Annotated in this window: 48 protein-coding genes (1 of these 48 running past the window's edge); 16 read left to right on the top strand and 32 right to left on the bottom strand. The window is 33.7% G+C overall.

The features are described from left to right. Window positions 1-490, bottom strand: partial view of an FkbM family methyltransferase gene (locus PK35_RS14055; RefSeq protein WP_044627204.1) — the 5' portion only. The gene continues 419 nt to the left of window position 1, outside the view; the window shows 490 of its 909 coding nt (coding positions 1-490); the start codon lies at window positions 488-490; its stop codon lies beyond the left edge, outside the window. A 272-nt stretch (window positions 491-762) separates the two neighbouring features. On the opposite strand from PK35_RS14055, the gene PK35_RS14045 reads away from it, so the two are divergent. The 3 genes from PK35_RS14045 (at window position 763) to PK35_RS17625 (ending at window position 2,007) form a co-directional block, all read left to right on the top strand. Beyond that, a complete protein-coding gene (locus PK35_RS14045; RefSeq protein WP_044627202.1) occupies window positions 763-1,125 on the top strand; it encodes an integrin alpha in 363 nt (120 codons plus the stop codon). Beyond that, complete coding sequence (locus tag PK35_RS14040) at window positions 1,097-1,615, top strand: integrin alpha (RefSeq protein WP_044627201.1); 519 nt, start codon at window positions 1,097-1,099, stop codon at window positions 1,613-1,615. Before PK35_RS14045 ends, PK35_RS14040 begins: the two co-directional genes overlap by 29 nt. 137 nt (window positions 1,616-1,752) lie before the next feature. After that, window positions 1,753-2,007 carry a T9SS type B sorting domain-containing protein gene (locus PK35_RS17625; protein ID WP_044627200.1) on the top strand — a complete coding sequence of 85 codons (255 nt, stop codon included), beginning with the start codon at window positions 1,753-1,755 and terminating at the stop codon, window positions 2,005-2,007. 72 nt (window positions 2,008-2,079) lie between these two features. Here PK35_RS17625 and PK35_RS14030 read toward each other — a convergent pair whose 3' ends face one another. Continuing rightward, window positions 2,080-3,138: a 3-oxoacyl-ACP synthase III family protein gene (locus tag PK35_RS14030; RefSeq protein ID WP_044627296.1), complete on the bottom strand. Its 1,059-nt coding sequence runs from the start codon at window positions 3,136-3,138 to the stop codon at window positions 2,080-2,082. Window positions 3,139-3,239: 101 nt separating this feature from the next. Further along, window positions 3,240-6,089: an aminomethyl-transferring glycine dehydrogenase gene (gene gcvP / locus PK35_RS14025; protein ID WP_044627199.1), complete on the bottom strand. Its 2,850-nt coding sequence runs from the start codon at window positions 6,087-6,089 to the stop codon at window positions 3,240-3,242. Between the two features lie 125 nt (window positions 6,090-6,214). Between gcvP and PK35_RS14020 the strand changes: the two genes are divergently transcribed. Next, window positions 6,215-7,042, top strand: a complete 828-nt coding sequence (locus PK35_RS14020) for a hypothetical protein (RefSeq protein WP_316930184.1) — start codon at window positions 6,215-6,217, stop codon at window positions 7,040-7,042. On the opposite strand, the gene PK35_RS14015 is transcribed toward PK35_RS14020, so the two are convergent. From PK35_RS14015 to PK35_RS13985, 6 genes are all read right to left on the bottom strand, one after another. Next, on the bottom strand, window positions 7,039-7,299 hold the full coding sequence (locus tag PK35_RS14015; protein ID WP_044627197.1) for a hypothetical protein: 261 nt from the start codon (window positions 7,297-7,299) through the stop codon (window positions 7,039-7,041). The genes PK35_RS14020 and PK35_RS14015 overlap by 4 nt on opposite strands. 2 nt (window positions 7,300-7,301) lie before the next feature. After that, window positions 7,302-7,856, bottom strand: coding sequence for a sigma-70 family RNA polymerase sigma factor (locus PK35_RS14010; RefSeq protein WP_044627196.1), 555 nt, complete (start codon window positions 7,854-7,856; stop codon window positions 7,302-7,304). A gap of 445 nt (window positions 7,857-8,301) precedes the next feature. Then, a complete protein-coding gene (locus tag PK35_RS14000) occupies window positions 8,302-9,054 on the bottom strand; it encodes a class I SAM-dependent methyltransferase (RefSeq protein WP_044627294.1) in 753 nt (250 codons plus the stop codon). Beyond that, complete coding sequence (locus PK35_RS13995) at window positions 9,045-9,785, bottom strand: DUF2071 domain-containing protein (RefSeq protein WP_044627195.1); 741 nt, start codon at window positions 9,783-9,785, stop codon at window positions 9,045-9,047. The genes PK35_RS14000 and PK35_RS13995 overlap by 10 nt, the downstream gene beginning before the upstream one ends. After that, the gene (locus PK35_RS13990) at window positions 9,772-10,149 is read right to left on the bottom strand and encodes a DoxX-like family protein (protein ID WP_044627194.1); all 378 of its coding nucleotides are present in this window, start codon (window positions 10,147-10,149) and stop codon (window positions 9,772-9,774) included. The genes PK35_RS13995 and PK35_RS13990 overlap by 14 nt, the downstream gene beginning before the upstream one ends. Window positions 10,150-10,201: 52 nt before the next feature. Further along, complete coding sequence (locus PK35_RS13985) at window positions 10,202-10,705, bottom strand: GbsR/MarR family transcriptional regulator (protein WP_044627193.1); 504 nt, start codon at window positions 10,703-10,705, stop codon at window positions 10,202-10,204. A 307-nt stretch (window positions 10,706-11,012) separates the two neighbouring features. On the opposite strand from PK35_RS13985, the gene PK35_RS13980 reads away from it, so the two are divergent. After that, the gene (locus PK35_RS13980; protein WP_238320924.1) at window positions 11,013-11,495 is read left to right on the top strand and encodes a LysE family transporter; all 483 of its coding nucleotides are present in this window, start codon (window positions 11,013-11,015) and stop codon (window positions 11,493-11,495) included. A 71-nt stretch (window positions 11,496-11,566) separates the two neighbouring features. On the opposite strand, the gene PK35_RS13975 is transcribed toward PK35_RS13980, so the two are convergent. The 3 genes from PK35_RS13975 to PK35_RS13965 form a co-directional block, all read right to left on the bottom strand. Beyond that, the gene (locus PK35_RS13975; protein ID WP_044627192.1) at window positions 11,567-13,609 is read right to left on the bottom strand and encodes a M3 family metallopeptidase; all 2,043 of its coding nucleotides are present in this window, start codon (window positions 13,607-13,609) and stop codon (window positions 11,567-11,569) included. A 150-nt stretch (window positions 13,610-13,759) separates the two neighbouring features. Then, window positions 13,760-14,242 (bottom strand): 5-(carboxyamino)imidazole ribonucleotide mutase, encoded by a 483-nt coding sequence (gene purE, locus PK35_RS13970; RefSeq protein ID WP_044627191.1) that lies wholly within the window; start codon window positions 14,240-14,242, stop codon window positions 13,760-13,762. Window positions 14,243-14,329: 87 nt separating this feature from the next. Continuing rightward, on the bottom strand, window positions 14,330-15,487 hold the full coding sequence (locus PK35_RS13965) for a 5-(carboxyamino)imidazole ribonucleotide synthase (RefSeq protein WP_044627190.1): 1,158 nt from the start codon (window positions 15,485-15,487) through the stop codon (window positions 14,330-14,332). Between the two features lie 136 nt (window positions 15,488-15,623). Between PK35_RS13965 and PK35_RS17440 the strand changes: the two genes are divergently transcribed. Together PK35_RS17440 and obgE are read left to right on the top strand one after the other, a co-directional pair. Further along, on the top strand, window positions 15,624-16,733 hold the full coding sequence (locus tag PK35_RS17440; RefSeq protein ID WP_082048590.1) for an adenylate kinase: 1,110 nt from the start codon (window positions 15,624-15,626) through the stop codon (window positions 16,731-16,733). A 181-nt stretch (window positions 16,734-16,914) separates the two neighbouring features. Continuing rightward, window positions 16,915-17,913, top strand: coding sequence for a GTPase ObgE (gene obgE, locus PK35_RS13955; protein ID WP_044627189.1), 999 nt, complete (start codon window positions 16,915-16,917; stop codon window positions 17,911-17,913). Here the strand turns inward: obgE and PK35_RS13950 are convergent. Then, complete coding sequence (locus PK35_RS13950) at window positions 17,910-19,019, bottom strand: alpha/beta hydrolase family protein (protein ID WP_044627188.1); 1,110 nt, start codon at window positions 19,017-19,019, stop codon at window positions 17,910-17,912. The two genes, obgE and PK35_RS13950, sit on opposite strands and share 4 nt — an antisense overlap. A gap of 108 nt (window positions 19,020-19,127) precedes the next feature. Here PK35_RS13950 and PK35_RS13945 point away from each other — a divergent pair, with 108 nt between their 5' ends. Further along, the gene (locus PK35_RS13945; RefSeq protein ID WP_044627187.1) at window positions 19,128-19,649 is read left to right on the top strand and encodes a DUF4136 domain-containing protein; all 522 of its coding nucleotides are present in this window, start codon (window positions 19,128-19,130) and stop codon (window positions 19,647-19,649) included. Between the two features lie 88 nt (window positions 19,650-19,737). Then, window positions 19,738-20,463, top strand: a complete 726-nt coding sequence (locus tag PK35_RS13940) for an SDR family oxidoreductase (RefSeq protein WP_238320923.1) — start codon at window positions 19,738-19,740, stop codon at window positions 20,461-20,463. A 244-nt stretch (window positions 20,464-20,707) separates the two neighbouring features. Here the strand turns inward: PK35_RS13940 and PK35_RS13935 are convergent, their stop codons facing one another. From PK35_RS13935 to PK35_RS13925, 3 genes are read right to left on the bottom strand one after another with little or no spacing between them, the layout of a single operon-like run. Next, window positions 20,708-22,099: a T9SS type A sorting domain-containing protein gene (locus PK35_RS13935; protein WP_044627186.1), complete on the bottom strand. Its 1,392-nt coding sequence runs from the start codon at window positions 22,097-22,099 to the stop codon at window positions 20,708-20,710. Beyond that, entirely contained in the window at window positions 22,096-22,602 is a 507-nt protein-coding gene (locus PK35_RS13930) for a hypothetical protein (RefSeq protein ID WP_044627185.1), read from the bottom strand. Before PK35_RS13930 ends, PK35_RS13935 begins: the two co-directional genes overlap by 4 nt. A gap of 42 nt (window positions 22,603-22,644) precedes the next feature. Beyond that, complete coding sequence (locus PK35_RS13925; protein WP_044627184.1) at window positions 22,645-29,001, bottom strand: alpha-2-macroglobulin family protein; 6,357 nt, start codon at window positions 28,999-29,001, stop codon at window positions 22,645-22,647. Between the two features lie 218 nt (window positions 29,002-29,219). On the opposite strand from PK35_RS13925, the gene PK35_RS13920 reads away from it, so the two are divergent. Continuing rightward, window positions 29,220-30,170 (top strand): tetratricopeptide repeat protein, encoded by a 951-nt coding sequence (locus tag PK35_RS13920; protein ID WP_044627183.1) that lies wholly within the window; start codon window positions 29,220-29,222, stop codon window positions 30,168-30,170. A 348-nt stretch (window positions 30,171-30,518) separates the two neighbouring features. Then, window positions 30,519-31,874, top strand: coding sequence for a UDP-N-acetylmuramate--L-alanine ligase (locus PK35_RS13910; protein WP_044627181.1), 1,356 nt, complete (start codon window positions 30,519-30,521; stop codon window positions 31,872-31,874). Window positions 31,875-32,145: 271 nt separating this feature from the next. On the opposite strand, the gene PK35_RS13905 is transcribed toward PK35_RS13910, so the two are convergent. From PK35_RS13905 to PK35_RS13870, 8 genes are all read right to left on the bottom strand, one after another. After that, window positions 32,146-34,302, bottom strand: a complete 2,157-nt coding sequence (locus PK35_RS13905; protein ID WP_044627180.1) for a sulfite exporter TauE/SafE family protein — start codon at window positions 34,300-34,302, stop codon at window positions 32,146-32,148. Window positions 34,303-34,440: 138 nt separating this feature from the next. After that, a complete protein-coding gene (locus tag PK35_RS13900; protein WP_082048589.1) occupies window positions 34,441-35,868 on the bottom strand; it encodes a TolC family protein in 1,428 nt (475 codons plus the stop codon). A gap of 21 nt (window positions 35,869-35,889) precedes the next feature. Next, the gene (locus tag PK35_RS13895) at window positions 35,890-37,254 is read right to left on the bottom strand and encodes an HlyD family secretion protein (protein WP_044627179.1); all 1,365 of its coding nucleotides are present in this window, start codon (window positions 37,252-37,254) and stop codon (window positions 35,890-35,892) included. 5 nt (window positions 37,255-37,259) lie between these two features. Continuing rightward, the gene (locus PK35_RS13890) at window positions 37,260-38,924 is read right to left on the bottom strand and encodes a peptidase domain-containing ABC transporter (RefSeq protein WP_044627178.1); all 1,665 of its coding nucleotides are present in this window, start codon (window positions 38,922-38,924) and stop codon (window positions 37,260-37,262) included. After that, window positions 38,914-39,594, bottom strand: coding sequence for a TetR/AcrR family transcriptional regulator (locus PK35_RS13885; RefSeq protein WP_044627177.1), 681 nt, complete (start codon window positions 39,592-39,594; stop codon window positions 38,914-38,916). The genes PK35_RS13890 and PK35_RS13885 overlap by 11 nt, the downstream gene beginning before the upstream one ends. A gap of 101 nt (window positions 39,595-39,695) precedes the next feature. Then, entirely contained in the window at window positions 39,696-40,619 is a 924-nt protein-coding gene (locus PK35_RS13880) for a helix-turn-helix domain-containing protein (protein ID WP_044627176.1), read from the bottom strand. Between the two features lie 10 nt (window positions 40,620-40,629). After that, window positions 40,630-41,388, bottom strand: a complete 759-nt coding sequence (locus PK35_RS13875) for an SDR family oxidoreductase (protein WP_044627175.1) — start codon at window positions 41,386-41,388, stop codon at window positions 40,630-40,632. An 89-nt stretch (window positions 41,389-41,477) separates the two neighbouring features. Then, the gene (locus tag PK35_RS13870) at window positions 41,478-41,936 is read right to left on the bottom strand and encodes a DUF1569 domain-containing protein (RefSeq protein ID WP_044627174.1); all 459 of its coding nucleotides are present in this window, start codon (window positions 41,934-41,936) and stop codon (window positions 41,478-41,480) included. 46 nt (window positions 41,937-41,982) lie between these two features. On the opposite strand from PK35_RS13870, the gene radC reads away from it, so the two are divergent. From radC to PK35_RS13850, 4 genes are all read left to right on the top strand, one after another. Continuing rightward, a complete protein-coding gene (gene radC / locus PK35_RS13865) occupies window positions 41,983-42,681 on the top strand; it encodes a RadC family protein (RefSeq protein WP_044627173.1) in 699 nt (232 codons plus the stop codon). An 80-nt stretch (window positions 42,682-42,761) separates the two neighbouring features. Next, window positions 42,762-44,063 (top strand): polysaccharide deacetylase family protein, encoded by a 1,302-nt coding sequence (locus PK35_RS13860; RefSeq protein ID WP_044627172.1) that lies wholly within the window; start codon window positions 42,762-42,764, stop codon window positions 44,061-44,063. Further along, complete coding sequence (locus PK35_RS13855) at window positions 44,053-44,742, top strand: YjjG family noncanonical pyrimidine nucleotidase (protein ID WP_044627171.1); 690 nt, start codon at window positions 44,053-44,055, stop codon at window positions 44,740-44,742. Before PK35_RS13860 ends, PK35_RS13855 begins: the two co-directional genes overlap by 11 nt. 49 nt (window positions 44,743-44,791) lie before the next feature. After that, complete coding sequence (locus PK35_RS13850; RefSeq protein ID WP_044627170.1) at window positions 44,792-45,622, top strand: hypothetical protein; 831 nt, start codon at window positions 44,792-44,794, stop codon at window positions 45,620-45,622. A 6-nt stretch (window positions 45,623-45,628) separates the two neighbouring features. Here PK35_RS13850 and PK35_RS13845 read toward each other — a convergent pair whose 3' ends face one another. From PK35_RS13845 to PK35_RS17690, 3 genes are all read right to left on the bottom strand, one after another. Further along, window positions 45,629-46,387 carry a sulfotransferase family protein gene (locus PK35_RS13845; protein ID WP_044627169.1) on the bottom strand — a complete coding sequence of 253 codons (759 nt, stop codon included), beginning with the start codon at window positions 46,385-46,387 and terminating at the stop codon, window positions 45,629-45,631. 12 nt (window positions 46,388-46,399) lie between these two features. Then, window positions 46,400-47,683 carry a replication-associated recombination protein A gene (locus PK35_RS13840; RefSeq protein ID WP_044627168.1) on the bottom strand — a complete coding sequence of 428 codons (1,284 nt, stop codon included), beginning with the start codon at window positions 47,681-47,683 and terminating at the stop codon, window positions 46,400-46,402. A gap of 123 nt (window positions 47,684-47,806) precedes the next feature. Continuing rightward, complete coding sequence (locus PK35_RS17690) at window positions 47,807-47,959, bottom strand: hypothetical protein (protein WP_162182423.1); 153 nt, start codon at window positions 47,957-47,959, stop codon at window positions 47,807-47,809. On the opposite strand from PK35_RS17690, the gene PK35_RS13835 reads away from it, so the two are divergent. Next, window positions 47,889-48,620 (top strand): rhomboid family intramembrane serine protease, encoded by a 732-nt coding sequence (locus PK35_RS13835; RefSeq protein WP_044627167.1) that lies wholly within the window; start codon window positions 47,889-47,891, stop codon window positions 48,618-48,620. The genes PK35_RS17690 and PK35_RS13835 overlap by 71 nt on opposite strands. Window positions 48,621-49,563: 943 nt before the next feature. Here PK35_RS13835 and rlmB read toward each other — a convergent pair. The 5 genes from rlmB to PK35_RS13810 all read right to left on the bottom strand — a co-directional run. Continuing rightward, window positions 49,564-50,298 (bottom strand): 23S rRNA (guanosine(2251)-2'-O)-methyltransferase RlmB, encoded by a 735-nt coding sequence (gene rlmB, locus PK35_RS13830; protein ID WP_044627166.1) that lies wholly within the window; start codon window positions 50,296-50,298, stop codon window positions 49,564-49,566. 73 nt (window positions 50,299-50,371) lie between these two features. After that, window positions 50,372-51,115 (bottom strand): hypothetical protein, encoded by a 744-nt coding sequence (locus PK35_RS13825; RefSeq protein ID WP_044627165.1) that lies wholly within the window; start codon window positions 51,113-51,115, stop codon window positions 50,372-50,374. A gap of 18 nt (window positions 51,116-51,133) precedes the next feature. Beyond that, window positions 51,134-53,047, bottom strand: a complete 1,914-nt coding sequence (locus PK35_RS13820; protein WP_044627164.1) for a S8 family serine peptidase — start codon at window positions 53,045-53,047, stop codon at window positions 51,134-51,136. An 86-nt stretch (window positions 53,048-53,133) separates the two neighbouring features. Beyond that, window positions 53,134-54,573: a RagB/SusD family nutrient uptake outer membrane protein gene (locus tag PK35_RS13815; protein ID WP_044627163.1), complete on the bottom strand. Its 1,440-nt coding sequence runs from the start codon at window positions 54,571-54,573 to the stop codon at window positions 53,134-53,136. 11 nt (window positions 54,574-54,584) lie between these two features. Continuing rightward, a partial coding sequence (locus PK35_RS13810) for a SusC/RagA family TonB-linked outer membrane protein (protein WP_052826006.1) occupies window positions 54,585-57,671 on the bottom strand: 3,087 nt, incomplete at its 5' end.

Genomic DNA, 57,671 nt, shown 5'->3' with positions numbered 1-57,671 from the left:
ATTTATACTTTATACTTTTTACTTCATAAAAATCGATGGTTCCAGAACTATCACTAAGTGCTAAGTTTATAGGGGTTATACTTGAATTGAAATTATTTAAAATGATATTTTTATTTAAAAAATATTTGGGTCCTAATGCTGGTTCAAATGCGAAAATTTTTATGGTAGGGTTGGCTTTAGCTGCTAATAACGAGTAATACCCTATATTAGAACCAATATCTAGAAAGCAAGTTGCTTTTTTTGAAAGTCCTTCAAAAATATCTGAATATTCAAATTGTTTGTAGCCTTTCCAAAAAAGAATTTGAGTTAAATAACTTGTTTGATTTGTTGCAATTTTAATTAAACCAGAATCTGTTTTTAGATTTAAAGTACCAGAAGGCGGGATTTTTATTTTATCAGGAAGTAAGTTTTGTAAAAAATAATTTACGTTTCTTAAAACATAGTTTATTTGCTTTTGGTAGATTAATTGATAAATTATTTGTGGAAACATTTTATTTTTCTGTTGATTTTAAATTTGTAAATATATCCACAATTGTCTAATAAATAATGATTAAATCTCTTTTAAAAACAATAAACCTCTGTTTATACAGAAGGGGTTTATTTATATTGATATTATTATCCTTAATTGGTCACTCCCAAAGTTATACTGTTAATAGTTTTCAAAAAATAAATAGTTCTCAGGGTAATTTTTTTGGAGATTTAGATAATCAAGATAATTTAGGTGTTTCAATTGAAGGAATTGGAGATTGAGATGGTAATGGAGTGTCAGATTTGGCTGTTGGTGCATTTTCTGATGATGATGGAGGAACAAATAAAGGTACAGTATGGATTCTTTTTTTAGATGAAGATGATAACGTGATTTCGTTTACAAAAATTAGTGATACTGATGGAGGATTTTCTGGAATATTAGATAATGATGATAGGTTTGGAGGAGCTGTATCATATCTTGGAGATATGAATAACGACGGATTGATAGAACTGGCTGTTGGTGCTGATTATGATGGAGATGGAGGTTATTGGAGTGGTGCGGTTTGGATTCTTTCTTTAAATACAGATGGAACTGTAGACTCCTATTCAAAAATAAGTGATTCACAAGGTGGTTTTTACAGGAGATATTGTAGATGATGCTGTTTTTGGAACGGATATAGAAAATATTGGTGATTTAAATAGAAATGGAATTGATGATTTGGCAGTAGGTTCGCGACGAGATAATGCAGGTGGAGGTAATGAAGGTGCACTATGGATTCTTTTTATGAATCGTGACTTTACAGTGGCTAATTACCAAAAAATAAACGAAATCCAAGGTGGTTTCAACACATCTCTTGAATATGAAGATTATTTTGGAGGGTCTGTAGCTAATATAGGAGATCTAGATGGAGATGGTATTGTAGATTTAGTAGTGGGATCTTATCGCGATGATGATGGAGCTACTAATGCAGGTAGCTTTTATGTGCTGTTTCTTAATGCAGATGGTACAGTTAAAAGTAAAAGTAAAGTATCCAATACAAGTGGAGGATTAAATACTAATATTTCATCAACAGACCATCAAGCTGTAATGGTTCAGAAGGCGTTATATCGATTTCAGGTCTATCGGCATCAGAGGACTATACGGTAAGTTATACCTTAAATAATGTTGAACAAACAATTGCTTTAACTTCTAATGCGTCTGGAGAAATAGAAATTACAGGATTAAGAGAAGGCTTTTATGAAGGTATTTCAATAGAAGAGATTTCAACTACTTGTAGCATAACATTGAGAAATATAGTTTTAGATTGTGAAGCAGAAATAGAAGATTTGTTATGTTTTGAATTAAAATCGTATTTCACTCCAAATAACGATGGCGTAAACGATTATTGGATTATAGATGCGCCTGTTAATTGCTATTTTAACATATTTATTTTTGATAGATATGGGAAACTATTGAAAATGCTAACACCTAAAAATAATTCGTGGGACGGAACTTATAAAGGGGTAAATATGCCTCTAGTAATGACTATTGGTGTTTAGTTAATTTTAGTTTTGATGGAATTAATGAACATGAATTTAGATGGCATTTTACTCTAAAACGATAGCTTGTAGTTAATATTTGTAAACAATGGCGTTTATGTGCATACCAGCACCAACACTTGCAAATATAATAACATCGCCTGGGTTTAGCTCATGATTTGCTAACTGATTTTTTCTAACCAAATCGAAAAGCGTAGGAATGGTGGCCACTGAGCTGTTTCCTAGTTTATGAATGCTCATGGGCATAACATGTTCTGGAATTTCGGAATTGTATAGCTTATAAAAGCGTTCTAAAATGGCTTCGTCCATTTTTTCGTTAGCCTGATGAATGAAAATTTTCTTAACGTCCGAAATAGCAACACCACTATTATCTAAACAGGTTTTCATGGCTTGCGGTACGTTGGTGAGGGCGAATTCGTAAATTTTACGTCCGTCCATTTTCATGTAACGCGTGTTATTATCTAGAGTTTGGTTGTTCGATCGTCCAAAGTTTAAATAATAGGCTTCATCATACGAAAATGTTGCGGTTTCATGGGCCAGAATACCCGAATTATCGTTTGTAGATTCAACAATTGTGGCACCAGCACCATCAGAGAAAATCATAGCATCTCGGTCGTGTTTATCAATAACACGCGATAAAGTTTCCGTACCAATTACCAAACAGCGTTTTGCCATTCCCGATTTTATAAAGGCTTTAGCTTGAATAATGCCTTCAACCCAACCAGGGCAACCAAATAAAATGTCGTAAGCGACGCATTTTGGGTTTTTTATACGAAGACTGTGCTTTATTCTGGATGCTAGTGATGGTAACATATCACTTTGAATCGTGTTATGTTTTACATCACCAAAATTGTGAGCAACAATAATATAGTCGATGGTTTCTGGATCTATTTCTGCATTTTCAATGGCTTTTTCGGCGGCAAAAAAGCCTAAATCGGAAGAGTTTAAATGGTTTTTAGCATATCTACGTTCGCTAATACCAGTGATGGCTTTAAATTTTTTAACAATAACCTCGTTTGGATGTTTTATTGTAGAACCATCAGCGTTTAAAAATTCATGTTGATGAAAATTTTCGTTTTTCTCAACGGTGCTTGGTATATAGCTTCCTGTACCTGTAATTTTAATATTCATAAAACTAAAAATGCCTTTTTTTAAGTAGCCTTGCAATGTAAAGGGTTTTAAAAGAAAAGGCATTTTTAGTTTTAAAATTTTTACGATGTTCAAAGGCTGTTTTAAGCCTCTATGTAATCTTCGATTGGAGCGCACGAACATATTAAATTTCGGTCTCCAAAGGCATCGTCTACGCGTCTTACACTTGGCCAAAATTTATTATATTTAACATACTCTAACGGGAAAGCCGCAGTATCTCTGCTGTAAGGGAAGTCCCATTGGTTTGCTGTTAGCATGTCGAGCGTATGTGGTGCATTTTTTAGTACGTTGTTAGGCTCATCTTTTGTAACGGCATCAATTTCATTTTTAATTGAAATCATAGCATCACAAAACCTATCAATTTCTGCTTTACTCTCACTTTCAGTAGGCTCAATCATTAAAGTGCCCGCCACAGGGAAAGATACTGTTGGTGCATGAAAACCGTAATCCATAAGGCGTTTAGCAATATCGGTTACCTCTATGCCGTTCGCTTTAAATGGGCGACAATCTACAATCATTTCGTGGGCAGCACGACCGCGTTCACCAGAATAAAGCGTATTGAAACTACCTTCTAAACGTTTTTTAATATAGTTGGCATTTAGTATAGCAATTTTAGTAGATTCTGTTAAACCTTCAGCTCCTAACATTTTAATATAGCCATACGATATTAAACACACTAAAGCAGACCCAAAAGGCGCCGCCGAAATAGCTGTAATACCTTTTTCGCCACCTGTTTTTACGACTGGGTTACCAGGTAAAAACGGAACCAATTGTTTAGCAACACAAATTGGACCTACACCAGGGCCACCACCGCCATGAGGAATCGCAAAGGTTTTGTGTAAGTTTAAATGGCAAACATCGGCACCAATTTGGCCAGGGTTTGTTAAACCAACTTGCGCATTCATGTTGGCTCCATCCATGTACACTTGTCCGCCGTTATCGTGAATAATTTTAGTGATTTCTTTAATAGCCGATTCGTAAACACCATGAGTAGACGGGTAAGTAACCATTAAACACGATAGGTTGTCTTTATGTAATTCGGCTTTTTCGCGTAAATCGTCAACATCAATATTTCCTTTGTCGGTAGATTTTGTTACCACCACTTTCATACCTGCCATAACCGCACTTGCAGGATTTGTTCCATGTGCAGACGACGGAATTAAACAAATATTTCTATGATGATCGCCACGCGATTCGTGATAAGCCTTTATAACCATTAAACCAGCAAATTCACCTTGAGCACCAGAGTTTGGTTGTAACGATGTTGCAGCAAAACCAGTGATTTCGGTAAGTTGATCTTCAAGTTCTTTTAAAACGGTTAAGTAACCTTTGGCTTGTTTTGCAGGTACAAAAGGGTGAATATTTGCCCATTTGTAGATGCTTAACGGTAACATCTCTGAAGCTGCGTTAAGCTTCATGGTACACGAACCTAAAGAAATCATCGATTGGTTTAAAGCCAAATCTTTACGTTCTAAAAACTTAATGTAACGCATTAATTCTGTTTCAGAATGATAACTATTGAAAACTTCTGAAGTTAAAAAAGGTGTATTACGTTGAAGATTTTCTGCAATATGATTGGCTTCATCTAAATCTTTAATTTTTATCGTTTTTTTATTGGCAGCTTCAGCAAAAACCGAAATTAAATAATTTAAATCGCGAATAGAAGTCGCTTCATTTATAGAAATGGTGACCGTGTTTTTATTTGGATAGTATAAATTGACTTTCTTTTCGGTCGCTATTTTTTTAATAGCTTTTGCCTTTGTTTTTATTTGAAGTGTATCAAAATACGAGGTGTTTTCTTGTGTGTAGCCTAAATCGTTTAAAGCTTTTTCTAGAGCAACCGCTTTATTATGTACACTGCTAGCAATAAAATTTAAACCTTTTGGGCCATGATAAACCACATACATACTTGCCATAACAGCTAATAAAACTTGAGCGGTACAAATGTTTGAGGTGGCTTTATCCCGTTTTATATGTTGTTCGCGAGTTTGTAAGGCCATGCGTAAAGCGCGATTACCGTTAGCATCTTTTGTAACACCAATAATGCGCCCAGGGATATCGCGTTTATAAGCTTCTTTAGTCGCAAAATAGGCTGCGTGGGGGCCACCGTAACCCATTGGTATGCCAAAGCGTTGGGTGGTACCAACAACTACATCGGCACCAAATTGCCCAGGAGATTCAAGCTTTACTAGGCTTAAAATGTCGGCAGCTACGGCAACTTTTATGCGGCTGTTATTTGCTTTTTCTATAAACGATTTAATATCGGTTACTTGCCCGTGTTTTCCTGGATATTGTAGGATGGCTCCGAAGAAATCTTCAGAAAAATCGAAAGCCTCTTCTTTACCAACAACCAATTCAATACCAATTGGTAATGCTCTTGTTTGTAAAAGCGATAATGTTTGAGGTAATACATCTTCAGAAACAAAAAACTTATTAATTCCTGCTTTTTTCTGATCACGTTCTCTAACTGCAAAAAGTAAGCTCATAGCTTCGGCAGCAGCTGTACTTTCATCAAGTAATGAGGCATTGGCAATTTCCATTCCAGTTAATTCGATAACCATAGTTTGGAAATTTAAAAGCGCTTCTAAACGACCTTGAGCAATTTCGGCTTGGTAAGGTGTGTAAGCGGTGTACCAACCTGGACTTTCCATAATATTACGTTGAATAACCGCAGGTAAAATAGTAGGGTGGTAGCCTAAACCAATGTATGTTTTGTAGGCTTTATTTTTTTTAGATAACTCATGAATATGCAAAAGGTATTCGTGCTCGGTCATGGGTTCGTCTAAATCTAGTTCTTTGTTTAGTCGAATATCATCTGGAATAGTTTCGTAAATTAACTGGTCTAACGAGTCAACACCAATAGTTTCTAACATTAATTTTTGGTCGTCTTCTCTCGGACCAATATGACGAAGCGCAAAAGCATTTGTATTCATTAAAAATATGTGTTTTTATAATTTGCAAAAGTACGTAATATTTCATGTGTGCTCTAGCTAGAAATCGAAAGTTTTTAACCATTACCAAACGTTATTAACACTTTCGTTATTTTTGTAAAATGCAAATGTTAAAACGAATACTTAATTTTTACTTAAATAGTAGCATTCACGTGGGTTTGTCGGTGGTATCGCTGGCATGCATTACGTTTTTAAACTATAGTATTTCGATAGATTTAAACGTGTTGTTTTTTTTGTTTTTTTCTACCATTACGGGGTACAATTTTGTGAAGTTTTATGGCATTGCAAAATTCCATCATCGGAGTTTAGCAGCATGGTTAAAATACATTCAAATATTTTCGTTTTTCTGTTTTTTGTGTTTGTGCTTTTTTGCTTATCAATTACAAGTAAAAACTCTAGTGTATATTTTAGGTTTTGCTGTAGTTACGTTTTTGTATGCGATTCCGTTTTTGCCTAAGCACATTTTTGTAGATAGTAAACAAAATTTGCGAAGCATAAGTGGTTTAAAAATTTACCTTATTGCCTTAATTTGGAGTGGCGTGACTGTTATTTTACCTTTGGTTGAGGAAGATTTTATTTTAAGTACAGATGTTGTTTTATCTGCTATTCAACGCTTTGTTTTTATTATCGTTTTAATGTTACCGTTTGAGATTCGTGATTTGCGTTACGATAATTTAAAACTCTCTACAGTGCCGCAAAAAATAGGTGTTAAAACCACAAAAATAATGGGTGTTTTGCTGTTAGTAGTATTTTTTTTAATTGAGTTTTTTAAAGATGATACAACCAATGCTAAATTTTTGGAGTTGGCCTTGGTAAGTTTAATTATAGGTGGTTTTGTAGTAGGTTCAAAAGTTTATCAAGGGAAATATTACAGTGCGTTTTGGGTTGAAGCGGTGCCTATTTATTGGCTGTTAATTTGTTGGCTATTGGTTTAAGAATTGTGTTCTTTTAAAGCTTTATCGAAATTTTTTCTAATAGTTTCTTTGCATTGGTTGTCCATACATTTTACCTCAGAATTTTTAATAACTTTAGATAGTTTCTTATTTTGCTTTACATAAGACTGGGTAACACGACAATATATAAGTCTAATATTTAATTTTAGCTTTTCTATCCAATTCGCTTCTCCATATTGATTTTTATCACAAATATGTTGCGCTTCTTCGCAGGAAATAAACAAAACATTTTTTTTCATAATTAGAACCAATTTTCTTTTAAACAATCTGCCATAGCGGTTCGGGCTCGATGTATAATTACCCAAAGGTTAGACGCGGTTATATTTAATTCATTACAAATTACTTCGGTTTCAATCCCTTGAATAGTTTTCATTTTAAAAACCTCGGCTTGTTTTTCTGGTAATTTGCTTAAGCATTCGTAAATGGCATTGCCTAATTCTGCGTTTTGTAGGTCGTCTTCGGCCGTTTTATCAAACGGGTCTGCAACGCGTTCTTCAAGCCAATCGCCTTCGGTTTCAGAATCGTTATTGTAGGCTATTTTAACTTCCGCTTTGCCTTTTTTAGAATTTATTTTTCTGTAGTAATCTATAATTTTTCGTTTTAAAATTGATATTAGCCAAGTACGTTCGCTAGCATCTCCTTTAAAATTTTTCATAGATTTTAAACCCGCCAAAAAAGTGTCTTGAACCAAATCTTGAGCCATTTCGCGATCGTTAACACGAGCAATGGTGTAGTTGAATAAGTAATCGGAATATAAATCTATCCACTTATTCGGGTTAAGTTGGTGTTTTGGCATGTTTGTTTTTTGATTTTTTCAAAAATAGAAAAAAATACTTCAATTTGTTAATCGTTGTAAAAACTGATAAAAAAAACAGCACTTGAAAATAACCAAAACATTGAAAAAACAATATGAATAATAGTTTCAAAAAGCTTACCTCTCCATAGTTTTTTAGAGTATACAAAAAATTGAAAAAATAAGCGGGTTGACCAAAATACACCTAATCCTAGCATAATTTTTTTTCCGAATAACGTTTCTGTTAGTTCATAGGTCGCCGTTATGCATAAAACACCCATTAGAAAAACTGTAAGGGCAATAAAAAAGGTGTGGGTTTTCATCATTTGTCTATTCATCAAACTTAGAGAACTTAGTTCGTTTTGCCAGTTGAAATATTTTGGAAACCCGAGATGAATTATAGATAAGATGATAAATATGTATCCGATAATTTTTATATAAATAGCCATCATTGTTGTTTTGTAAAATTAAAAATAGACATGAATGGGGTGAACTTAGATTCATTTTCTAGGTGGAAATTAGCCTTTCTAAAAACATTAAGCCATACCGTTTTAGAGAAGAAATGCGTAAAGCCAACAGAAAATGCTAAAAAATTAAATGAATCTCTAAGATGTTCTACCATAATAACATGACCATTTGGTTTGCAAATACGATAACATTCTTTTAAAAAAGTTTCTTTTTCATGGTTGGAGCGAATTTCATGAGCGGCAGAAAGCAGAAATACAACATCCAATGAATTTGTTTTTAAAGGAATGTGTCTTGTTGAAATAGAGATAGTGTTTGGGTAAACCTGACTAATGCTTCTGGCTTGTATAATTGCTTTTTCGGTATGATTTGTTTTATTGTAAAAGTCAAATACGTGTAGTTTTGTCTTAGGAAAGTGTGATTTTATTAAATGACTAGTTTCATCAAAACCAGCATGGATATTTGCAATGTTTTTTACCTTTTTTAAGTTGATATTTTTTAACCAATCGAAATTGTAATACTTCGAAAAGTCGTAAACATAAGCCGAAACTATTAAGGGTATTATAAGGCTGTAGGCAATGAGCGATAAGATAATTACAAATAGCAAAGTTGACCAATTAAATAAAACACTAAAGGCAATAGTAATAGTTATTAATAAGAAACCAATAAAGTAAAAGTGTCTATTAAAACTTATGATATTTAAAACGCCTTGAAATTTTTTTCTTTTTATTTCCATAATTCTAGTTTTCCTTTTTTCCATGTGTATGGTATGTTTTCAACAATAAATGCATTCGCAAGTTGTGGGTGTTTAAAATCTAGTTCGTCTAGATATTTAAATTTGAAATTTTGAATTTTTATAGGAGAAGGTTTCCAATTGTTTCTGACTCCTTCAATTATTAATACTTCTTTTTTAACAGAGTTATAAGTAAAAGTGAAGGGTAATGGACCTGCAAATCGTCTCGCTTCTTTCCAGTTTTTGAAAGGTGACGTTTCTGGTAATTGGATGTTATTTTTCCTGTTTAGATAAGATAAACTGAAACGGGATTTTGCTGATGAAATAATTGTTTCTAATGAGTTTTTCGTCACTTTAATATCTGTTGATGTATAATTATAGTGTGTGAAAATATTGCCAAAAAAGGCCATTTTTCTTTTATTGGTTTCAGATTTTAAAATATACAGTCCTCTTAGGTTTTTGCCTTTTGCGTTAGTGTAACGTACAAAAACACGATACCCAATTAAAAAGAAATTATTTCCCAATAGTTTAGGGAATGCTTTAGGACGTAAATGCTCGGTTTCCACCATAGCCACTGCAATAAATGCCCATTTGTTATCAAAAGTATCTAATGTTAAACATTCTGGTATTAATGATTTAATTTGTTCTTGTGGGAATGCAAATGTTAGTACGATTGATTTTTTAAAAAGAGCATTAACACTAAATGGATGGTTTTTTAGTTTAGGTAAATTCATAGGTTGTTGTATTGTTTTTTATGTGGTTCGAATAAATTATTGCAATTAATATTGCAGCAAAAACAACATTAAATTTCCCCCACAGCAATAGGTTGGGTGTATAATAAAACTCTAGTATATTCATAATTGCAATAGTTGTTATTTGAGTATAAAGGATAAGGTTTTTATGTTTTTCAGAAATAACCCATATACTCATGCCAACTTCGAGGATACCAATTATAATTCGAAAATATTCGGGATAATTTGTGTTCAATATTTCAGCAATTATTAATTCGTGTCTTGGTACAAAATTTAAAATTTTGCAATACAGTCCATTTGCCAACCAAATAGCAGCAATAATTAAATTTATTATTTTTTTAGTCATTTTATAAGTTTTGAACTTTCAATAATTATTGAAACATTTTGCTAAAAAAAAACTATTTAAATAGTTTTAATAGTGATTTGGTCAACCAATTTTGGTTTTGGTTTACAACTTTGTTGATCATAACATCCATCGTATCTGTTAATTCGTGTAGTGCTTTGGTTTGTTTTATAAGTTCCTTTGTTTGCTTACTTCCGTCATCTTTAATAGAGGATACTTCTTTAAGCACTTTTATAACAGGTTTTATTTCCCGTCTGCTACGTTCTTTTGCAACAACTCTTGCTAGTTCTTGTACGTCTTTTTCTGTCGAGAAAAACTCTTTACGTTCTCCAGGAATGATTTCTTTTGTAACAATACCCCAATCCATCAATTGTCTCAAATTCATACTTGTGTTTCCGCGAGAAATTTTTAATTCCTCCATGATATCTTCCATAGATAGGGGTTTGGTAGAAATAAACAACAGCGCCTGAATTTGAGCCATAGCCTTATTAATACCCCAAAGCGAGCCTAAACTTCCCCAGGTGCTAATAAATTTTTCTTTGGCTTCTTGATAATTCATGTGACAAATATATAAAAAGTTTTAAACTTTCAGTAATTATTGAAAGTTTATTTTTTTCTAGTTTCAGTTCTCTATTTTTTTTATAAATAATTCTATTAATTTTAAATAAAGGTTAATCAGGAAGGCAATCGTTTATTAATTCGTTTCTTTGTGGCTAATTGACAGATTATGCAAATTTTAATCTTTGTGGTTTTAGGTTTTTGTATTGCCTCTTTAGGAAGTATAACTCCTAGTTTTTTAAATTTAACAGTAGTTAAGTACAGTTTAAGAAATGGAAAAAGGCCAACATTTTACTTAATTGCAGGATATGCAACAGTTTTGTTTTTTCAAGCTAATATTGGCTTATTTGGCAAATGTTTTAATGAAAAACTCTGAATATATTGCTATAATACAAAAGATAGGAATAGTAATTTTGTTTCTACTATCTATTAACTTTTTTAGAATTTATTTCTCATCAAAAGCTCCTGTTAAGGCAAAGGAAATTCCTAAATCGAAATCTTATTTTTATGGCATTTTAATGTCTTCATTAAATATGATGGCAATTCCTTTTTATTTTACTTTCGTTGCGCTTTTAATAGGTTACGATTACTTTGATTATACTATATTAAATGCATTTTATTTTTCTATCGGATCTACAATTGGCTCATTTTTACTCTACACACTTTATGCTATAATTGCCAAAAATATTGAGCATAAGTTAACTTTTATAGCGTCTAAAATCGATTTTATCTTAGGATGTTTAACTGGTTTGGTTGCTCTTGGTAATTTTATTTATTTGCTTAGTAAATAGCTTGCAAAAAAAAGCCACGAATACACCAATTAATTCGTGAATTCGTGGCTAAAAATATTGAGATAAATTATTTATTCTTTAATCAATCCGGCACGTTTTAATAAAGCTTCGGGCTGAGGTTCTTTTCCGCGAAAGCGTTTATATAAGGTCATTGGGTCTTCGGTACCACCTTGCGACAATACATTATCTTTAAATTTAGCGGCAACCGATTTGCTAAAAATACCTTCTTCTTTAAAATACTCAAAAGCATCAGCATCTAAAACTTCGGCCCATTTGTAGCTATAATATCCAGAGGAATAACCACCTTGGAAAATGTGAGAGAATGAGGTGCTCATGCAATTTTCGGCAACATCAGGATATAATTTGGTGTTTTTAAAAGCTTTTGATTCGTGTGCTTTTACAGATGATATGCTTTCTGGCGATTCACCCGAATGCCAACTCATATCTAACAAGCCAAAACTAATTTGACGTAGCGTTTGCATGCCTTCATTAAAGGTAGCTGAAGCTTTAATTTTTGCAATTAAATCCATTGGGATAACTTCGCCTGTTTCGTAATGCGTTGCGAAAAGCTCAAGCGCTTCTTGTTCGTAGCACCAATTTTCGAGTACCTGACTTGGTAGCTCTACAAAATCCCAAAATACGCTTGTGCCTGATAAACTTGGGTACGTTGTGTTAGCAAGCATGCCGTGGAGCGCATGACCAAATTCATGGAATAGGGTAGTAACCTCGTTAAACGTTAGTAACGATGGTTTGGTTTTGGTAGGTTTTGTAAAGTTACAAACGATGGAAATATGCGGACGATCGTTCTCACCATCCTTTATAAATTGTGGTTTATAAACCGTCATCCACGCGCCACCGCGTTTTCCAGCTCTTGGGAAAAAGTCGGCATAGAAAATGGAAATGTAATTACCGTCACAGTCGGTAACCTTATACGTTAAAACATCGTCGTGGTATTTGTCTATATCGTTAATTTCTTCAAATTGTAACCCGAATAATTTATTGGCTACTATAAATACACCATTAATGACGTTTTCTAGCTTAAAATAAGGTTTAAGCTTTTCATCATCTAAATCGAATAATTTTTGTTTTAATTTTTCAGCATAATAAGCGCCATCCCATTTTTGAAGTGTTTCAATGCCATCTAAATCTTTAGCGAATGCACTTAGTGTTTTAAATTCTTTTTCGGCAGCTGGTTTCGCTTTTTCTAATAAATCATTTAAAAAAGTAGTTACAGTTTCCGGATTTTTAGCCATACGTTCCTCAAGCACAAAATTTGCATGGGTTTTATAACCTAATAAATTTGCGCGTTTATGGCGTAATTTTACAATGTTTAAAACAATTTCTTGATTGTCTAAATCATCATTATTAAACCCTTTAGAGCCGAAAGCTAAGGCAAGTTTTTTACGAAGTGCGCGGTTTTTGGCGTAGGTCATAAACGGAACGTAGCTTGGGTGTTGTAAGGTAATAATCCAGCCGTCTTTTTCTTTTTGTTCAGCCGTTTGTTTGGCGTCTTCTTTAGCATTTTCTGGTAAACCGCCTAAATCGGCTTCATTGGTAATGTGGAGCTCATATTTGTTGGTTTCGGCTAAAACATTTTCACCAAATTTTAAGCTTAATTTGCTTAATTCTTTATCTATTTCGCGTAGCTCTTGTTTTTTGTCTTCAGGAAGATTGGCACCGTTTCTAGAAAATCCTTTGTATTTTTTATCTAAAAGCGTTTGTTGCTCTGTGGTTAAATTTAAAGCTTCTTTATTGTCATAAACCGCTTTTACACGTTTAAATAAATCTTCGTTTAAAGTAATATCATTACTGAATTCTGAAAGTAATGGTGATACCTCTTGAGCAATCCTTTGGATTTCGTCGTTGGTTTCAGCAGAGTTTAAATTAAAAAAGATACTTGAAATTCTGCTTAATTGATCTCCCGAAAAATCTAAAGCTTCAATAGTATTACTAAATGTTGGCTCTGCTTCATTATTTGTTATGGTGTCAATTTCGGCCTTAGCATCATTTATAGCTTGTTTAAAAGCGGGTAAATAATGATTGTTTTCAATTTTTGAAAATGGAGCTGTGTTATATTTGGTTTTAAATGAATTATTTAGCAGATTTTTTGTCATTTTTACTTAAAATATGTTAAATGTTGTGTTTGTTATGTATGCATAATAATTATTTTTCTTATTTTTGCACACAGCAATTTAAAGAGTGACTAACTCTTGAGAATTATTGTTAATAGCTAAGCAAAGCCTCGAATTTATTCGAGGCTTTTTTTATTGCAAGTCTTTAGCCGATTCGTGTACTTTTAATTTTAAGCCTTCTTTGTAAGCAACTACTTTGTCTAACACACATTTATCGTGCGATCCTATAATTTGAGCTGCTAAAATACCTGCGTTTTTAGCACCGTTTAAAGCTACTGTTGCAACTGGAACGCCACCCGGCATTTGTAAAATGGATAAAACAGAATCCCACCCATCAATAGAATTACTACTTTTTACAGGAACTCCAATAACAGGCAATGGCGATAAAGATGCTATCATACCAGGTAAATGTGCTGCACCACCTGCGCCAGCAACAACAACACTAATGCCACGTGTATGCGCATTTTTACCGTAATCGAATAACTTTTCTGGTGTGCGGTGAGCCGAAACAATATCGACTTCTACTTCTATATCGAAACCTTTTAAGATGTCTATGGCATCTTGCATAACAGGAAGATCGCTTTTGCTTCCCATAATGACTCCTACTTTACTCATAAAACTTCAATTTTAAAATTCCAAAAACCAAAAGGAGGACCTTAAAGATCTGTTTTGTTTTGGAATTTGGTATTTAATTTTTGTGATTTATTCACTTATAACTTTAATACTTTTTTTAACGGCTTCGGCAACTTTTCTTGCTTCATTTAAATCTTCGTTAACAATGGTTACATGTCCCATTTTTCTAAACGGACGCGTTTGTTTTTTACCATATATATGTGGCGTAACACCATCCATTGTCATGATATTTTCAATGTTTTCATAAATAACGTTGCCTGTGTAACCTTCAGCACCTACAAGGTTTACCATAACACCACCAACTTTACTATCGGTGCGTCCTAGAGGTAAATTTAAAATGGCACGCAAGTGTTGCTCAAATTGAGAGGTGTAACTGGCTTCAATAGTTTGGTGCCCCGAGTTATGTGGTCTTGGAGCGACTTCGTTTATTAAAATTTGATCGTCTTCGGTTTGAAACATTTCAACAGCTAATAAACCAACATGATTAAATGCTTCGGATACTTTTAAAGCGACTTCGGTTGCTTTTTTTGCAACGTTTTCATCAATTCTAGCCGGACAAATAACATACTCCACTTGGTTTGCTTCCGGGTGAAATTCCATTTCAACTACCGGAAATGTTTTAACCGCTCCGTTAGGGTTTCTCGCCACAATTACAGCCAATTCATTTTTAAACGGAATAAGTTGTTCTGCTATACATTCACCTGATGGTAAACCATCTAAATCTTCTAGTTTTCTTACCACTTTTACCCCGTTACCATCATACCCAAATTGGGCTGCTTTCCAAACAAAAGGTAAGTTTAAACCGCCATTGTTTATAGCGTCTTCAATTTCCGATAGGTAAGCAAAACGTGTAAAAGGCGCCGTTGGTAAATTGTTGTCTACATAAAATAATTTTTGTTTGGCTTTGTTTTGTATGGTGCGCAGGGTTTTAGAAGCTGGATATACGTTTACGTCTTCTTTTTCTAAAGCTTCAAGCGCATCAACATTTACGTTTTCAATTTCAATGGTAAGCACGTTAACTTGTTTTCCAAAGTTGTAAACGGCATCGTAATCCATTAAATTTCCTAAGTGAAACTCATCGCAAGCAATTTTGCTCGGGGCATCGTTGCTGGCTTCTAAAACGCAAGTGTAAATGTCGAATTTTCGGGTGTTGTAAAGCAACATTTTTCCTAATTGTCCGCCTCCTAAAATTCCTAATTTAAAATCTGAAGAAAAGTAATTTGTCATGTGTTAATGCTAAAAACTCAATTTTTGATACGCAAAAATACATTTAAAATATTAAATTAGTGTTTAAAACAGCGACCAAAAAAGGCTGTAAAAGTCAATCTATTAACTATATTTGCCACTTTAAAAACCAATTTGTGTGATAAAGCTACACGACAAATATTTTAAACCTTTTATTTCTGCAGCCGAAATAGATCGCGCCATGCAAAAACTAGCCGATGCTATTTTAAAAGATGTTGGTGATGAAATACCTGTTTTTGTGGGTATTTTAAACGGCTCGTTTATGGTTGTTAGCGATTTTGTTAAAAAATATAAGAATCCTTGCGAGGTCACTTTTATAAAATTGGCATCGTATGAAGGTGTTAAATCTACCGAAGATATTCAGCGTTTAATTGGCTTAACGCAAGATTTAACAGGAAGAACGGTTGTTGTACTTGAAGATATTATAGATACTGGAAATACGCTAGCCGAAGTACACCGTATTTTTAAAAATGAAAAGGTGAAATCACTTAAAATTGCCACCTTATTTTACAAGCCTGAAGCGTACAAAAAAGATTTTAAACTACATTATGTGGGTATGGAAATTCCTAACAAATTTATAGTTGGCTATGGCTTAGACTATGATGGTTTAGGAAGAAATTTACCCGAAGTATATCAAATAAAAGAAACACAACACATGACAAATTTAGTGCTATTTGGTCCTCCGGGAGCAGGCAAAGGAACGCAAGCTAACTTTTTAAAAGAGAAATATAATTTAGTACATATTTCTACTGGCGATGTTTTTAGATATAACATTAAAAACGAAACCGCTTTAGGTATGTTAGCAAAATCTTATATGGATAAAGGCGAACTGGTTCCAGACCAAGTAACTATTGATATGTTGAATGCTGAAGTTGAAAAAAATGCCGATGCTAACGGATTTATTTTCGATGGATTTCCTAGAACCAATGCTCAAGCCGAAGCATTAGATAACCTAATGGATACCAAAGATTCGCAAATTAATGCGATGATTGCACTTGAAGTTGATGATGAAATTTTAGTTGAGCGTTTACTAAAACGTGGTGAAACCAGTGGAAGAGCCGATGACGCCGATGAATCTATCATTAGAAATCGTATTAAAGAATACTACCAAAAAACGGCTATTTTAAAAGATTTTTATTCTACACAAAATAAATATTACGGTGTTGATGGTGTAGGAAGTATAGAAGATATTACCAAGCGTTTAAGTGGTGTAATTGATAATTTATAAGACATACATTCCCACGAAAGTGAGTATCTGTTTTTGTCTTGTGCATTAAAATAATAAGAGAATTAACATAATTATTTTTTTGTATACTTTTTAAAAAATTAGCCTTAGCTAGTTAAATATAAAGCTTAAAGTGTTTAGTGTCCCAACTTTAAACTTTAAACTTAGAACTTTAAACTTAAATATGACTGAAGGAAATTTCGTTGACTACGTAAAAATGTATGTAAGTTCGGGTAATGGTGGAAAAGGTTCTGCACATTTACACCGTGAAAAGTACATTGCAAAGGGCGGACCCGATGGTGGAGATGGTGGTCGTGGCGGTCATGTTATTGTGCGTGGGAAGGCAAACCTTTGGACACTTTTACATCTAAAATTTAAACGACACACAAGAGCAGGTCATGGCGAACATGGTAGCAGTGGCCGTAGCTTTGGTGCCGATGGTGAAGATGCATTCATCGATGTGCCACTAGGAACTGTTATTCGAGATACAGAAACCAATCAAATTATTTTTGAAATTACCGAAGATGGCGAAGAAAAAATTCTAGCCCGAGGCGGTAAAGGCGGTTTAGGAAACTGGCATTTTAAAAGTGCTACAAACCAAACACCGCGTTATGCGCAACCAGGTTTACCCATGGAGGAAAAGTACGTTACCATGGAGCTTAAAGTACTTGCAGATGTTGGGTTGGTGGGCTTCCCCAACGCTGGTAAATCTACTTTGCTTTCTGTGTTAACAGCTGCTAAACCAAAAATTGCCGATTACGAGTTTACGACATTAAAGCCTAATTTGGGTATAGTGAAATATCGCGATTTTCAAACCTTTGTTATGGCCGATATTCCTGGAATTATTGAAGGTGCAGCCGAAGGTAAAGGTCTGGGACATTATTTCTTACGTCATATTGAGCGTAATTCTATTTTACTGTTTTTAATTCCTGCCGATGCAGCCGATATTAAAAAGCAATATGATATTCTACTCGATGAGTTAAAACGCTACAACCCAGAAATGTTGGATAAAGAGCGCATTGTAGCTATTTCTAAAAGCGATATGCTTGATGATGAGTTAAAAGCCGAACTTAAAACCGAGCTCGATAACGAACTGCCAATTCCGTATATGTTTATTTCTTCGGTAGCTCAAAAAGGTATTACAGAGCTGAAGGACAAACTTTGGAAAATGCTTAACGATTAATCAAACCGCTTTAAAATCCAATCTTTTATAATGATTAAAGCTTTTGGAGAGAAGGTTTCTTCAATGGTGCTGTATTCGTTAATCATTCCAGTTTCACAAGTTTGAAAAAGATGATTTAAATGTTCTAATTCTTGTACGGTAACGTCGGTGTTTTTGACGGTTTTCAAAGCGTTTTCTATGGCAGGTAAATTTAACTTTGGCAATACTTGAACATCTTTACTTCCGTTTAAAGCCAATACAGGACAAGTGGTGTTTTCAAGATAATTTTTTGGTTCAGTTCTAATAAATGTTAATAGCCAAGGCGATTTTAAAATTTTCAGTTGTTGCTCTATCATGACAGGTGTTATGGCTGCTGCAATTGGCGATAACGGATTTTTAATTTTATAATCATTTAATGTGTCGATAATTTTTGTTTTAATAGCAGTTTCTTCGGTTTCATTTTGAATAACATTGTAGATTATTTCAGATAGTTTTTCATTTTCATCAATAAATAGTTTTGGAGTTCCTGATAATTCAGCCATTTTTCTGGATTGTGATTTTAAAATTTCGGCACCGTTAACACCAGGTCCAGCAAGTAAAATACAAAAAGCAACCGTTTTATCTTTTGAAGCCACTATTGGTGATATAAGTCCGCCTTCACTATGCCCAATTAGCCCAATTTTAGAAGTGTCAATATCGGTTCTTGTTTTTAAATAGCTAATAGCGGCTTCAACATCAGAAGCAAAATCAAATGTAGTTGCCGTTTTAAAATTACCTTCCGATTCGGCAATACCTCTATCGTCATATCGAAAAACGGCAATGCCATGTTCACTTAAAAAATCAGCTAAAACTAAAAAAGGGCGGTGGTTAAATTGTTTAACTTCTTCATTTCTATTTTGTGGTCCAGATCCCGAAATTAGTATAGCTACCGCGGGTTTTAGCTTGTTGTTAGGTAGGGTTAGTGTACCAGCAAGTTTAATGTTGTTTGCTTTTGGGTTGGTAAAATATACAGTTTCCGAAGTGTAATTAAAAGGCGGTTCAGGATCTTGAGGTCTTTTGTTTTGTGCGCAAATACTACCACAATAAAAAAAGAGAATTGCTATTATTACAAGCTTAAAATATTTCATTTTTCAATTTTTTATTGAAGTTACTTAAAGTCCGTTTACTATCAAAATATTAGATTTCAATTTTAGCGATGGAATAATTTTTGCGTATTTTTATTTAAAAAATAAGTTATGAAATGTCTTAAAATAGGTGCTTTGTTATTTTTGATTGTAGCATGCGCACCCATTCGTGTGAACTACGACTATGATAAAACTACAGCTTTTTCTTCTTATAAAACCTACAACTATTACGCCGATATGGATACTGGTTTAAGCGAGTTGGACACAAAACGCTTACTCGATGCCATAGATTCGACCATGACGAGTAAAGGGTTGACTTTGGTTGAAAATCCTGATTTTTTTATTGATATTTCAAGTTCTGAATTTCAGCAACAACAACGTAATACTGTTGGCGTAGGAGTTGGCGGTGGCGGTGGTAACGTTGGTGGCGGTATTTCTATTGGTATTCCCGTTGGTCAAGCTCAAGTAAACAGGCAAATTACGATCGATTTTGTAGACGAAAACAAAAAGCAACTTTTTTGGCAGGCGGTTACTGAAACTAAAATAGCTCCAAATGCTACACCCGAAAAAAGAGAAGCACTTTTTAACGCCGTTGCCCAAAAAGTTTTAGCAAGTTATCCTCCCGAAATATAATTTATAAAGTTTCGTTAAGTATTCCGTATTGTTTTTTATGCTAATTTATGTTATGTATTTTTATACTAACAACAAAAAACAAACAACTTTGAATTCTATAAAAAATAAAACAGCCTTAATTACGGGCGGAACAAAAGGTATAGGTTTCGCTACCGCGTTAACCTTATTAAACGAAGGTGTAAACGTCGCTATAACGAGCAGGAGTGAAGCTTCGGCAGTTAAAGCAGCAAACGCTTTAAATGCTAATAAAAAAACTGATGCCAAAGCAATTGGTATTGAAGCAGATGTAAAAGATTATGAAAGTCAGCAACAAGCCGTAGCGCAAACATTATCGCATTTTAAACAATTAGATATTGTGATTGCCAATGCCGGTGTAGGGCATTTTGCAAGTATTGAAGAAATAACTACAGAGCAATGGCGCGACACCATTGAAACCAACTTAACAGGTGTGTTTTATAGTATAAAATCTAGCGTTGAAGCATTAAAGCAGTCTGAAGGTTATTTTATTTCTATTTCCAGTTTAGCAGGAACTAACTTTTTTGCAAACGGATCTGCCTACAATGCTAGTAAGTTTGGTGTAACAGGCTTTACACAAGCGGTTATGCTCGATTTACGTCAGCACAATATTAAAGTGAGTACGATTATGCCAGGATCGGTATCTACACATTTTAATAATCATACACCAAGTGACGCCGATGCTTGGAAAATTCAAGGAGAAGACATTGGTGAAATCGTGGTTGGTTTATTAAAAATGAACCCAAGAACCTTACCAAGTAAGGTTGAAGTTCGCCCAACAATGCCACCTAAGAAGTAGTGTCAGCTAAAGTGCAGTTGAAACAAATCTCAATTATAATTAGGTTTTGATTGCGCTTTGGCGGATAAAATTAGCTGTTTTTTTTTAGTTTAAAGTGAAATAAAGTTGAGCTGTCATTCACAAGGAGATACAACTGATGAGTCTCAAATTGTCACAATGTAAATAGGAGTGATGAGATCGTGAAATAAGTTCAGGAAGACATAAACGTGTTTATTATTAAGGAAAAGTTGCTTCGTTCGTGTCATCACTGCTTTACAATCTTTTTACTACCAACAAATGCATTATCGGTGTAAAAATTAGCTAAATAAATACCAGATTGCAATGGGCTTATATCGATGCTTTTGGTTTCAAGATTAGCAACCGAAGTACTATTTATTATTTTACCATCAATAGTGGCGATTTCAATTTTTAAAGTTGAATTATTTCTGTTTTTAAAAGTAAAATTGATCGTGTTTTCAGTTGGATTAGGATACATTTCTATGTTGAAACTATTCTCCTTAGTAGTCATATCTTCAATACCTAAGGACGAATAATTAATTTTCCAAGTAACGGTTGATGCATGAATTGTATTATGATTATCAATTTTTAACATCGGAGAATTATCAAATACAACGGCTGTTAAGGTGTTTTCGCCTTCATTAAAATCTGAAGCTTCCAAAGCTAATTCATCTACATTATTGGCTACATTATTTGAATTTAGTGTCCAAGTACTTTCAAGAGTATTAGGTACTGGTTTAATTAAGTTCAGGCCAAAGTTTACAGGAAAGGTGTTAGGTTCTAAAGTATTAGAAACAGGGTTGTAACTGTCTATAGGAGCGACTAAATCGTGTATTTTTTCAATCATTCCTTCTTTGCAAACGGCACAAAAATCATATCCCAAATAACGCATTTTACATGTTTGGTGTGGTCTATTCCAGTTTGCTGCGTTTCCTGAACTTGCGTAAGGATAAATACCAATATTATTTGTTCCAATCCAGTTTTTCCATTTTACTAAACTGGGGTTGGTTTCTTGTGTCATGTTAATAGCTTCGGCAGCTAATGCGTCTCCAGGATAATATTCATCTTTTAAATCGAACATAGAATGTCCTAATTCATGGATTGCAATTTCGTTAGCACTGGTACCTGTTGAGGTAAACGGAAAAGTACCTCCGCTACCGCCATAAACATCAGAGTTAACTAAAACAATGCTTTGGTCGTATTCTGGGAAATTATTAGCTAAAACGGTACTAATGGTTGCGTAGTCCGAGCTATAAAGCAAACGGTGTGTGCCAAAACTATCGTAACTAGTATTAAAATAGGTGTCGGCAGTGGTAATTGGGCTAGCGGGTTCGGAAACGTCGCTGGCGGTTCCTGGGTGATCTGATCCACTTTCGTTCGATGGAACTTTAATAATATAAACATTAAAATAGTTGGTGTATTCTTTAAATGGCGATTGTGTAAACATATCGGTCATGAAACTTGTGGCATCGGTTTTAAATTTATCGAATTCACTACTTTGGTAACCTTCGCTTAAAATAACTAGATTAATTCTTTTGTTTGTCTCTCCCGAAAGTTTTAAGGTTTCTACCTCAAAATTTTGACTGTTACTAATTAATGATACTAAAATTAGAGTTGAAGCTAGTAAAATACGTTTCATAGTTGTTGGTTTAAATTAGTAACTAATAGTGTTTTTTTAGTTTTGAAATCGCTAATAGAAATGTATTTTGTTTCAGGTTTTAATTGAAGGCGTAATGACAATTGAGCACTGTCTAAGTCAACTTTTTTTAGTTGAAGCTTTCTGTCTTCATCTGCATATTCAATAAGTTTGCTTAACGGGTTTTTTACTAAAATACGATGCAAAATATTTGAATGTTTATCAAGTTGACTACAAATTAAATCGCCAGATTTTCCTTCACTTAAATCTTGTTCAGACTTTTTCTTTACAGAACCATTAGTAACGATTGTATTAATGAATCGTATTTTTTTAGAAATGTCATCGGTTTTTTTTACGGAATAATTTAAAAACACCAATTTAGCAGGTGCGCTAACCGTTTCGGTTTTGGGTTTAATGCTTTGCTTTTTTACACCACAAGACACAACAATTAATGCGATAAAATATGAACTTATAGCGAAACTGGTTGGTTTTAAAAAACAATTCAAAATCAATGATTTAAGGCGGAATACACTGCAAATTTAATCAATTTAGTTAACATTTATTCTAACACCTTCACTATGGCTACTAAATTCTGGTGCGTACATACTTTGTATCGTGGTGATGCCGTTGCTCATATTACCGGCGTTATTTACGCGTAAATCGTACTCGAAAACATAAACGCCTTTTGGTAAATAATCGAAAAAGAAATTGGTGCTTGCATCTTTCGTGCTTTCGTAATAGCCTAAACCATCTTGCCATTTATATTGCGAAATTACATTTATAGGTTCTAAACCAGAAGCGCGCATGTCTTTCATATGAATAAATTCCATAGCACGATCGCTGCGTAACTCAATGCGAATACGAACCAAGTCGCCTACTTCTAACGTTGTATTTGGTGTTATTTCGGTGATTTCTTCGCCATAACTCGTATTTGTTTTCTTGAAAAGTTTCTTTTTAAGACTTAACGGTGTTTCTGCCGATGTTACTTTGTCTAAATCTTCAAAATATTGCCAATATAATCCGCCCCAAGCAATACCATTTCCTTTTTTGGTCAATGTAACGTTAGCCATTTCAGGTGTGATTTCCGAAGGATTCCAAGCGGTTTTAAAATAACCAGTTCCAGCTTCAACTTTTACATTTTCTAGCTTTTTAGCTTCTATTTTTTTATTACCAACCAGAACATCAACGGCATCGTTTACACTCAACCAATCACTGCCTTGAAGTAGCAATGCATAAACGGCTTCGGTAGTTGCTTTTGTGGTTTTCCAACGATTAGTTTGTTTGTTTTTAAGCAGCCAGATTTTTAGGTTGTCGATGGTTTCGAGATGCTTCTTTTCAGCTTCGACTGTGCTCAGCTTGACATAAAGTGACTCGCCTGCTTCAGAAAAAGCTTCAATCATAAGAGCTTGTGTTTCAATTGGCGCTTGATACCAAAACCAAGAGTTGGTGTTTGATTTCCAGTACATGCCTAATTCGTCATTGGAAATGCTCGTTTCTTTTAAAGATTTTAAAATTTTTGAAGCGGTGTTTTTGTCACCATTTCTGAATGAAATTAAGGTCATTAAGCCTTTAGCATATAAACTTCGGTTTAACCAATACTTTTGAATTTGCGTTTGGTAATATGCCATGATTTTTTCAACCTCTTTTGATGTTTCAATCTCAGGAAAGAAGCTTCTCATGTACAAATATTGAAGTTGCGTATAGCTTAAATGATCTTTACTTAAATCTACTTTAGAATTGTATTTTCTGATGTCTTTGTATTCCTGTACGAATTCTGAATCGAGGTATTTAATGGCATTTTCAATCATTTGCGACGCTTCGATTCCACTGACATTAAGTTTTTTAAGATGCCCAAACCCAGAAATAATGTGTTGGGTGATATAACGATTTTCTCGACCACCTTTAAACCAAGCCCAAGCTCCAGAATTCAACTGGTTGGATTTTAATTTATTTATTGCCGATTTCAATTCGTTGGTCATTTTATTCATGTCGAATAGCAAGGCAATTCGTTTTTTCTGCTCGGTTTCGTTTTGCGCATCGCGAAGCCAAGGTGTTTCTTGAATTAAAATAGATTTTAGTTCTTCATTTTTTTCAAGATTACTGATGAGTGCATTGGCATTAGCCCATTGGTTAAACACGTCTTGAATGCGCGGGTTTGAATTTGCTATATGACTAGCCAAAGCATTGGCATAATAACGACTAAAGGTTTGTTCGTTACACTCATAAGGATATTCCATAAGGTAAGGCAGTGCTTGTACTGCATACCATGCAGGATTTGAGGTGATTTCTAAAGTTAATTTGTGATGCTTTAGTGTTGCTGATGTATTGGTTTTTAACTTATCTAAAGTAAAGGTTCTGGTTTCGTTGCTTTTAATCCACATAGGAAGCGTTTCGGTAATTAACATGCGGTTGCTCAACACAGGCAATGCATTTTGCTCGCCATCACTAAACGTTTCGGATTTTGCAATTATTTTATATTGTACGGCATCAACATCGTCAGGAATGGTTAAATTCCACGATACTTGGGTGTTTGCTTTAGGGTTAACTGAAAAGGTTTTCTCATCACTCAACCTGATAAGGTCTTTAGTAATGTCTTCGCCTGTAATAGCGTCGGTGAGCACTAAATGCGCCTTTCCAGATAATTGTTTGTCGGTTAGGTTTGCGATTTTGGTGCTAATGGTAATGCTGTCGCCATGTCTTAAAAAACGAGGCGTGTTTGGTATCACCATCAATTCTTTTTGGGTAACAGCGGTTAATGTTTTTGTGGCACTTTCTAAGGTTTTGGTGTGCGCTAATAGTTGCAATTTCCATTGCGTTAACGCTTCTGGTGTAGTAAAACTAAAGCTAATATTACCAGCTTCATCGGTTTGTAACTGCGGAAAGAAAAATGCCGTTTCTTGCAGGTTTTTACGAATTTGAATGTTGTCGAAGGTTTCTGGTTTTTCTTTGTTTGGTTTTTTTTGAGTTTCTTCAATAACTGTTTCGTTAGATTTAAAGTTATCCGCTTCGGCTTCAGCTGGAGCCATCGCCACTGCCGCTCCAGTGATAGATTCCCTTTTTTGTAAGCCATAACCAACAACTACAACTTCGTCTAGGCTAGCACTATCTTCTGATAAAGTAACATTAATTTTATTATAATTTTTTACGTTAATTTCTCTGGTGTTATACCCTAAAAAACTAAAAATTAATGTTTGTTTTTTTGATGCTTCAATACTATAGTTTCCATCAAAATCTGTTGACACACCATTACTAGTGCCTTTTATAATAACATTAACACCTGGGATAGGGGATCCATTTTCGTCTTGAACAGTTCCTGAAATAAATCCATCTTTTAATTTAGAATCGTAAGAAGTCTCCAATTTCAGTCTTAAGTTTTTAACATAATTATCATAGCGCCATTTGTTAAAGTTTAGTCTAAACCCAAACCAATTCAATTTATCATAATATTGTTGCGGATAGCTTTTTTGGGGATTGAAATGATACACTTGAAAATTAGTGTTATTAAAACTGTTATAAGCTCTTGTGTTACATCTCGAATAATAAGTAGGAGAATAGTTAGGGTTAAAGTACCAATCGTGCGGCTGAAATTGATCTAGCGACGCATCGTACATGCTAGCTAATATTTCAGCGCTTACTTTTTCGCCTTGTAGTCCTTTTATTTTGAAGCTCCAAGTTTCGTTGGTTCCAGGTTGTAATTTATCGCGAAAGGTTGTGGTTTCAATGTTTAAATCGGTTTTAGGATATGGTACCGAAATAGTTGTTGAACCAGATTTATAACTGTTGAAAGCTGCAAAACTGTAGTGCACCACAAAACCACCAACATCGTTGCTTTCAACTGGAATTGAAATGCGTTTTTTGTTGTTATTAAGCTGAATGATTTCCGTTTTTACAATCTTTTTATCTTTTTCAATACGAACAGTAACCGAAAGATTTTCGGCAGCTGTAGCCAAAGTAATCACAGCGGTTTCGCCAACTTTGTAATTTGGTTTATTTGAAGTTATACTGAATAATTGATTATCGGCAAGCGAAGCATCATTTTCGCTGTACAAGGTAGTTCTTACTTCATCTTTAACGTGTTGTCCGAATTTATCTTTTGTTTCTAAAGTAACGATATATAAGCCCGATTTCCATTTTTTTAATTTGCCTAAAGCGATATTTTTAGATTTATCGGTATCGAAATTTTTACTAAAAACTAAATCACCTTTTTCCCAAGCATCTGGATTTTGTTCGTTGTTATAAGCCTCATGCGGAAACAGGTTTTTATAAGCTTCTTTCGAGAATTCTTGATAATCGGGAGCTTTCCAAGGACGTTGCCTCAAGACCGTTTTAGGAGCCGTTAATTTGTGAATTTTTATAATGCCATTAGCGGGAACAAACTCGCCGTTTAGGTTTTTGGTTTCAATTGAAATGCGATGATTTTTTTTGCTTTTATCAAGTAAAGCATCAATAGTTATATTTGCGGTTAGCGCATGATAACCTACATTTACAATGGTGGTTGCACTGCGTGTTTCACCATTTAAATCGGTAACATCGGCAGTGATTTCGTAATTAAAAATGGGTAAATTGTTTTTATCTACACTTTGGTCAGGAAGCGCTTTAAAGGTAATCTCAAATTCTCCTTTTTCGTTTGTAATTGTTTCACCATGCGTAATTTCTTGAGGTTCACTGTTATAATAAGGTCTGTGCCAAAAAAACCAACGCGGATATTGTACCTTTCGGTGTACGCGATAAACCACTTTTGCATTGGTAATATTGCTACCAGCATAGGCAAGTGCGTTACCTATTACAGTTACCGAATCGTTAATTTTATAAGTGTCCGTAACAGGTTTAAATTCGGTTTTAAACTTAGGACGTTTGTATTCTTCAACAGAAAAATACTGATTGGTGAAAAGGTTTTTGTTTTTGCCATTAAACTTAATGTGATATTCTCCGTTTAAGCCAGTGTTAGGTAATATAAATTCACCTGAAACAGAACCAAAATCATTAGTCCTAAATTCTAACTCTGCAATTTTTTCATCATTTACATTATAAAGTTCGGCGTAAACGGGTTCGTTGTTAACTACTTCAGATTTATTGTTTTTAGATTTTAAAGCAATGGCCTTAAAAAATACGGTTTGTCCTGGGCGGTAAATGCTTCTATCAGTAAAAACAAAAGCTTTGTGTTGCGTTTTTTCGCGAGGTTCTTGGTAGCTGGAGTTTATATAGTATTTACCAAAATAAGCGGTTTCGTTACTATTGGTTATTTTTAAAGCAACATTTTGATACCAGTCGTTAGTTTTTTCAATGCGTATTTCGCCGTTAGCGTTGGTTGTATAATTATCGGTATTAATGGCTTGCGAATTTCTTTCTGTATAACGCAAAGCAACACTCGTATTTTTTATAGGAGCGCCGTTATTTCTATTAATAATTTGAAATATTTTTTGCGTGTTTGTTTCGGTTTCAACTACAGCCAAATTGGTAATTTGCACTGTTGCAAAAGCGAAAGTTTCAGGATTGTTTTTTACTTCGGCATACATTAAATAATCGCCACCAACTAGTTTTGGTATTAAAATTTCGGTACTGTGTTGTTGGTAATCGTTTTCGTTTTTTAAAACACTTTCCCAAGATTTATTAGCGTTTAATTTTTTTATAAAATCTAGTTTATCTTCTTTACGGTATGTTTTTTCAAATGTTTCAAGTTCTTTTCTTTTTAATTTAAAAAGTTTAAAATTTAAAGCATCGATATTTTTATAATCAACTAAAATCTTAGCATGCTTTTGAATTGGTAAATAACTTTCGGAAGTAATTCTTAAGGATTGCGATTCAATGGTTTGTTTTAAAGCAATACATTTTTCGGTACCGTGACTTTCAGGGAATTTCGCGATAACTTGGTCGCAAATACCAATGGCATCTTTGGCTTTCCATCTAAAATCTTCGGAGGTTTTAGCTTCGTATTTTTGGCTTTGTTGAAAGTAAAGATTAGCAATTTCAAAAGCGTATAGTCCAGAAGCTTCGTGGAGTTTGTGTTGGTTTTTTCCCGCTTCAAGTGCGTTTAAAAAAAGCGTTTCTTTATTGCTGAAAGTGGCCTGTTGATTTATAAATTTTAAGCGTTGAATGTCAACATCTGCTACAGCATAAGGCGTATTATCTTTTAAATGAAACTGAATTAAATCTTGATAAATTTTTAAAGCGTTTAATTGAAGCGAAGTCGAATCTTTTGAAGTTATTTTTATTTCAGAAAAGGTTTTTGCATCTGCTAAAAAATCAGGATTATCAATTTCAAATTTAAATGCTGGTTTGGTAATGTGTGTTTCGTTGGTTTTGTAAAAATCGAGTGCTTCGTGGCTTAAGAAATCGAATAGCGTAGGACGATACTTTTTTGAATCTTTTTGAAGGTTTAAAATGGCATCAAAATCGCTTAGTTTCTCCTGCTGAAGCATTAATCCGCTTGCTAATGAATTTTGATAATGAAGATGAATCTCATTAAAAAGTGTTTGTAAATCCCAAGTTCTAAAGTCGGATGTATCAACTTTTTCGCTGGTTTTAGTGCGGTTGTAAAATTTCCATCGGTTTTGTTTAAAGTATTGCCAATACAGATTGGCAAGAAGACTTTTTAATACATTTTTTGTTGGAAATTTGCTTTCAGCAATTTCAGTTTTAAAGTCGTTAATTATTTTAAGTTGTGCATCTTCTTCTAAAATAAGAGCAAACTTACTTTTAAAAAGCATGGTTTTTATGAGTTGAGGTGTATTGCTAGTTTTTTTTGCTTTTTTAGCAATAGTTTCAACTACTTTTAAAGCCGATTTTGGTAAACCATCAGCTTCAAGTTGTTCAACTTTTTCCCATAAATCGGTATAATGTTCATGTTGCGCCGATGCAACATTTGCAAAAAGTATAATCATTAAAAAAGTAAGTGTCTGTTTCATGTGGTTTAATTTGTCTTAAAATTAAAATCAAAAGCCATTCCAAAAAACCATAAATTAGTAAATGCTTTCGTTGGGTGAGTGAATATATCGATTTTTCGAGTCAACTAAGCTTCAAAATTATTTAAATTATAGTTAATTTCGTACCATATTTACTTTCTTAAGTGATGTATTTTGCTTAGATATTGAAAGTATTTCTACAGTTTTTCGACCCAAACCTTATGAAAAATTTGCTGCTTTTATTGCTTTGTCCGTTAACAATGTTTTCGCAGTTAAATATAGAAAGCATTGATGCATTTTTCAATAAAAAGCAGTACAACAAAGCGGAAATCATTTTAAAAAATCACCTAAAACAAGACCGAGAAAATCAGGAGGCTTTGGAGTTTTTAGGTGATGCTTATGCCTACCAAGAGCAATGGGAAAATGCCAAAACTATTTACGAAAAATTAGTGCGATTAAACAGTACAAATGCTAATTATCATTATAAATATGGTGGCAGTTTAGGTATGATAGCCTTGCAAAACAAGTTTAAGGCAATAGCTTATGTAGGCGATATAAAAGAAGCGTTTTTAACGGCAGCTAAACTCGATGAAAATCACATTAATACGCGTTGGGCTTTGGTGGAATTGTACATGCAATTGCCCGCAATTTTTGGAGGAAGTTCTAGTAAAGCCTTGGCGTATGCTAACGAGTTAGAAGCGCTTTCGAAGGTTGATGGTTATTTGGCAAAGGGTTATGTTTATGAATACGACGATAAACCCGAACTTGCCGAAACATTTTATAAAAAAGCGATAACAGAAGGCGGATCGTTAGTTTGTTTTGAGAAACTCACCACGTTTTATGAAAAATCAAACAAGCCAGAAAAAGCCATTAAAAACCTTGAGAAAGCACACCAAAAACACCCGCGTAACGCCTTGCATTATCAAATAGGTAAAGTATCGGCTCAATACAACATAGCGTTGCAAAAAGGTGAACATTGCTTAAAGGTTTATCTTAAAAATTATTCAGCCGAAGATGGCGTACCAAAAGCCTGGGCTAATTACCGTTTGGCGCAAATTCACTATCATAAACAAAATAAAGAGCAAGCCTTAAAATACATAGAATTAGCAATTGCAGAATTGCCTAAAATAGATGTTTTTAAAATTCATAAACAAAATATCTTAAAGTTGTAAATATGGCCGTTCCCTTGCAGGTCGGGCTTTTCGCTAAATCTTTTTTTTCATACTTCAAAATAAGGATACCGCTGCAATCCCTAACGCACTAACCCAATGGCAAGTTTTTATTAACTTAAATTCAATTTATTTCCTTTCTCTTTTCTAAAAAAATATAAAAACATATCTAAAGAAGTGCAGTCTAAACCCAATTTAAATAAGGGAATTTGGAGACCTTTCGACAGTGCTATTATTTTGGTGTTTTCAAGTTGTACACGTGTAATTTTTATTAAATTTCTAAAAACAGATGGTTTTAAAAAATAAAAGTATAAACTTTGAGATTTAAGCTTATAAACTGATATTTGCTTTATGAATGTACATTTTATAGCCATTGGTGGTGCTGCTATGCACAATTTAGCCATTGCATTGCACAATAAAGGTTACCAAGTTACGGGTAGCGACGATGTTATTTTCGATCCTTCAAAAACGCGTTTACAAGCTAAAGGCTTGTTACCTGAAACGTTTGGCTGGTATCCAGAAAAGATCACAGCAAATATAGATGCCGTGGTTTTAGGGATGCATGCTAAAGCCGATAATCCTGAATTACTAAAAGCACAAAAATTAGGACTTAAAATTTACAGTTACCCCGAGTTTTTATACGAGCAATCTAAAAACAAAACGCGTGTAGTTATTGGTGGGAGTCACGGAAAAACCACCATTACTTCTATGATTTTACACGTTATGCATTATCACGATCGCGACGTCGATTTTATGGTTGGTGCGCAATTAGAAGGTTTCGATGTGATGGTAAAACTCACCGAAGAAAATGATTTTATAGTACTTGAAGGCGACGAATATTTAAGTTCGCCAATAGATCGCCGACCAAAATTTCATTTGTATAAACCTAATATTGCGTTGTTAAGTGGTATTGCTTGGGATCATATAAACGTGTTTCCAACCTACGAGAATTATGTAGAACAGTTTAAAATATTTGTCGATTCAATTGTTTTAGGGGGAAGTATAAACTACAACGAAGAAGATGCCGAAGTAAAACGTGTGGTAGAAGCTAGTGCAAACCCAATACGCAAAATAGCTTATCAAACCCCAGAATATACCGTTGAGGATGGCGAAACTTTACTAGAAACACCTGAAGGCCCAATGCCAATTGAAGTTTTTGGTAAACACAACCTTAATAATTTAGCGGGTGCGAAATGGATTTGTCAGCACATGGGAATTGATGAAGACGATTTTTACGAAGCCATTGCAACCTTTAAAGGTGCGAGTAAGCGTTTAGAAAAAATAGCCGAAAGTAGCACGAGCGTTGCGTATAAAGATTTTGCACATTCACCGAGTAAAGTTGCGGCGACAACAAAAGCGGTAAAAGAGCAATATGCTAACCGAACTTTGGTAGCGTGCTTAGAACTGCATACTTATAGCAGTTTAAATGCTGAGTTTTTAAAAGAATACAAAGGCGCACTTGATACGGCCGATGTAGCTGTGGTGTTTTACAGTCCGCATGCCGTTGAAATTAAAAAGCTTGATGCCGTTAGTGAACAGCAAATTGCTGATGCTTTTAAACGCGACGATTTAATTATTTATACCAATCCAGACGATTTTAAAAATTATTTATTCTATCAGAATTTTGATAATAAATCATTGCTTTTAATGAGTTCTGGTAATTATGGCGGACTTGACTTTGATGCAGTTACAAAATTGATTGATTGATTGATTGATTTTGTCATCCTGAACTTGATTCAGGATCTTATCGAATTGAAGTTTTGCTTTTATAGATTCCGCATTTCGTACGGAATTCCAGAAAGATTGGGTTTTGATAAAGTTAACAGGGTGATAGGGTAGTTTCGTTTAACGTTCTCGGCTATGAGTAGTTGCGTGGTTTAGCACTTAACTTTGCAAGTACACACCAAACTGAAAATCCGCGAGGATTTTCAGAAGTAGGTGAGAATGAGCAATTACTTATAGCCATGGTTGTAGTGCGTTATTGTTTTATTTTATTCTTTAATTCAACTATAAATGTGTGATTATTATCAAAATAATTTTTTGCCATCTCTAATGCTTGATTATATTTTTCGGTTGATAGATTTATGTCTTTTTTATTCTCTTTAATTATGTCTCCTTCTAATTTCAGCAGATATGCATCATATATTGTTACTTCTGTATGGAAACAATTTGTTTTCGTTAATTGGGCTTTCTTTAAGAAATCTAAAGCTTGGTCATATTTTTTCTGTTTTAATTTTAATTCAATAATATTTGAATAACATATAAGCTGATTTACATTGTTTTGTTTGCCATAAAAATCATCTAGTTTTTTTATTGCAATTGTATATAGTGAATCAGCTTTTTTATACTTTTTACGATAAAATTGATTTGTTGCTAAACCATTGTATGCAATTCCTATTTTAGAAGATTTACTGATTCCAAAATTTTTATGGCATTCAATTGTTACTTTAAAAATTGAGTCAGATAGTTTTTTATTAAATCCAGTGTTGATATTCCCTAAATCGTTATGAAAAGTAGTAGTGCTTGGATAATTGGTTTCATACTCGGATAAAAAATTGATAATTTTTAAGTTAAGGCTATTTCTATCATAGCTAATATCCAGCTCGTCATTTATTTGAGCTATTTTCAATTCGATTGAATTTTTTTGGACTTCTTCAAAGTTTTTAGGATTATTAAGAGCTTTTACATAATACTTTTTTGATTCAATATAATTTCCTTTTATAAAATTATAATAAGCGAAAAGTTCATCTATAAATGCTTGATTATAGCTTTTATTCTCAATTTGAGAAATTAAATCTTGGGTAGTTTTTATTTGCTTTTCAAAGTTCTTGTAATTTGAGTTTTCAAGTTCTAATTTTAGTAATAACAGATTTGAAAAAAATAAACTGGTCGGTTTGTTTTCTTGCTCAAAACATTTACAAGTTTTTTTAGCAACATCTAAAGCTTCTTTAATATTTTCTTTTTGTAGAATTCTAGTTTTGTAGAATAAATATCGGCAGTCGTTATTTGAAGTGATTTTCCCATATTTGTTTAAATATGTTTTTGCAGTTTCGGTGCTATCTGTAATCAAATAATTTTTAATCAATCGAACATAGGTGCTCTTAAATGAATTTATATTGTTAATACTGTCTTGATTTAAAATAATTAAAGATGCTTTATTTAAGTCTATAGCATCACTATAATATGAACGTGTGTAATAATTGTTAGACGCGTTTTCTAATATGTAGTGATAGTCGATGTCAAAAGTGTCTTTTACTTTTAGATAATTATCAACCAAATAATCAAGTTCAGAATCATAATTGTCATAATCTGAAAGTTTATTATATGTTAATAATAGATTATAACGATTCCAATATATATCACTTTCTGTAGATTTTACATATTTCGGTTTATGTTCTTTATGTGTTAAAACACTATCTGCTTTTATATAATTATTTAAGGCATTTTTAAAATCATTTTTATTATAAAAATCATCTCCATAGTCTATATAAGCATCTGATAAAAATTCATATGTTCCTGAAAAGTCTTGATAGTAGAGAGTATCATAATTTCTCCATTTCTTACCATATACAATTGCCTCTTTAGCTTTGTTAATAGCTTGGTCATATGCTTTTAAATTCATAAATTTTTTATACTCGTCTATTTTTTCAAACATTAATAAATTATTCGATAAACTAGAATCTGGCTTAAGCATACTTAATAAGAAATCCCTGTAGGTTTTAAAATGAACACTAGAAAAAGTAAAAAATGAAGTAATAACCGCTATAGTTATAGATCTAAAAAAAATATATTTAAGTTCTTTATTAAAATTATTTTTATTCTTAATCCATATTCCAATTAATAAAATTGAAAATATGATATTTATGGAAACTAAAATCTTTCTAAATATAGATACTGGAAGCCATAATGTAAAGGTGAAAACACCTAGAGCAGAGCCTATAATTATTCCTGCTAATATTTTCAGTTTGGCATTGTCATTTTGATAATTTAAAAAATAAAAGCCACCAAATATGTAGCAAATACTTAAAATAGAGGTAATAATTAAAAGAGGTGTAGTAAAATGATGTCCGAATATTAAAACTCCAATAAATAGAAGTAGAATAATAATAATTAGAATTTTCTCGCTTTTTTTCATTCAGTTTTTAGGTCTCTTTAATGCACTACAACTTTAATGATATAACGTCATTTAAATGACTTATATCACACGTTACCCGCCTGTCGTCGGGCAGGAACTAAGTTAGTCGAAATTATTTACAAAGTCAACAGGAAACCATTACTCTTCAAGCGTATTCAAAATCTGTGCAAAATTAGCTTTGGTGTTTAAAACCTTGTTTATCACATCGATGTTTTTAAGTTCGGTTTCAATAAGTTTAGCTTCGCGATAATTAATTAAGAAGAGTGAGCCTTCACCTAATTGAAACTTTTTTTCTTCAGCGATAACTAGCTTTTTGTAGTCATCAACTAAGTTTTCTACAATGCTACTTTGGGTTTCGTAGGAGTTAATTTCTTGCTGTACCGCATTTATTTTGTTTAGCAAACTTACTCGGGTTGCCGATAAATCGAAGTTAACATCTTGTAATTTTATTTTGGCTAGTTTTAAATCGCCACGTTCTTTTCGTAAAAATAATGGCACGCTAACATTTATTCCTGCTTTATAATTGGCGGTATTAAGGGAGTTTATTTGCTCGTAATCGCTGGTTAAAAAATTATATTGTACATCAATTTTTGGTAGTAAATTACTTGTTTTTAAGCGGCGCTCTAGCACGAGTTGTTTTTGTTTAAGCTCTAGCGCTTTAATTTTTGGGTGATTTTCTAAAATACTATCCGTTACCTGTAAAACACTACTGTTTAAAACCGTATCGACTACCAAAGGCGAGTTAACATCAGGTTTTAAACTGTAATCGAGTTCTACGGGAATGTTATTTTCTAGCCATAAATAATTGGATAGTTCCAATTGCGATTTTAGGTATTTAATACGCGATTTTTCAACATCAAGCGCACGGTTTTTATAATTTATGCTTGCCTCAAGTGTGTCTACCGCAGGTTTGTCTCCAGCTTCAAAACTAGTGATTACGTTTTGCAAACGTTCGTCTGCATTAACTAAATAATCATTGTAAACTTGAAATTCTTGATACGATTTTAACCAATTAAAATACGTTGAAATGGCATTGTAAAGCACTTCGTTTACTGTTGAGCGCTGTTTGTTTATAGCGATGTTTTTGTAAAGTTTAGCTTGTTTTAAAGTCGTCATGCGCTCGTTGGCTAAAAAACCTTTGGCTAACGACATAGACACGCCAACGCTATATAAACCATCTTCAGGAACGGTAGATTCTCGACTTAAATAATATCCTTCATTATCTTCGTAATTAGCTTTTAATTCAATGCCGTACCAAGTAGGAATTTTAAAAGCAGCGTTGAGTTTGTTGTAATATTCGGTGCCTTTAAATTCTTTATTATTAAAATCGACTTGAATTTTGGGGTCAAAAGTACCACGGGCTTTTAGTAATTTGGCTTCACCTTCGCTAGCAATAAGTCGTGCTTGTTTTGCAATAGGATGAAACTGCTTTACAATACCCAAATATTCTTCGAGGGTAAAAATACTATCGTTAGTTATTTGTCCTTCCGCAGAAAAATTCAAAGTAAAAAGACAAATAAAACTTAGTGTTTTAAGAGCGTTAATATGTTTTATGTTTATAATCATTCGCAATAAATACAGCTTTATTTATTTTTTTTTAGCATCACTAGCTTTTGAAGCTTCATTGCCGTTAGGCGTGTAAAAATTAGGAGGGAAACTGTTAATTTGTCGCCATATTTCGAACCAAATAGGTACATCTTCAAGTAGGGCAATGGTTTGTGCTCCAGAACCAACACGTAATGCTTCTGGCCAAGGCTCGTAGTCCGGGTCGCGAGTAATTAAAACACGATACATACCATTGGCATTTGCAAAGTTTTCAATGGCAACGATTACAGCGCCATAGGTTCCGTAACTCACATTGGGCCATCCGCTAAATACAATGGCTGGCCATCCATCAAACTGAACTTGTACGTGCTCGCCTAAATGTAACAATGGTAAATCGATTGGTTTTACAAACATTTCAACAGCTAGGTCGTAGTTTGCAGGCATAATGCCAACCAAAGGTTCACCTTCTTTAAAGGTTTCGCCAATGCCAGATTTTATGGCTTTGTTAATGTAACCGTCCTGCGGCGCAACAATATACTGTAAGCTGTTACGTTTGGTGTAGTTTGCAAGACTGTTTTCTAATTTAGATACTTGAGCCTCGGTATCTAAGGCGCTCGATTCGGCCGAGTATAAATCACTTTGCGCTTTAGCTATTTTGTCGTTGTAAGAGGTTATTATAGTTGAAACACTAAGTTCTGCATTAATCACCTCATTTTTTGAAGCCAGTAATTTGTTTTCTTGCGAAATTAATTTTGCGGTGGCTTCTTGAAGTTTGTTTCGATATTCTTCAACATCTTTAACTGCTTTTAAGCCTTCTTCCTGAAGGGAAACAGTACGCTCAAATTGCGTTTTTGCAATATTAGATTTTGTTTTGGCGGCTTCTAAATCAATGCTATCAGACTGTACTTTAAGTTTCGATTGCATTAATTTGTTTTTAGCTTGCTCTAATTTTAGCTTTTGCTCTTGTTGAAGCGCATTATATTGATTTTTTAAAGCATCAACCTTACCACGATACGCATTAACTGAAGCCGATTTAGCTTTAATTTGGTCGCTCGTTCTGGTGGTTAATTGGTCGTCGAAATATTCGCTTTTAATTTCAGAAATTTTTAAAATGGTATCGCCTGCTTTTACATAATCTCCTTCTTGTACAAACCAAGCATCTATTCTACCAGGAATTGGCGATTGCAGTGTTTGTGGGCGCTGATTAGGTTTTAAAGTGGTTACAATACCTTTACTGGTAATGTTCTGTGTCCATGGTAAAAGCAAAATAATAATCACTAAAATAGCACTGGTAATAAGTACACGCCTAAATAATTTGTGCTGATTGTTGTGTAATGTGGCTTTACCTGCTTTGTAATTGTTTAAATCGAGAAAATTTGAAACTTTATTTTTAGATATATTAAGCATAATATTTACGATTTAATGATTTTACCGTCTTCTAAAGTTATGTGCTTATTACACATGCGTTTCCAGACATTTAAATTACTAACAACAATAACACTCCATGGGTTTTTAGGATCGCAAATAAAACTGAATATTTTTTCAGATTCTTCTATGTTAAACTGCTTTAAAGGCTCTTCTAAAATAAGCACTTTAGGCTTTTTAAGTATGGCACGGGCAAGCAGTAGTTTTGCCGAAATAAAATAAGGAATTTGCTTTCCTTCGGGTTTTAAAAGTGTGTTTAAGCCTTTTGGTTGTTGTTTAATAAAGTTTCCTAAACCTACTTTTTCAAGCATTTCAAAAATTTCTTCGTCTTTAATTTCGGGGTTTGCAAAGGTTAAGTTTTCTCGAATAGTACCTTCAAAAGGTGTTTCTTCAGAATTTACCATACCTAAATGAGAACGATATTTGTTGATGTGTAAGCTTTCAATAGATAAATTATTGATGTAAATATGACCATCGGTAGGCATTAAAACTCCAGAAATAAGTTGAAGCAAAGTAGATTTACCCGAACCACTTTCACCTTGAATAAGGACGCGATCTGATGGTTCGATGGTAAACGAAATATCTTCCAGAATTGGCTTTTTACGATTGGCAACGCGGTAATCGGCGTTGTTTAATTCAATGGTGATAGGTTTGATTTCTGAAACTTCTTCACCAGATTGGTTTTCTATAGATTTGTCTACAACTTGTCCCAGTTTTTCAATCGCTGTAAGAACATCGTAAAACGATTCTAAGCCTAAAATAAGCTTTTCAACCGACGCTATAATTAATATGATGATAATTTCGGCAGCGACAAACTGACCAATATTCATTTGCTGATGCAATACCAAATAACCACCAACAAGTAATAAGCCTGCTGTAACCACTACCTTAAAACCAATCATTTGTTTAAATTGAAGTAATAGGATTTTAAAGTGTTTTTCACGACCATTTACATAATCATAAACTAAATCGTCGGTTTTATTTAAAGCCAAATTGGTTTTTCCTGAAAGTTTAAAGCTGATGACCGTACGGGCAATTTCTTCTAGCCAGTGCGCCACTTTATACTTGTATTTCGATTCTTCTAAACTCGTGTCTAATCCTTTTTGGGCCGTATATTTAAATACAATAAAAATGAGACCAATGAGTAGTAAACCAAAAAAGATGAAAAACGGATGATAAAACGCCAATAATATTAAGGCGAAAATAATTTGAATAAACGCCGAAGGAATATCAATTAAAATTTTAGATAAACCTTTTTGAATGCTTAAGGTATCAAAAAAACGGTTGGCTAACTCTGGTAAATAGTAGTTGCGCATTTCGTTCATTTTAATTTTTGGAAAACGATAGGCAAGTTCAAACGACGCACGTGTAAAAATACGTTGTTGTATACTTTCAATAATTCGTATTTGAATAAGCTTTAAAATACCAGTAAAAGCAACACCAGTGGTTACTAAAACTACTAAAACAATCCACGAAGTCGATACTTGTCCGCCTTGTAAAAGGGTAATAATAGCTTGAATTCCTAACGGAAGTGTTAAGGCTAGAATACCTTCAAAAATAGCAAAATTTGCAACTTTAAAAATATCTTTTTTCTCTAATTGTACAAGACCTAAAAAACGTTTCCAGGGCGATAAGGCGTTTTTACTTTTCATACTTTAACGTGTTAAAGATTAAGTTCGTGTAAAACTTAGTTACAGATGTCTTCTCGTCGCAGTTGGTAATATTTTTAAAATGATTTTTAAAGAAGTGCTGTTGTAAAGCGCCTTCTATAATGGTGTTGGCTAAACTCAATGGGTATTTGTATGTGGTGTTAAACTCTAAAATTATTGAAGCAAAACGTTTAACAACGCGTTTGTAGGGCATAAAAAAACCTTCTTCGTTTTCGGTATCTACATCACAGGTTAAGTAAACCTTTGCGTTTTCGTTAATTACAATTTTGTTTAAAATAACTTCGTTAATATGTTCGAAATTGCTGTCTTCTTTGGTGGTACGTGTTAAAACAGCAACGCTTTTTTTAAGTTTTTTTTCTGGATTTTTTAGGGCGTAAGTTTCAAGCATGAGTTGGTACTCAATCCAAACCCAATACCAAGATGTTAAATACATCAGTAAATGGTGTTTGCTCTCAAAATACCTGTAAATAGAACTTTCGTTTGAGTTTATGGCTTCACCCAATTTTTTAAAAGTGAATTGTTCAAAACCTAATTGGTCTATTAATAAAATGCTGTGCTTTACTATACGTTTTCCTAAACTTGAGGTTTCAGGGTCTTTAATAAAAATACCCGAGGGCACCTCAATTTTAAAACTTTCTAATAATTCTACCATAGAATATAAATGTATACCTCACAAATTTAATAGTAATACTTTTAAAATTGTGAACGTTTATATTAAAAAATGTTAAATTAATTAGCCTAAAACTTTAATGTTTAGTTAAAATAACTTCTAAAAACAGATGGCGATTGTTTTGTTTTGGTTTTGAAAAATTTGCTAAACGACTGCGAATGCTCGAAACCAAGGCTAAATGCAATTTCGCTAATGCTTAACGATGTCGTGCTAAGTTGTTCTTTTGCTTTTTCAATAAGCTTTTCGTGAATATGTTGCTGTGTGCTTAAACCGGTTAACGATTTTAACAGGTTACTTAGGTAAGAAGGCGATAAATGCAGAGCATCAGCAATAAATTGTACCGACGGTAAGCCTGAATGTTGTCCGTTTTCGTTTTTAAAATACGTATCTAGAACTTGATTTAACTGATTTAGTACATCATGGTTGTTTTTTTTACGTGTAATAAATTGCCTGTTGTAAAAGCGTTGTGCGTAGTTGAGTAAAAGTTCTACTTGAGAAATTATAATGCTTTGGCTGTAAGCATCAATATTGCTATGATATTCCTGTTTTATACCTTTTAAAATATTAGCAATTACAGCTTCCTCTTTTTCCGATAAAAATAGAGCTTCAGTAATATCGTAATTAAAAAATTGATAGTCTTTTATCGTTTTGGCAAGCGGGGTTTGCCATAAAAAATCGGGATGGATAAGTAAAATCCATCCCGATGGTGTTTTGTTTGAGTCGTTTTGGACGTACTCAATATTTAAAATTTGATTTGGTGCGAAAAACGACATTAAGCCATCATCAAAATCGTAAGCTTGTTGCCCATAGCGATATTTTCCAGGAACATCTTTTTTTAAAGCAATAGAGTAGTAGGTTTGTAACCAAGACACATTGTTAAATTCGGGTTTGTGTATTACGGCTCGATAATCTACCAGGCTAATTAAAGGATGCTCGGGTTTGGATAAGCCACGGATGCTGTGAAATTCGCTTATAGAATTGATTTTATGAATCGTGTTTTTCGTCATTTGTTGTATTTTAAAGCATGCAACCACCAGAGGCTTCAATGCGTTGTCCATTTATCCATTTGGCATCTTCGGTACATAAAAAAGCTACTATGCCGCCAATATCTTCGGCTTCGCCAACGCGACCTAAAGCGGTAACATTAGCTACTAGACCACGTTTTGTTTCGTTGGTTTTATTTTCACCATTACCAAACTCTGTAGCAATGGCGCCAGGAGCCACCACATTAGCGTTAATTTTACGTGCTCCTAATTCTTTAGCTACATATTTTGTAAAGGTTTCTATAGCGCCTTTCATTGAAGCATATGCCGATGAATTTGGAAATGTAAAACGTGCCAAACCAGATGAAATGTTTATAATGCCTCCATTGTCATTCATCAAATTAAGTGCTTTTTGAGTTAAAAAATATACCCCTTTAAAGTGAATATTCATCATATCGTCAAATTGAGCTTCAGTAGTTTCGGTAAAGGGTACGTAAATTCCAGTTCCAGCGTTATTCACTAAATAATCGAAATGCGTTTTGTTAATGGATTTTAAGTAAGCTTCAACATCAGTAAAAAAAGCATCAAAAGAAGCTGTATTGCTTGTGTCTAATTGAAACGCTTTAGCATTTACACCTGTTTTAATAATTTCGGCTACAACATTATCAGCAGCCGCTTTATTGGTGTGATAGGTTATAATAACATTAAGTCCTTTATTGGCAATTTTTAAGGCCATATTTCTGCCTAAACCACGACTACCACCTGTAATCAATACTGTTTTTGTATCAGTCATTTTTTTTGTTTTAAAATTATACTGCAAAGTACGGGCTTAAGTTTGGGTTGTATGTAGCCAAATTTGGGGTATGTGTAGCCAGAAATAGCTTATGCACCAAATTGGCGAAGATGATGATCGAGATGTTTGTAATTAGATTGCCCCCATTGATCTGCTGTAAAAGTACCAAAATAAGGGTGTTTCCTTTTAGGTTCAAAATAGGATTTTGATTGACTCATTTGTTCTATTTTTGTTTTTAAAAGGGCTTTGTTGCTTACAAATGTGTCACTATTAATATTTGTGGTTATATATTCTTTTGCTGTTGGTAAACCTTGTTTCCAGGGCTTGTCGTTATATAAACTTGAACTTACCATTTTAAAAAGTAATCTCATTACAAGGTTTGGTTTTTCTAAAGGTTTTTCGCCTAATGAAACTTCAATAGGTTTCGTGCAATGTATTATCATTTGGTTAACGTTCATTTTTCCCCAATTGGCTTGCGAGTTTTCGGTAAGTTTATCTAATCGCGATATAATTTCGGTTTTGGCCTCGTCTTCAAAAATGGATTTCATGGTGTAGTTTTTTTATTTCTAAAGTTACAATTTATATATTTATAAAATGCAAGAAAAATCAACTTCGTTTTCAATAAAAAATTGGAGTCAAGACGATCAACCACGTGAAAAATTACTCTATAAAGGAAAGGGTTCGCTTAGCGATGCCGAATTGGTTGCTATTTTAATAAGTACAGGCAGTCGTGAAGAAAGTGCTGTGGCCTTATGCAAGCGTATTTTAGCAAGTGTAGATAATAATTTAAGCGAACTTGGTAAGCTCACGGTTAAACAACTCATGGCATTTAAAGGAATTGGCGAAGCAAAAGCCATAACAATTGCTGCGGCTATGGAATTAGGTAGACGCCGACGTGGCGAGGAAGCTTTACAGAAAAAACAAATAACATCTAGCCGGTCGGTTTTCGAAATCATGCAACCGGTAATTGGTGAATTGCAGCACGAGGAGTTTTGGATTATTTATTTAAATAATTCTAATAAGGTTATTCAAAAAAATCAACTAAGTAAAGGCGGAATTACGGGTACACTAGTAGATGTTCGGTTAGTTTTAAAACAAGCCTTAGAAGTTGGAGCAACAGCTTTAATTTTATCGCATAATCATCCGTCAGGTACTTTAAAACCTAGTGAAGCCGATAAAAAAATAACCACCAAACTTAAATTAGCCGCTCAAAGTTTAGATATAAAAGTTTTAGATCATTTAATTATTACCGAAAAAGCCTATTTTAGTTTCGCCGATGAGGCCATTTTGTAAAAGGCAAATACAAAAGTATAATTCTAATTATGTTTTAAATCTTTGGAAATTGTTACTTTTAAACTGGAATTTAAATAGCTATGCTTTTAGTTTATACTCATAAAATTACTCCACGATTAAAGTACGTGTTTAAGCATATTTGTACTCGTATTTTAAATATTCCAGTAAGCTTTACTACAAAAGTAGAAGATTTTATAGCTCACGATAGCTTAAAAATGTCTTACACCAAACAACCTTTAAGTAGTGAGTTTTTTATAAAAAGTCATGATATTTTATTCGAGCAAGGTTTAAGCGATGTCGATATTAATGTTCAAGACTGGGAAAACACCAAATGCTTTTTTTTCAATGGAGAAAAAAGTGCGTTACCTTTCGATATTTTTGCAGCTTCATTTTATTTACTTTCTCGATACGAAGAATATTTACCACATGTAAAAGATGACTACGGTCGCTTTACGGCTACCGAAAGTGTAGCATACAATAATAATTTTTTACATCAACCCGTAGTCGATATTTGGGCGTATAAATTTAAAAAAGCTTTGCACGAGCAGTTTCCAGATTATCAATTTACCAATAAAAAGTATAGCATAAAACCCCTTATAGATGTGCCAACAGCTTACCAATACAGGGCTAAAGGCGTTGTGAGAACTATAGGAGGTATGCTTCGCGATATATTACATTTTAGGTTTAAAAGCCTATATGTAAGACTTATGGTCTTAATTGGTTTTAGGCACGACCCGTTCGATACGTTTAAATATATCATTAACAGACAGCGGTATGCTAAAGATAGATTTCAGTTTTTCTTTTTAATAGGCGATTATTCTACCTTCGATAAAAGCATTAGTGTAAACAATAAAAAATTTGTTTCCCTAATAAAACATGTAGCCGATTATTGTTACGTCGGTATAAAAGCTTCTTTTTTTGCGTTGAGTAATGTTGAAATATTAAAAAAGGAAAAGCAACGAATGGAAGATATTTTAAACACTAAGTTAAAAGCATCAAGGCAATCGTTTTCTAAATTAAATTTGCCTGAATCGTATCGAAATTTAATCGATTTAGAAATTAATGAAGATTATACCATGGGCTATGTAAATACCATTGGTTTTCGCGCTGGTAGCTGTACGCCATTTTTGTTTTACGATTTAGATTACGAAATACAAACGCCCTTACTTATAAATTCGTATCATGTAATGGATTATGCTCTTTTAAAGCATAAATCGTTGTTAGATAAAAAACAGATTTTAACCCAAATTATAAACGAAGTAAAACAGGTAAACGGCGAGTTTGTGCCAGTGTTTCATAATTACACATTTACAGATGATGCTCGATGGAAGGGTTTTAAAGAATTGTTTAATTTAATTTTAGATTCAGCAAATGAAGCTTAAAGGTATTACTGATGTGTTTTTTGACTTAGACCACACACTTTGGGATTTCGATAAAAACTCAGCACTTACATTCGATAAAATTTTTAAAATAAATGGTATTAATGCTGATTTTGATGCGTTTTTAAGCGAATATGTACCCATTAACGAGCAATATTGGAAGCTGTTTCGAGAGGGTAAAGTAGAAAAAGAAGCTTTGCGTTTTGGAAGGTTAAATGATGCTTTTAGTGCGATGAATCATTCTATTGAAGCATCAATGATTCATAAGTTGTCCGACGATTACATAGCGCATCTCTCAAGTTTCAATTATTTATTCGAAAATACCGTTGAAATACTAAATTACTTGCAACCTCATTATAATTTGCACATCATTACAAATGGATTTGATAAAGTTCAGCAGAAAAAAATAGAAAATTCTAAAATCGACCTTTACTTTAAAACGGTAACAAATTCCGAAATGGTTGGTGTAAAAAAGCCCGATCCTAAAATTTTTAATCACGCGATGCAGTTGGCTAATTGCCATGCAAGTAAAAGTGTTATGATTGGTGATAATTTTGAGGCCGACATTTTAGGCGCGCAAAAAGTTGGTATGGAAACGGTTTTTGTAAATTTTCATAATATACCTGGAAATGCCAACGTTAAGCAAATAGATAATTTAATTCAGCTTAAAAAATATTTGTAACGTATAGTAAAGTTGTATATTTAGTCAGCAAAAAAAAGAAAAAAACCATATGAAAACTAAACTAGTACTTCTGTTAATAGCAATTTTAACATTAAACACCGCTTTCGCACAAGGAAGTTTAAACGATTATAAATATGTAATTGTTTCAAAGAAATACGATTTTTTAAAAGAACAAGATCAATATCAATTAAATTCTTTATCTAAATTTTTATTCAATAAATACGGTTTTGAAGCTTTATTTGAAGGAGAAAATTACCCCGAAGAGTTAGCATTAAACCGTTGTTTAGCATTAAATTCAGATGTTTTAAAAGATTCTGGATTATTTAAAACTAAGCTTACCTTGCAGTTACAGGATTGTAATGGTAAAGTGGTGTACACCTCGCAAATGGGCGAGAGTAGAGAAAAAGAGTATCAAAAAGCTTATCACGAAGCCTTAAGAGAAGCATTTAAATCGTTAGAAGCGCTTAATCATAAATATGAACCAAGTGCAGCTGTTGTCGCTCAAGCTAAGTCTAAAACAAAGGGCGAAGATTCAAAAGAAATTGAAAAGCTAAAAAAGGAAATTGAAACTTTAAAACAAGCTAAATCAAGCAAAGTTGTTGAGGTTGTAGAAGAAAAACAAGATGTAGTTAAACCAACAGTAGCTACTAAACTAACAAAAACCACCACTACTATTTTATACGCGCAAGAAACCGATACAGGCTTTCAGTTAGTAGATAGTACACCTAAAGTAGTATTCAAAATAAAAAAAACAGGTCGTAAAGATTTATTTTTAGTAGAAGGCGAAGATTCTGTAATCTACAAACAAGACGGTAAATGGATTTATGAGTACAATACCGATGCCGGCATGAAACAAAAGGAGCTTAATATTAAGTTTTAATGCATTTTAGCACCAATCATTACAATTCCAATTTAATAAACTCTCTACTTTTTTAATATCTTCTCGAAAGATGTTAATTAGGAAATCTTTGCTTTCTTGGGAGATATTAGAGTGTTTTTTTCTTTTATGAATAGTTCTGCGCTCATAAAAATAGTTATTCGAATTAACTCCTAAAAAGTTAAAGATATCGTTTAATTTTTCCTGTTGGTGTATTTTAAAATCCTCATATTTTACGAATTTTAATTGGTTTTCAGGGAATGTGTTTTTAAACCGAATAATTTGTTCAGAATAAAACCCTCGATATATATAAGATTTTACTCTGTGTTGTAAATCGGGCTGATTTGTATTGTTATTAATTTCTGTTTGTATGGAGTTAATAAAGTTGTTTGATTCCAAATTTTTGTCAAATTCCATATTCCAATGAGAAAACGCACGTTCAATAGGATTTCTTAAAATAAATATTAATTTAATGTTAGGGTTGTAGTCCCATATTCTTTTACAGCACGGTTTCCAATACATATAAATAGGTGTTATTTCTCCGTAAACCTTTTTTTTTAATTTAAAATTAAACTGATTTTCATATTGTGAATATTTTATTTTTTTTTGATTAAATATATTTTCATTATCAAAAAAATGAAGTTCTTTTTTGTTAGCCATTCCAATCTCAGGGTGCTTTCTTAAATAATAATCTAAAGCAGAGGTGCCTCCTTTTTGTGTACCGCAAACAATAAAATCTACTTTTTGTCTTTTATTAAATATTAACATTAAAAAAAGTTTTTAGTATCCATACTTATCCTTCCAGCGATCCTTTAAAAACGTACGGTGCGCATTTTCTCGGGCATTATTTCCGGGGTCGTAAAGTTTGATGTTTTTAATCTCGTCTGGTAAAAACTCTTGGTTCGCAAAATTGTTTTCATAATTATGCGCGTATTTGTAATTGTCGCCATAGCCAAGATCTTTCATAAGCTTGGTTGGTGCATTACGTATTTCTAACGGTACACTTAAATCGCCAGTTTGTTTCACCAATTGTTGCGCTTTGCCAATAGCCATATAAGCGGCATTACTTTTTGGAGAACAAGCTAAATACGTCGCACATTGACTTAAAATAATGCGAGATTCTGGATATCCAATAGTTGTAACTGCCTGAAATGTGTTGTTAGCAATAACCAAAGCCGTTGGGTTGGCATTGCCAATATCCTCACTTGCCGAAATAAGCATACGGCGCGCAATAAATTTCACATCTTCGCCACCTTCAATCATCCGAGCTAGCCAATATACCGCGCCATTAGGGTCGCTACCACGAATCGATTTTATAAACGCCGAAATAATATCGTAATGCTGTTCGCCCGTTTTGTCATAACGTACCGCGTTATTCTGTACTTTTTGCAAAACAACATCATCGGTAATTACAACATCATTAGTGCCAAACGAATTCACGATTAGCTCAAAAATATTCAGTAATTTTCTAGCATCACCACCCGAAAGCCTCAATAGCGCTTTCGTTTCTTTAAGGGTTATGTTTTTCTTCGATATGTATTCATCTTCAGAAATAGCACGCTTTAAAAGCGTTTCTAAATCATCTTTATCAAAAGCATTTAAAATATACACTTGGCAGCGCGAAAGTAATGCCGAAATAACCTCAAAACTCGGGTTTTCGGTAGTGGCACCAATAAGTGTAACCCAACCTTTTTCAACAGCTTGCAACAGCGAATCTTGCTGCGATTTACTAAACCTATGAATCTCATCAATAAACAAAATAGGGTTTTTGGTAGTAAACAAACCGCCGCTATTTTTTGCTTTATCAATAACCTCACGAACATCTTTAACCCCAGAACTAATGGCGCTTAACGTGTAAAAAGGCCTTCCAGATTGGTTCGCAATAATATTTGCCAAGGTCGTTTTGCCAATACCAGGCGGTCCCCAAAAAATCATTGACGGAATTAAACCTTGTTTAATATGCTGTATAAGCGTACCATTTTTACCCACCAAATGCTCTTGGCTCACATAATCTTCCAACGTTTTTGGTCGTAATCGTTCCGCTAAAGGCTCATTTGCATTCATAACTGTAAAATTAAAAAGAATATAACTAAGGCGATAAAATAACCAATCATATTTAAAAATAATTTGGGCGTGCCCCTGCGGGTCGCGCTTTCCGTTGCAAGTCCGCGCTACGCTGTGGGCTTTTCACTGCAATCGCTCACGCGGGCGTATCTGCCAATTTAGCACTAAAACCAAAGTTGGATGCTTTTTTGCTATTTTAATGGTAATGAATTCATCGTCACCATTTAAATTTTCAACAGGAGTTATAGCGTACCCTTTGTTTTTTGTCCTAACCATCTGGATTGTGTTTTGGGCCGAAGTTAGGTTTGGTTATAACTTTAGCAAGTACGGCGTTTATCCGCAAACCTTAAAAGGTTTAAGAGGTGTGTTTTTAAGTCCGTTCGTTCATGGCGATATTCAGCATATTTATCATAATACCATTCCGTTGTTTGTACTATCTACAGCGTTGTTTTATTTCTATAGACAAATTGCATGGAAAGTTTTGTTTTATGGCATTTTATTATCAGGGTTTTTAACATGGTGTATTGGCCGAAGCTCTTACCATATTGGCGCTAGTGGACTTATATACGTGCTTGTAAGCTTTACATTTTTTAAAGGTATTTTTGCAAAGCATTACCGTTTAATTGCGTTGTCGCTTTTAGTTGTATTTTTATACGGAAGCATGATTTGGTATACCATGCCAGTTGATAACAGCATATCATGGGAAGGTCATTTGTCAGGTTTAATAACAGGTTTACTGTTTGCTTTTATCTTTAAAAAAGAAATTGCAAAACCTAAAAAATACGCATGGGAAGAAGCGCATTATAACGAAGACGACGATCCGTTTTTGAAACACTTCGACGAAAATGGCAATTTTATTGAAACATTACCTGAAGACGAAGTAGAGGAGGAGTCACTCAAAATCCGATATATTTTTAAGGACAAAGAAGATCATTAGTATTTTAGTCATCAGTCATCAGTCATCAGTCATCAGTCATCAGTCATCAGTCATCAGTCATCAGTCATCAGTCATCAGTCATCAGTCATCAGTCATCAGTCATCAGTCATCAGTCATCAGTCATCAGTCATCAGTCATCAGTCATCAGTCATCAGTCATCAGTCATCAGTCATCAGTCATCAGTCATCAGTCATCAGTCATCAGTCATCAGTCATCAGTCATCAGTCATCAGTCATCAGTCATCAGTCATCAGTCATCAGTCATCAGTCATCAGTCATCAGTCATCAGTCATCAGTCATCAGTCATCAGTCATCAGTCATCAGTCATCAGTCATCAGTCATCAGTCATCAGTCATCAGTCATCAGTCATCAGTCATCAGTCATCAGTCATCAGTCATCAGTCATCAGTCATCAGTCATCAGTCATCAGTCATCAGTCATCAGTCATCAGTCATCAGTCATCAGTCATCAGTCATCAGTCATCAGTCATCAGTCATCAGTCATCAGTCATCAGTCATCAGTCATCAGTCATCAGTCATCAGTCATCAGTCATCAGTCATCAGTCATCAGTCATCAGTCATCAGTCATCAGTCATCAGTCATCAGTCATCAGTCATCAGTCATCAGTCATCAGTCATCAGTCATCAGTCATCAGTCATCAGTCATCAGTCATCAGTCATCAGTCATCAGTCATCAGTCATCAGTCATCAGTCATCAGTCATCAGTCATCAGTCATCAGTCATCAGTCATCAGTCATCAGTCATCAGTCATCAGTCATCAGTCATCAGTCATCAGTCATCAGTCATCAGTCATCAGTCATCAGTCATCAGTCATCAGTCATCAGTCATCAGTCATCAGTCATCAGTCATCAGTCATCAGTCATCAGTCATCAGTCATCAGTCATCAGTCATCAGTCATCAGTCATCAGTCATCAGTCCAAAAAAAACTATCTTCTCTGTCTTACCGCTTCATACAAAAACGCACCGCAAGCTACCGAAACGTTTAACGATTCAATCTCGCCCAACAATGGTAATTTCGCTTTATCGTCGGCCACTTTTAACACCGACGGATTAATACCTCTGCCTTCCGATCCCATAATAATGGCACAAGGTTCGGTAAAAGAAACATCGTAAAGGGTGTTATCTGTTTTTTCGGTTGCAGCAATTACTTTTATACCCGATGCTTGCATGTAAAATACCGCATCTTTTATATGGTCTACTCTACAAATAGGTACTTTAAAAACGGCACCTGCGCTTGTTTTAATAGTATCTCCGTTAATAGGAGCAGCTCCTTTTTTCTGAATAATAATACCGCTAACACCTGTACATTCGGCAGTTCTAATAATAGCGCCAAAATTTCTAACATCACTTAGCTGATCAAGCAGTAGGAAAAGAGGTGTTTGACCAGATTCCATAACATTAACAACTAAATTTTCGATATCATAAAATTCAACCGGCGAAATTTGAGCTACAGCACCTTGATGATTTTTTTTAGTTAATCGGTTTAACTTTTCTACAGGAACGTACGATTTTGCAATCCCAGATTTATTTACTAACGATTCTAGCTCGTTAAATAAATCACCATGTAAGCCTTTCTGTAAAAAAACTTTATCAATTGTTTTACCTGAATTTATCGCTTCAATTATTGCGCGAATACCAAAAATTTGTGTTTGATTATGCATAGGACAAATTTAATGAAATAAAAAAACCTCGCTTTGAAAACGAGGTTTTTTTACTTCTTAATTTAAAGTATAATTAAGGAATGGTAAATGTAATTGTTGTACCCGCACCATAAGCACCATCAGAAGAACCAAGAAGTGTTCCATCTTCTAATGTAAGAGTAAATGGTCCAGCTCCATCTTCATAACCATCTAAAATAGTAAATGTATAAGTTCCAGATTGAAGACACATATTTCTAGTAATACCTCCAGTTAAACCTGTGTAAGCTCCATAAGCTGCAGGAGTTATGCTTTCAAAAACAGTGTTGTCAGATTCATCACTTATTACCCAATAAATTTCCTCAGGATAAGTATCAAAAGTAATATCTAAAATTAATTCAGGATTAGGGCAAACTTGTTTTAAATTGAGTGATATGGGGTCACTAATAAATAGGTTTTCAGTTTCATCAATAATATTAATTACTAGGAGATCATTTCCAGAAGCATTAACATTTGTGCCTATTACCTCTACCAAGAAACTACCAGACTTACTATTGGCAGGGATTGATACACTAGAAGGAATGGAATAAGCAGAAGGATTTGCTGTTGTTAAATCTGAGTTAATTGATAAATTAAATGTTCTTTCAGAACCAGATAATTGTGAAACTGCTATTTTAACTTCTTTAGAAACTGTTCCAGATGGATCAACACCTATTTGGAAATCAGACTCGAAGCCTACATAGTCAATGCTTAAAATAGCAGGTGTATCGTCGTTTTCTTTACAATCTGTGAATAAAACTATACTAAAGATAAGGGTTATAATAATTCCGATTTTTTTCATAATCTATAGTTGTTAAAGTTATTTAATAATAATTTTTTTTGAGAATTTTGAGTTTCCACTTTCTATATTTAAAAAATAAATTCCTTTAATTAAATTAGAAGTATCAAACGTGAAATTTTCTATTGAATTAGGGGGTAAAATACCTTCGTAAATTAAACTGCCGTTTATATTATAGAGTTTCATTTTTGAAACTTCAGTAAGTTTACGATAATCAATATTTAATTTTGTAGTAGCAGGAACTGGCCATACTTTTAATTTAGATATTGTATTTTTTTTAGAGCTTAGTGTTATGTTTGAACCTGTCAGTATTAAAGAAAATACTTGGGAGTCATTGGTTAAGTTTCCTTTATGAGTTACTGTTAAAGTGTAATTGCCATTAGTGGGAGAACTAACATCAATACGTTCAATATTGTCTACAAAATTGTCTCCTTTTACTGCAGGACTTGCAACGTTAGATGCGTCTAATTTCCAAGGAAAAAATTCAGTTGAATTAGCATGTTCTAAACGTAAATCTAAATCATTTACTAATCTAGGAGTAAGTACATTATTAGGGCTTGAAGATGAATTTCCTGCAGGATCTGTCCAACAGATAGTAGCCCTAAGTTCACTTTCAGATTCAACAGAAAATTGATAAGTATACGATTCACCATTGTTTAAAAGTATTTCGCTAATTAATGCAGTACCATCACTATCATCTTTAATTAGATTAGCTGATGCCTCTGTATCTAAGAAACCCCAGCCGTATATAGGGTCTGGTCCAGTTCTAGAATCATCAATAGCAGTATGGCAAATTAATGCTTTTAATGTTGATGCACGCATGTAATTAGAATTTAATTGATTATAATACTGTTGTAATAATAAACAAGAACCAGATACATTAGGAGAAGCCATTGAAGTTCCGCTGAAAGTAGAATAATCTGAATCATTTGCATTAGTAGAAGAATAAACATTAGTGCCATCTCCTGCTATGTCAGGTTTAATTCTATTGTCATCAGTTGGACCTTGACTACTACCTGAATTAATATTTAATAAATAATTTGGTCCACCTCCAATTAAAAAAGGGTTGGCATTAGCAACAATTAATGAGTTTTTCGATGTTTTATTTCCTGTTAACTTATCATAGCCTGACGCTCTACCTCCTGTATATGTAGTTGTTCCATCATTTCCTGCTGACATAACAGGTAAATAATAAGGCGCTGTATAGGCTACTTGATCCCATACTCTTGCATCTGAAACATAAGCTCCTACAGTAGCGGCATCAGTAATAGCAATACCATATGAGTGATTTGATAACAACAGTCCATTACTAGCTTCGGTAGCTGCTTCTGCATCATCATTAAACCAATCAAATGACCTTAGAGAGGCTTCAGGAGCCATACCTTTGGCATCGCTATCTACTCCTTTAGCAATAAGTGTTCCCGCTACGTGCGTTGCATGCGCACTTGTTGTTCCTATAAATGGGCCTCCATTGAATTCAGGATAAACTACACGAGATTGCGGTACGGTTTGATTGTCTTTGAATTCATTATGAGTACCAAGAGCACTTTCTTCGTCCCATACTCCAATAAACATATTTTGCCCATCTAAATTTAATCCTAAGCTTCCACCTGTTTGCAGTTTATTAGTCCTAGTTCCTATTGCACTTTTTAAGTTATGTGTTGTGCGTAAAATAGGTTTCCCATTTTGAACATCATAAATTACATAGCTTTTGCCATCTACCACAATTTTACGTTTTAGGTTAGTATTAGCATTAAGGTATGCAGAAACTCTTTTCTCTTTAGCTATGTTTTTATTTTTTAAATTTTGTATGAGGGCTTCAAGTTTTTCAGTATCGTAATTTTCTTTTATTTTTCTGCGTTCAATATCCGTTTGCGCAAAAGATAATACTGTAAAAAGTAAAGATAAAGAAAGAATGATGTAATTTTTTTTCATGAGGAAACTTTTAATTTTAAAAACACACTTTCATGATTTTATAATTAAATTTCATGAAAGTGTGAATTACAACTGAATAGAAGATACTATTCGTTATTAATACTTTCGTCAATATTAGGGTTTGCGTCAATTTCTTTTTCAGGAATCTTTAAAAAGAAAAGATTACTATCTGCCTCAACATTAACCACAACACGGTGCTCTGGATCTCTGTTTATGGGTAATCTGTAACGCTTAGCATCAAACCACTCAACACCAATTTCTGCATAAAGTTCTTTACGTCTTTCTAAAAGAATTTCATTTAAAAGAGTTTGACCTGTACTTGTAGTTTTAACAGCATTAGGGTCTCTAGCACTTTGAAGAGCAAATAATAAGTTTTGAGCCGTTCCTGTACTTCCTGCATGGTATTGGGCTTCTGCTTCTAATAAAACCATTTCTGATTTACGCATGATTGGTAAATCAGCTTCAAATGTAAAATCAAATTTTGTTGTAATAAATTCTCTATAGGGTGTAGTTGCTGAAACACCGTATATGTCAAAGAATAATTTTCTTACGTCAGTATCGGAAAACTCATCAACAAAATTAGGGTTAATATAAGTAGCTGCATATGATAATACTAAATGATCAATCATTACGTGTGGAGCAGCATAATAGAAGTTAGTTTCATTACCATCTTGATACATTGCCCAAATCCAATCAGGGTCAGTCATATCATCAAAACCAGAGCCCCAATTAGTTGATGTTACCGCAGCTGATGCGTCACCACCACCGTATGCCGCTTTGGCCGCTGTAGCCATACCAGTCCAATCATCTTGTGTTACAGAAAGAACTCTAGCTAAAATTCCGTTAGCAACAGATTTGTTTATATAACTTTTTCCTAATCTATTTTCATCTAAATCAGATATGGCTTCTTTTAAATCGGCTAGTATTAAATTATATACATCACTTAATGGGCTTGCAGGATTACCTTCAGAAGCTCCAGTTGCTGGTTCGGTATAAATTGGTAATCTGGCAATAGATCTATCGTTGTTGTAGTTAGGAGCGAATTCTAATGCTAATTGAAAATAATGGAATGCTCTTAATACTTTACCTACAGCAATAAATTCTTTTTTAGATACATCATCTAGATCACTTTCTTGAACACCTTTAATTAATACATTAGCTTGATTAATTTGATCATAATTATAATCCCAGTTAAAAATAGTACGTCTAAAATTTGGCTCTCTGTTTTCATGACCATAATCAAAACGGTACCAGTTTGCAGCCTGAATAATATCATTTCCCTTAACCGTTCTAGCAAAATATAAAGCGTAAAGACCACCAGTATCAACAGTAGTATATTGGCTTCTAAAGTTTCTTAAAATACCAGTAATATATGATTCTACAATAGAGCGATCGGAAAATACCACATCAGAAGTAACACCTCTTGTATTTTTTGGTTCGTCTAAAAATTCTTCTGAACAACTGAATGATAGCATAACAGCCATAAACAGAAGTAAAATTTTTGTTTTAATAATATTATTTTTCATTTTCACTTTTTTTAAAATTGTACAATTGCTCCAGTTGTAATGGTTTTAGATAAAGGGGATCTATTGCTTGTTAAACCGTTAAATGCTTGTTCTGGATCAATACCTTTATGAGATTGCCAAGTAAAAAGATTATCTGCCTGAATGAATAAACGGAAACTTGATAAACCTACTCTTTCTGTAATTGTAGTTGGTAAGTTGTAACCAAAAGTTAAGCTTTTTAAACGTACATAATCATTATCGAATAAGAAACGAGTAGAACGCGAAGCATGATTATTATTACCTGTTAATAACAATGGGTAATCTGTAATATCCCCAGGTTGTTGCCATCTATTTTGAGTGTCTGTGTGGTGTCCTACTCCAGGGTTTTGGAACTGGTTTATAAGTCCTGAATAATCAGTATCTAATAGGGTTGCTCCAAAGCTAAAGTTCAACAATAGATTAAGGTCAAATTGTTTGTATTTAAGGAAACTTGTAAATCCTCCTATAATATCTGGTAACGAAGAAGAACCAGTTTCATAACGCGTAGCCTCATCGTATTGTTTGGTTATTGTTCTTCCTGTAACTTCACCTTCATCATCAAGGATGTCTTGATACCACATTCCATATCCATCAGCAGGATCAACACCAGCCCATTCTCTAATGTACCAGTCGAAAATAGAATTACCAACTTTCCACAACTTTGATCCATTAATAAATTCATCCTGAGTTAACTCAGTTATTTCATTTTCATCTAAAGAGAAGTTTATACCAGTAGTCCAAGTTAAATTTTTGGTGTTAAAGTTTGTTGAATTTAATGAAACTTCCCATCCATAATTTTTAACAGAACCAATATTGGTGGTTATTTCTCCAACACCTGTAGATGTTGGTATAGGTTTATCATAAATTAAGTCTACCGATTCTTTTTCATAGTAATCAACAGTACCAGAAATAACTCCTTTAAAAAGTTCAAAATCAACACCAATGTTTAAAGATTCTGTTTTTTCCCAACTAATATTAGGATCGGCTACACCAGATAATAAGATACCTGTATTCCCTTCATTGTTCCATCCTAATGTAAATATAGATTGGTAAGGAAAATAATCTTGAGTTAATGGATTAGAGCCTGAAATATAAATTCTGTTATTTCCAAGTTCTCCATAAGAACCTCTTAACTTTAGGTAGTTTATTATATCATTATTTTGTAAGAATGATTCATTTGAAACTATCCAGCTCCCACCAATAGAAAAGAAGTCTCCCCAACGGGTGTTTTCACTAAATCTTGTTGAGCCATCACGTCTATATGATCCTTCAATAAAATATTTTTGATCAAAATTATAAGCCAATCTACCAAGGTAACTGTTTATTCTTTCTGTAAAAACATTTCCAGTAACAGACTCAGGATTTGTAGCCCCATCAAGAACAGTTACATTTGGAAGATAACCAACACCTTGAGCACCTAAATTATCATATTCATATGTGTAGGCTTCTGTAATTAAGTCTGCAGAAACACCATGTACACCAAAAGTCTTATTATAATTTAATGATTGAATAGCATTTAATGTTGTTGTGATATCTCTATCTTGATCAACTCTACCTCCCACACTAGAAGCAAAACTTAATAAATCATCATCAAAACTATATGAATCGAATAAATAATTTTCATAACTTAAATTAGTTCTAAATTTAAGTCCGTCAAATATTTGTATTTCGGCAAAAGCATTTCCTAAGTAACTTGTACGCTTTCTGTTTTCTCTACCTAAATATAAATTAGCTAGTAGGTTTTCTCCACCTCTCGATGGTCTTACACTATTCACAGCTTGTCCAACATTAGCTCCATTACCTAAGTCATATTGCCTATTTCCAGCAACATCAAGTACTAAAGCTCCATTTGCATCCCTTTGGTACACAGGATAAGCACTTGATACTCCATATATCCAAGAAATAACTTGAGTGGTGCTTCCACTTGTTTGATCCGGGTTTCCAGAGTTAGATCTAGAAAAACTAGTGTTAAATCCAAACTTAAGCCAATCACTAATTTGCGATTCAATATTAATTCTAGCTGCTGCTCTTTCAAAATTTGAACGAACAACAGGTCCTTCTTCGTTTAAGTAATCAAAAGAAACAAAATATGTTGTTTTTTCGTCACCACCAGAAAGATTTACGTTATGGTTAGTTCTAAGGTAATCTCTTCTTAGAATTTCATCTTCCCAACTAGTTTCCCATACTTTATTTGTTGTTATTAGATTACCATTAATATCAACAGGCTCAGTAACGTTATATGGATTATATCCAAAATAATCAACTAAACTAGAAGATGCATTTTGGGCAGCTTCTGTAGCATTTTGTCCTAAATTATACTGGTTTTCATTTTTTAATGCTTCCCAAGTTAATCGGAATTGATCGTCTGTACTTAGTAAATCATGAACACCAACTGTTGGGTTAGAAAATCCGATTTGCGTTCTAATAGTAACTTTAGGAGCAGTATTTCGTTTTCCTTTTTTAGTTGTTATAAGAATAACACCATTTGCACCACGAGAACCATATAAAGAGGTTGATGAAGCATCTTTAAGTACAGATATTGATTCTATTTGATCTTGACTTATTGAGTTTAAATTACCGTTATATTGAGCCCCATCTAAGATGATTAAAGGGGAGGCATCTGCATTTAAACTTGAGAATCCACGTATTCTTATATCTGGATTGTTACCAGGTTGACCTCCGGCAGTAAGTAAGTTTACGCCTGGAACAGCTCCTTGCAATGCTCTTAAAGGGGATGTAACCTGTTGACTCTCTATGGTTTCACTTGAAATAACACCTACAGACCCTACTATAGATTGTTTGGTTTGCGTACCATAAGCTACAACAACAACTTCTTCTAATGAAGTAGTATCTTCTCTTAAGGTTACGTTAATTGTGTTAGAGAAACCTACCACAACTTCTGTTGAAGTATAGCCTACAAAGCTATATACGAGGGTAGCGCCTTCATTAGCTTTTATAGAGTAATTACCATCAAAATCAGAAGAAGTACCTGTTGATGTTCCTTTAACTAAGACAGTTGCTCCAGGAAGAGGTAAACCAGACGCATCTGAAACCGTTCCTGAAATTGTCTTTTCTTGTGC

Origin of the sequence: Neotamlana nanhaiensis, from assembly GCF_000943555.1 — a bacterium.
Lineage (GTDB): Bacteria > Bacteroidota > Bacteroidia > Flavobacteriales > Flavobacteriaceae > Neotamlana > Neotamlana nanhaiensis.
The sequence above is the reverse complement of the archived record's forward strand: the minus strand, read 5'-3'. Positions and strand labels throughout refer to the sequence as shown.

What these genes read in the sequence shown, in the direction of transcription:
- gcvP (WP_044627199.1), bottom strand. Translation starts at nt 6,089, where the DNA reads ATGAATACAAATGCTTTTGCGCTTCGTCATATTGGTCCGAGAGAAGAC.
- PK35_RS14020 (WP_316930184.1), top strand. Translation starts at nt 6,215, where the DNA reads ATGTTAAAACGAATACTTAATTTTTACTTAAATAGTAGCATTCACGTG.
- PK35_RS13825 (WP_044627165.1), bottom strand. Translation starts at nt 51,115, where the DNA reads ATGAAAAAAATCGGAATTATTATAACCCTTATCTTTAGTATAGTTTTA.
- PK35_RS13890 (WP_044627178.1), bottom strand. Translation starts at nt 38,924, where the DNA reads ATGAAAAGTAAAAACGCCTTATCGCCCTGGAAACGTTTTTTAGGTCTT.
- purE (WP_044627191.1), bottom strand. Translation starts at nt 14,242, where the DNA reads ATGAGTAAAGTAGGAGTCATTATGGGAAGCAAAAGCGATCTTCCTGTT.
- PK35_RS13880 (WP_044627176.1), bottom strand. Translation starts at nt 40,619, where the DNA reads ATGACGAAAAACACGATTCATAAAATCAATTCTATAAGCGAATTTCAC.
- PK35_RS13985 (WP_044627193.1), bottom strand. Translation starts at nt 10,705, where the DNA reads ATGAATTATCAAGAAGCCAAAGAAAAATTTATTAGCACCTGGGGAAGT.
- PK35_RS13885 (WP_044627177.1), bottom strand. Translation starts at nt 39,594, where the DNA reads ATGGTAGAATTATTAGAAAGTTTTAAAATTGAGGTGCCCTCGGGTATT.
- PK35_RS13850 (WP_044627170.1), top strand. Translation starts at nt 44,792, where the DNA reads ATGAAAACTAAACTAGTACTTCTGTTAATAGCAATTTTAACATTAAAC.
- PK35_RS13860 (WP_044627172.1), top strand. Translation starts at nt 42,762, where the DNA reads ATGCTTTTAGTTTATACTCATAAAATTACTCCACGATTAAAGTACGTG.
- PK35_RS13965 (WP_044627190.1), bottom strand. Translation starts at nt 15,487, where the DNA reads ATGACAAATTACTTTTCTTCAGATTTTAAATTAGGAATTTTAGGAGGC.
- PK35_RS14030 (WP_044627296.1), bottom strand. Translation starts at nt 3,138, where the DNA reads ATGAATATTAAAATTACAGGTACAGGAAGCTATATACCAAGCACCGTT.
- PK35_RS14010 (WP_044627196.1), bottom strand. Translation starts at nt 7,856, where the DNA reads ATGCCAAAACACCAACTTAACCCGAATAAGTGGATAGATTTATATTCC.
- obgE (WP_044627189.1), top strand. Translation starts at nt 16,915, where the DNA reads ATGACTGAAGGAAATTTCGTTGACTACGTAAAAATGTATGTAAGTTCG.
- PK35_RS13895 (WP_044627179.1), bottom strand. Translation starts at nt 37,254, where the DNA reads ATGCTTAATATATCTAAAAATAAAGTTTCAAATTTTCTCGATTTAAAC.
- PK35_RS14000 (WP_044627294.1), bottom strand. Translation starts at nt 9,054, where the DNA reads ATGGAAATAAAAAGAAAAAAATTTCAAGGCGTTTTAAATATCATAAGT.
- PK35_RS13910 (WP_044627181.1), top strand. Translation starts at nt 30,519, where the DNA reads ATGAATGTACATTTTATAGCCATTGGTGGTGCTGCTATGCACAATTTA.
- PK35_RS13995 (WP_044627195.1), bottom strand. Translation starts at nt 9,785, where the DNA reads ATGAATTTACCTAAACTAAAAAACCATCCATTTAGTGTTAATGCTCTT.
- PK35_RS13820 (WP_044627164.1), bottom strand. Translation starts at nt 53,047, where the DNA reads ATGAAAAAAAATTACATCATTCTTTCTTTATCTTTACTTTTTACAGTA.
- PK35_RS13845 (WP_044627169.1), bottom strand. Translation starts at nt 46,387, where the DNA reads ATGTTAATATTTAATAAAAGACAAAAAGTAGATTTTATTGTTTGCGGT.
- PK35_RS14015 (WP_044627197.1), bottom strand. Translation starts at nt 7,299, where the DNA reads ATGAAAAAAAATGTTTTGTTTATTTCCTGCGAAGAAGCGCAACATATT.
- PK35_RS13945 (WP_044627187.1), top strand. Translation starts at nt 19,128, where the DNA reads ATGAAATGTCTTAAAATAGGTGCTTTGTTATTTTTGATTGTAGCATGC.
- PK35_RS13815 (WP_044627163.1), bottom strand. Translation starts at nt 54,573, where the DNA reads ATGAAAAATAATATTATTAAAACAAAAATTTTACTTCTGTTTATGGCT.
- PK35_RS13975 (WP_044627192.1), bottom strand. Translation starts at nt 13,609, where the DNA reads ATGACAAAAAATCTGCTAAATAATTCATTTAAAACCAAATATAACACA.
- PK35_RS13900 (WP_082048589.1), bottom strand. Translation starts at nt 35,868, where the DNA reads ATGATTATAAACATAAAACATATTAACGCTCTTAAAACACTAAGTTTT.
- PK35_RS13925 (WP_044627184.1), bottom strand. Translation starts at nt 29,001, where the DNA reads ATGAAACAGACACTTACTTTTTTAATGATTATACTTTTTGCAAATGTT.
- rlmB (WP_044627166.1), bottom strand. Translation starts at nt 50,298, where the DNA reads ATGCATAATCAAACACAAATTTTTGGTATTCGCGCAATAATTGAAGCG.
- PK35_RS13870 (WP_044627174.1), bottom strand. Translation starts at nt 41,936, where the DNA reads ATGAAATCCATTTTTGAAGACGAGGCCAAAACCGAAATTATATCGCGA.
- PK35_RS13905 (WP_044627180.1), bottom strand. Translation starts at nt 34,302, where the DNA reads ATGAAAAAAAGCGAGAAAATTCTAATTATTATTATTCTACTTCTATTT.
- PK35_RS13835 (WP_044627167.1), top strand. Translation starts at nt 47,889, where the DNA reads ATGAATTCATCGTCACCATTTAAATTTTCAACAGGAGTTATAGCGTAC.
- radC (WP_044627173.1), top strand. Translation starts at nt 41,983, where the DNA reads ATGCAAGAAAAATCAACTTCGTTTTCAATAAAAAATTGGAGTCAAGAC.
- PK35_RS13920 (WP_044627183.1), top strand. Translation starts at nt 29,220, where the DNA reads ATGAAAAATTTGCTGCTTTTATTGCTTTGTCCGTTAACAATGTTTTCG.
- PK35_RS13950 (WP_044627188.1), bottom strand. Translation starts at nt 19,019, where the DNA reads ATGAAATATTTTAAGCTTGTAATAATAGCAATTCTCTTTTTTTATTGT.
- PK35_RS13855 (WP_044627171.1), top strand. Translation starts at nt 44,053, where the DNA reads ATGAAGCTTAAAGGTATTACTGATGTGTTTTTTGACTTAGACCACACA.
- PK35_RS13840 (WP_044627168.1), bottom strand. Translation starts at nt 47,683, where the DNA reads ATGAATGCAAATGAGCCTTTAGCGGAACGATTACGACCAAAAACGTTG.
- PK35_RS13875 (WP_044627175.1), bottom strand. Translation starts at nt 41,388, where the DNA reads ATGACTGATACAAAAACAGTATTGATTACAGGTGGTAGTCGTGGTTTA.
- PK35_RS13990 (WP_044627194.1), bottom strand. Translation starts at nt 10,149, where the DNA reads ATGACTAAAAAAATAATAAATTTAATTATTGCTGCTATTTGGTTGGCA.
- PK35_RS13980 (WP_238320924.1), top strand. Translation starts at nt 11,013, where the DNA reads ATGCAACAGTTTTGTTTTTTCAAGCTAATATTGGCTTATTTGGCAAAT.
- PK35_RS17690 (WP_162182423.1), bottom strand. Translation starts at nt 47,959, where the DNA reads ATGGTTAGGACAAAAAACAAAGGGTACGCTATAACTCCTGTTGAAAAT.
- PK35_RS13935 (WP_044627186.1), bottom strand. Translation starts at nt 22,099, where the DNA reads ATGAAACGTATTTTACTAGCTTCAACTCTAATTTTAGTATCATTAATT.